Annotated in this window: 54 protein-coding genes; 25 read left to right on the top strand and 29 right to left on the bottom strand. The window is 67.6% G+C overall.

Annotation, left to right across the window (positions count from 1 at the left end; translation table 11 throughout):
- Nucleotides 1-189 precede the first annotated feature (189 nt).
- Nucleotides 190-429: a DUF2188 domain-containing protein gene (locus ACP7AS_RS07250; protein ID WP_426028202.1), complete on the top strand. Its 240-nt coding sequence runs from the start codon at nucleotides 190-192 to the stop codon at nucleotides 427-429.
- Between the two features lie 13 nt (nucleotides 430-442).
- Here ACP7AS_RS07250 and ACP7AS_RS07245 read toward each other — a convergent pair whose 3' ends face one another.
- The 3 genes from ACP7AS_RS07245 to ACP7AS_RS07235 all read right to left on the bottom strand — a co-directional run bounded on the left by ACP7AS_RS07245 (nucleotide 443) and on the right by ACP7AS_RS07235 (nucleotide 2,876).
- A complete protein-coding gene (locus ACP7AS_RS07245) occupies nucleotides 443-790 on the bottom strand; it encodes an arsenate reductase (protein ID WP_426028201.1) in 348 nt (115 codons plus the stop codon).
- Nucleotides 791-923: 133 nt separating this feature from the next.
- Nucleotides 924-1,781: a hypothetical protein gene (locus ACP7AS_RS07240; protein ID WP_426028200.1), complete on the bottom strand. Its 858-nt coding sequence runs from the start codon at nucleotides 1,779-1,781 to the stop codon at nucleotides 924-926.
- A gap of 198 nt (nucleotides 1,782-1,979) precedes the next feature.
- Complete coding sequence (locus tag ACP7AS_RS07235; RefSeq protein ID WP_426028199.1) at nucleotides 1,980-2,876, bottom strand: hypothetical protein; 897 nt, start codon at nucleotides 2,874-2,876, stop codon at nucleotides 1,980-1,982.
- A 503-nt stretch (nucleotides 2,877-3,379) separates the two neighbouring features.
- Here ACP7AS_RS07235 and ACP7AS_RS07230 point away from each other — a divergent pair.
- Nucleotides 3,380-4,414 carry an NAD(P)H-binding protein gene (locus ACP7AS_RS07230; protein ID WP_426028198.1) on the top strand — a complete coding sequence of 345 codons (1,035 nt, stop codon included), beginning with the start codon at nucleotides 3,380-3,382 and terminating at the stop codon, nucleotides 4,412-4,414.
- A gap of 57 nt (nucleotides 4,415-4,471) precedes the next feature.
- Here the strand turns inward: ACP7AS_RS07230 and ACP7AS_RS07225 are convergent, their stop codons facing one another.
- Nucleotides 4,472-7,120 (bottom strand): TonB-dependent receptor domain-containing protein, encoded by a 2,649-nt coding sequence (locus tag ACP7AS_RS07225; RefSeq protein ID WP_426028197.1) that lies wholly within the window; start codon nucleotides 7,118-7,120, stop codon nucleotides 4,472-4,474.
- 77 nt (nucleotides 7,121-7,197) lie between these two features.
- Nucleotides 7,198-8,712 carry a hypothetical protein gene (locus ACP7AS_RS07220; protein ID WP_426028196.1) on the bottom strand — a complete coding sequence of 505 codons (1,515 nt, stop codon included), beginning with the start codon at nucleotides 8,710-8,712 and terminating at the stop codon, nucleotides 7,198-7,200.
- Nucleotides 8,713-9,103: 391 nt separating this feature from the next.
- Between ACP7AS_RS07220 and ACP7AS_RS07215 the strand changes: the two genes are divergently transcribed.
- The 3 genes from ACP7AS_RS07215 (at nucleotide 9,104) to ACP7AS_RS07205 (ending at nucleotide 12,503) form a co-directional block, all read left to right on the top strand.
- Nucleotides 9,104-9,964, top strand: coding sequence for a hypothetical protein (locus ACP7AS_RS07215; protein WP_426028195.1), 861 nt, complete (start codon nucleotides 9,104-9,106; stop codon nucleotides 9,962-9,964).
- Between the two features lie 166 nt (nucleotides 9,965-10,130).
- A complete protein-coding gene (locus tag ACP7AS_RS07210; protein ID WP_426028194.1) occupies nucleotides 10,131-11,717 on the top strand; it encodes an MBL fold metallo-hydrolase in 1,587 nt (528 codons plus the stop codon).
- Nucleotides 11,718-11,723: 6 nt separating this feature from the next.
- Nucleotides 11,724-12,503, top strand: coding sequence for a TIGR00730 family Rossman fold protein (locus tag ACP7AS_RS07205; RefSeq protein ID WP_426028193.1), 780 nt, complete (start codon nucleotides 11,724-11,726; stop codon nucleotides 12,501-12,503).
- Between the two features lie 36 nt (nucleotides 12,504-12,539).
- Here ACP7AS_RS07205 and guaA read toward each other — a convergent pair whose 3' ends face one another.
- From guaA to guaB, 5 genes are read right to left on the bottom strand one after another with little or no spacing between them, the layout of a single operon-like run.
- The gene (guaA, locus tag ACP7AS_RS07200) at nucleotides 12,540-14,102 is read right to left on the bottom strand and encodes a glutamine-hydrolyzing GMP synthase (protein ID WP_426028192.1); all 1,563 of its coding nucleotides are present in this window, start codon (nucleotides 14,100-14,102) and stop codon (nucleotides 12,540-12,542) included.
- Nucleotides 14,099-14,746, bottom strand: a complete 648-nt coding sequence (locus tag ACP7AS_RS07195) for a 5'-methylthioadenosine/S-adenosylhomocysteine nucleosidase (protein ID WP_426028191.1) — start codon at nucleotides 14,744-14,746, stop codon at nucleotides 14,099-14,101. The genes guaA and ACP7AS_RS07195 overlap by 4 nt, the downstream gene beginning before the upstream one ends.
- Entirely contained in the window at nucleotides 14,743-16,152 is a 1,410-nt protein-coding gene (locus ACP7AS_RS07190; RefSeq protein WP_426028190.1) for an RsmB/NOP family class I SAM-dependent RNA methyltransferase, read from the bottom strand. The genes ACP7AS_RS07195 and ACP7AS_RS07190 overlap by 4 nt, the downstream gene beginning before the upstream one ends.
- A gap of 9 nt (nucleotides 16,153-16,161) precedes the next feature.
- The gene (locus ACP7AS_RS07185; RefSeq protein ID WP_426028189.1) at nucleotides 16,162-16,563 is read right to left on the bottom strand and encodes an MAPEG family protein; all 402 of its coding nucleotides are present in this window, start codon (nucleotides 16,561-16,563) and stop codon (nucleotides 16,162-16,164) included.
- Nucleotides 16,564-16,580: 17 nt separating this feature from the next.
- Nucleotides 16,581-18,041, bottom strand: coding sequence for an IMP dehydrogenase (gene guaB, locus ACP7AS_RS07180; RefSeq protein WP_426028188.1), 1,461 nt, complete (start codon nucleotides 18,039-18,041; stop codon nucleotides 16,581-16,583).
- Between the two features lie 181 nt (nucleotides 18,042-18,222).
- Between guaB and ACP7AS_RS07175 the strand changes: the two genes are divergently transcribed.
- Nucleotides 18,223-18,771, top strand: a complete 549-nt coding sequence (locus tag ACP7AS_RS07175) for a DUF2061 domain-containing protein (RefSeq protein WP_426028187.1) — start codon at nucleotides 18,223-18,225, stop codon at nucleotides 18,769-18,771.
- A 6-nt stretch (nucleotides 18,772-18,777) separates the two neighbouring features.
- Here the strand turns inward: ACP7AS_RS07175 and ACP7AS_RS07170 are convergent, their stop codons facing one another.
- The 3 genes from ACP7AS_RS07170 to ACP7AS_RS07160 are packed head-to-tail and all read right to left on the bottom strand — an operon-like array spanning nucleotide 18,778 to nucleotide 20,492.
- Complete coding sequence (locus ACP7AS_RS07170) at nucleotides 18,778-19,062, bottom strand: hypothetical protein (protein WP_426028186.1); 285 nt, start codon at nucleotides 19,060-19,062, stop codon at nucleotides 18,778-18,780.
- Between the two features lie 39 nt (nucleotides 19,063-19,101).
- Nucleotides 19,102-19,773 carry a hypothetical protein gene (locus ACP7AS_RS07165; protein ID WP_426028185.1) on the bottom strand — a complete coding sequence of 224 codons (672 nt, stop codon included), beginning with the start codon at nucleotides 19,771-19,773 and terminating at the stop codon, nucleotides 19,102-19,104.
- Nucleotides 19,770-20,492, bottom strand: coding sequence for an RlmE family RNA methyltransferase (locus ACP7AS_RS07160; protein WP_426028184.1), 723 nt, complete (start codon nucleotides 20,490-20,492; stop codon nucleotides 19,770-19,772). Before ACP7AS_RS07160 ends, ACP7AS_RS07165 begins: the two co-directional genes overlap by 4 nt.
- Nucleotides 20,493-20,559: 67 nt before the next feature.
- Between ACP7AS_RS07160 and ACP7AS_RS07155 the strand changes: the two genes are divergently transcribed.
- A complete protein-coding gene (locus ACP7AS_RS07155; protein WP_426028183.1) occupies nucleotides 20,560-21,021 on the top strand; it encodes a peptidylprolyl isomerase in 462 nt (153 codons plus the stop codon).
- A gap of 200 nt (nucleotides 21,022-21,221) precedes the next feature.
- On the opposite strand, the gene rnd is transcribed toward ACP7AS_RS07155, so the two are convergent.
- Entirely contained in the window at nucleotides 21,222-22,370 is a 1,149-nt protein-coding gene (rnd, locus tag ACP7AS_RS07150; RefSeq protein ID WP_426028182.1) for a ribonuclease D, read from the bottom strand.
- Nucleotides 22,371-22,450: 80 nt separating this feature from the next.
- On the opposite strand from rnd, the gene purM reads away from it, so the two are divergent.
- Nucleotides 22,451-23,500: a phosphoribosylformylglycinamidine cyclo-ligase gene (purM, locus tag ACP7AS_RS07145; protein ID WP_426028181.1), complete on the top strand. Its 1,050-nt coding sequence runs from the start codon at nucleotides 22,451-22,453 to the stop codon at nucleotides 23,498-23,500.
- Here the strand turns inward: purM and ACP7AS_RS07140 are convergent.
- Complete coding sequence (locus ACP7AS_RS07140; RefSeq protein WP_426028180.1) at nucleotides 23,497-23,961, bottom strand: hypothetical protein; 465 nt, start codon at nucleotides 23,959-23,961, stop codon at nucleotides 23,497-23,499. The genes purM and ACP7AS_RS07140 overlap by 4 nt on opposite strands.
- Before the next feature lie 126 nt (nucleotides 23,962-24,087).
- Between ACP7AS_RS07140 and ACP7AS_RS07135 the strand changes: the two genes are divergently transcribed.
- From ACP7AS_RS07135 to ACP7AS_RS07125, 3 genes are all read left to right on the top strand, one after another.
- Nucleotides 24,088-25,467, top strand: a complete 1,380-nt coding sequence (locus ACP7AS_RS07135; RefSeq protein WP_426028179.1) for a M20/M25/M40 family metallo-hydrolase — start codon at nucleotides 24,088-24,090, stop codon at nucleotides 25,465-25,467.
- Nucleotides 25,467-26,063 carry a phosphoribosylglycinamide formyltransferase gene (purN, locus tag ACP7AS_RS07130; protein ID WP_426028178.1) on the top strand — a complete coding sequence of 199 codons (597 nt, stop codon included), beginning with the start codon at nucleotides 25,467-25,469 and terminating at the stop codon, nucleotides 26,061-26,063. The genes ACP7AS_RS07135 and purN overlap by 1 nt, the downstream gene beginning before the upstream one ends.
- A gap of 81 nt (nucleotides 26,064-26,144) precedes the next feature.
- The gene (locus ACP7AS_RS07125; RefSeq protein WP_426028177.1) at nucleotides 26,145-28,208 is read left to right on the top strand and encodes a M13 family metallopeptidase; all 2,064 of its coding nucleotides are present in this window, start codon (nucleotides 26,145-26,147) and stop codon (nucleotides 28,206-28,208) included.
- A gap of 57 nt (nucleotides 28,209-28,265) precedes the next feature.
- Here the strand turns inward: ACP7AS_RS07125 and ACP7AS_RS07120 are convergent, their stop codons facing one another.
- Nucleotides 28,266-28,922 carry a YoaK family protein gene (locus ACP7AS_RS07120; RefSeq protein WP_426028176.1) on the bottom strand — a complete coding sequence of 219 codons (657 nt, stop codon included), beginning with the start codon at nucleotides 28,920-28,922 and terminating at the stop codon, nucleotides 28,266-28,268.
- 90 nt (nucleotides 28,923-29,012) lie between these two features.
- Entirely contained in the window at nucleotides 29,013-29,432 is a 420-nt protein-coding gene (gene ndk, locus ACP7AS_RS07115; RefSeq protein ID WP_426028175.1) for a nucleoside-diphosphate kinase, read from the bottom strand.
- Between the two features lie 182 nt (nucleotides 29,433-29,614).
- On the opposite strand from ndk, the gene ACP7AS_RS07110 reads away from it, so the two are divergent.
- The 4 genes from ACP7AS_RS07110 (at nucleotide 29,615) to ACP7AS_RS07095 (ending at nucleotide 34,441) form a co-directional block, all read left to right on the top strand.
- Complete coding sequence (locus tag ACP7AS_RS07110; protein ID WP_426028174.1) at nucleotides 29,615-31,501, top strand: ABC-F family ATP-binding cassette domain-containing protein; 1,887 nt, start codon at nucleotides 29,615-29,617, stop codon at nucleotides 31,499-31,501.
- A gap of 1 nt (nucleotide 31,502) precedes the next feature.
- Nucleotides 31,503-31,751: a DUF2164 domain-containing protein gene (locus ACP7AS_RS07105; RefSeq protein WP_426028173.1), complete on the top strand. Its 249-nt coding sequence runs from the start codon at nucleotides 31,503-31,505 to the stop codon at nucleotides 31,749-31,751.
- A 393-nt stretch (nucleotides 31,752-32,144) separates the two neighbouring features.
- A complete protein-coding gene (mutL, locus tag ACP7AS_RS07100) occupies nucleotides 32,145-34,007 on the top strand; it encodes a DNA mismatch repair endonuclease MutL (protein WP_426028172.1) in 1,863 nt (620 codons plus the stop codon).
- Between the two features lie 158 nt (nucleotides 34,008-34,165).
- Entirely contained in the window at nucleotides 34,166-34,441 is a 276-nt protein-coding gene (locus ACP7AS_RS07095; protein WP_426028171.1) for a YjhX family toxin, read from the top strand.
- 61 nt (nucleotides 34,442-34,502) lie between these two features.
- On the opposite strand, the gene ACP7AS_RS07090 is transcribed toward ACP7AS_RS07095, so the two are convergent.
- Together ACP7AS_RS07090 and rsmD are read right to left on the bottom strand one after the other, a co-directional pair.
- Entirely contained in the window at nucleotides 34,503-35,117 is a 615-nt protein-coding gene (locus ACP7AS_RS07090; protein ID WP_426028170.1) for an SOUL family heme-binding protein, read from the bottom strand.
- Nucleotides 35,118-35,224: 107 nt separating this feature from the next.
- Nucleotides 35,225-35,791, bottom strand: a complete 567-nt coding sequence (gene rsmD / locus ACP7AS_RS07085; RefSeq protein ID WP_426028169.1) for a 16S rRNA (guanine(966)-N(2))-methyltransferase RsmD — start codon at nucleotides 35,789-35,791, stop codon at nucleotides 35,225-35,227.
- Nucleotides 35,792-35,838: 47 nt separating this feature from the next.
- On the opposite strand from rsmD, the gene ACP7AS_RS07080 reads away from it, so the two are divergent.
- Nucleotides 35,839-36,786 carry a CPBP family intramembrane glutamic endopeptidase gene (locus ACP7AS_RS07080; protein WP_426028168.1) on the top strand — a complete coding sequence of 316 codons (948 nt, stop codon included), beginning with the start codon at nucleotides 35,839-35,841 and terminating at the stop codon, nucleotides 36,784-36,786.
- Here the strand turns inward: ACP7AS_RS07080 and ACP7AS_RS07075 are convergent.
- Both ACP7AS_RS07075 and ACP7AS_RS07070 read right to left on the bottom strand, forming a co-directional pair.
- On the bottom strand, nucleotides 36,741-36,887 hold the full coding sequence (locus ACP7AS_RS07075; RefSeq protein WP_426028167.1) for a hypothetical protein: 147 nt from the start codon (nucleotides 36,885-36,887) through the stop codon (nucleotides 36,741-36,743). The genes ACP7AS_RS07080 and ACP7AS_RS07075 overlap by 46 nt on opposite strands.
- A gap of 59 nt (nucleotides 36,888-36,946) precedes the next feature.
- Entirely contained in the window at nucleotides 36,947-38,404 is a 1,458-nt protein-coding gene (locus tag ACP7AS_RS07070; RefSeq protein WP_426028166.1) for a pseudouridine synthase, read from the bottom strand.
- Between ACP7AS_RS07070 and tadA the strand changes: the two genes are divergently transcribed.
- Both tadA and ACP7AS_RS07060 read left to right on the top strand, forming a co-directional pair.
- Entirely contained in the window at nucleotides 38,393-38,878 is a 486-nt protein-coding gene (gene tadA, locus ACP7AS_RS07065; protein ID WP_426028165.1) for a tRNA adenosine(34) deaminase TadA, read from the top strand. The genes ACP7AS_RS07070 and tadA overlap by 12 nt on opposite strands.
- Before the next feature lie 39 nt (nucleotides 38,879-38,917).
- Nucleotides 38,918-39,322 (top strand): MliC family protein, encoded by a 405-nt coding sequence (locus ACP7AS_RS07060; protein ID WP_426028164.1) that lies wholly within the window; start codon nucleotides 38,918-38,920, stop codon nucleotides 39,320-39,322.
- Here ACP7AS_RS07060 and ACP7AS_RS07055 read toward each other — a convergent pair.
- From ACP7AS_RS07055 to ACP7AS_RS07045, 3 genes are read right to left on the bottom strand one after another with little or no spacing between them, the layout of a single operon-like run.
- Nucleotides 39,319-39,906 carry a GNAT family N-acetyltransferase gene (locus ACP7AS_RS07055; RefSeq protein WP_426028163.1) on the bottom strand — a complete coding sequence of 196 codons (588 nt, stop codon included), beginning with the start codon at nucleotides 39,904-39,906 and terminating at the stop codon, nucleotides 39,319-39,321. The genes ACP7AS_RS07060 and ACP7AS_RS07055 overlap by 4 nt on opposite strands.
- 11 nt (nucleotides 39,907-39,917) lie before the next feature.
- Entirely contained in the window at nucleotides 39,918-41,024 is a 1,107-nt protein-coding gene (aroB, locus tag ACP7AS_RS07050) for a 3-dehydroquinate synthase (protein ID WP_426028162.1), read from the bottom strand.
- Nucleotides 41,021-41,599, bottom strand: a complete 579-nt coding sequence (locus ACP7AS_RS07045; RefSeq protein WP_426028773.1) for a shikimate kinase — start codon at nucleotides 41,597-41,599, stop codon at nucleotides 41,021-41,023. The genes aroB and ACP7AS_RS07045 overlap by 4 nt, the downstream gene beginning before the upstream one ends.
- A gap of 83 nt (nucleotides 41,600-41,682) precedes the next feature.
- Here ACP7AS_RS07045 and ACP7AS_RS07040 point away from each other — a divergent pair, with 83 nt between their 5' ends.
- The 4 genes from ACP7AS_RS07040 to ACP7AS_RS07025 all read left to right on the top strand — a co-directional run bounded on the left by ACP7AS_RS07040 (nucleotide 41,683) and on the right by ACP7AS_RS07025 (nucleotide 44,754).
- Entirely contained in the window at nucleotides 41,683-42,582 is a 900-nt protein-coding gene (locus tag ACP7AS_RS07040; protein ID WP_426028161.1) for a tyrosine recombinase, read from the top strand.
- Between the two features lie 84 nt (nucleotides 42,583-42,666).
- The gene (locus ACP7AS_RS07035; RefSeq protein ID WP_426028160.1) at nucleotides 42,667-43,617 is read left to right on the top strand and encodes an acetyl-CoA carboxylase carboxyltransferase subunit alpha; all 951 of its coding nucleotides are present in this window, start codon (nucleotides 42,667-42,669) and stop codon (nucleotides 43,615-43,617) included.
- Nucleotides 43,618-43,695: 78 nt separating this feature from the next.
- Entirely contained in the window at nucleotides 43,696-44,277 is a 582-nt protein-coding gene (locus ACP7AS_RS07030; RefSeq protein ID WP_426028159.1) for a response regulator, read from the top strand.
- Nucleotides 44,278-44,322: 45 nt separating this feature from the next.
- Nucleotides 44,323-44,754: a chemotaxis protein CheE gene (locus ACP7AS_RS07025; protein ID WP_426028158.1), complete on the top strand. Its 432-nt coding sequence runs from the start codon at nucleotides 44,323-44,325 to the stop codon at nucleotides 44,752-44,754.
- A gap of 13 nt (nucleotides 44,755-44,767) precedes the next feature.
- On the opposite strand, the gene ACP7AS_RS07020 is transcribed toward ACP7AS_RS07025, so the two are convergent.
- The 4 genes from ACP7AS_RS07020 to ACP7AS_RS07005 all read right to left on the bottom strand — a co-directional run bounded on the left by ACP7AS_RS07020 (nucleotide 44,768) and on the right by ACP7AS_RS07005 (nucleotide 49,109).
- The gene (locus ACP7AS_RS07020) at nucleotides 44,768-46,654 is read right to left on the bottom strand and encodes an ABCB family ABC transporter ATP-binding protein/permease (RefSeq protein ID WP_426028772.1); all 1,887 of its coding nucleotides are present in this window, start codon (nucleotides 46,652-46,654) and stop codon (nucleotides 44,768-44,770) included.
- Nucleotides 46,655-46,758: 104 nt separating this feature from the next.
- Nucleotides 46,759-47,967, bottom strand: a complete 1,209-nt coding sequence (locus tag ACP7AS_RS07015) for an acyl-CoA dehydrogenase family protein (RefSeq protein WP_426028157.1) — start codon at nucleotides 47,965-47,967, stop codon at nucleotides 46,759-46,761.
- Between the two features lie 179 nt (nucleotides 47,968-48,146).
- A complete protein-coding gene (locus ACP7AS_RS07010) occupies nucleotides 48,147-48,452 on the bottom strand; it encodes an SCP2 sterol-binding domain-containing protein (protein ID WP_426028156.1) in 306 nt (101 codons plus the stop codon).
- Nucleotides 48,453-48,551: 99 nt separating this feature from the next.
- Complete coding sequence (locus tag ACP7AS_RS07005; RefSeq protein WP_426028155.1) at nucleotides 48,552-49,109, bottom strand: hypothetical protein; 558 nt, start codon at nucleotides 49,107-49,109, stop codon at nucleotides 48,552-48,554.
- Nucleotides 49,110-49,469: 360 nt separating this feature from the next.
- Here ACP7AS_RS07005 and ACP7AS_RS07000 point away from each other — a divergent pair, with 360 nt between their 5' ends.
- The 3 genes from ACP7AS_RS07000 to ACP7AS_RS06990 are packed head-to-tail and all read left to right on the top strand — an operon-like array spanning nucleotide 49,470 to nucleotide 52,077.
- The gene (locus tag ACP7AS_RS07000) at nucleotides 49,470-50,162 is read left to right on the top strand and encodes a fumarylacetoacetate hydrolase family protein (protein ID WP_426028154.1); all 693 of its coding nucleotides are present in this window, start codon (nucleotides 49,470-49,472) and stop codon (nucleotides 50,160-50,162) included.
- Between the two features lie 10 nt (nucleotides 50,163-50,172).
- Entirely contained in the window at nucleotides 50,173-50,802 is a 630-nt protein-coding gene (gene maiA, locus ACP7AS_RS06995; protein WP_426028153.1) for a maleylacetoacetate isomerase, read from the top strand.
- Between the two features lie 9 nt (nucleotides 50,803-50,811).
- Entirely contained in the window at nucleotides 50,812-52,077 is a 1,266-nt protein-coding gene (locus ACP7AS_RS06990) for an NAD(P)/FAD-dependent oxidoreductase (protein ID WP_426028152.1), read from the top strand.
- Here ACP7AS_RS06990 and ACP7AS_RS06985 read toward each other — a convergent pair.
- The gene (locus ACP7AS_RS06985) at nucleotides 52,032-52,538 is read right to left on the bottom strand and encodes a DUF3237 domain-containing protein (RefSeq protein ID WP_426028151.1); all 507 of its coding nucleotides are present in this window, start codon (nucleotides 52,536-52,538) and stop codon (nucleotides 52,032-52,034) included. The two genes, ACP7AS_RS06990 and ACP7AS_RS06985, sit on opposite strands and share 46 nt — an antisense overlap.
- Nucleotides 52,539-54,315: the final 1,777 nt, after the last annotated feature.

Here is a 54,315-nt window from a genome sequence, read left to right as displayed (position 1 = left end):
CGTCATACCCCTCGTCACGCCGAGCCCGTCGCCCGCGCTTTCATAGGGTAGTCGGTGCCAGCCGCGCCAGCGGATGCAGCGGGCGGGATTTTTTCACTGGACGATGTCGTGCGCCGGTTGTCGGGCAACCCATCCGGCCGGCTCGCGTTCGATGGCAGACACCCAGGTTCGCTGATGACGGAGAGACCCATGGCCCAGATAACCTATCGCATCGTCGAACATGACGGAGGCTGGGCCTACCAGGCCGGCGGCACCTTTTCCGAGACCTATCCGACGCACGACTCGGCCCGGGCCGCCGCGGTGGCCGTGGCGCACGAGCAAAAGGTCCCCGACGAGGACTCCTTCATCGAATATGCCGACGCCTCGGGCCGGTGGATTACCGAACGCGCCGACGGCCACGACCGGCCCGAGGTCGCCGTCGAGGGCTGAGCGCCCTCGCCCGTCACACCACCAGAGCGGCGTAGAGCTCCGGCTTGAACCCCACCAGCGTCCGGTCTCCCAGGTCCAGAACCGGGCGCTTGATCATGGACGGCTGCGCCAGCATCAGGGCCACGGCCCGATCCGCGTCCAGACCCGCCTTGTCCGCGTCCGGCAAGGCCCGGAAGGTCGTGCCGGCCCGGTTCAGAATGGTCTCCCACCCATGCTCGGCCACCCAGCCCTCCAGCCGCGCGCGGTCGATGCCCGCCTTCCTGTAGTCATGGAAGACATGGTCGACCCCGTTCTGGCCCAGCCAGACGCGCGCCTTCTTGACCGAGTCGCAGTTGGGAATGCCAAACATCGTGACGGTCATATCAGTCTCTCAATCCATGTCGGCCTCGGACAGCGAGGCCAATGTCAGCTCTTGACCCGTTACGGACCCTCGGAGCACCGGGCATTGCCGACCGGCTCTGCCTCAGAGCGGACTTTAGCATGGCCGCTCTCCGTCACGGTCTCGGGGTTTGAGCCGCCACGAGGCGGAATGCTTGCGCCCGGTCCGCAGCGCTGAGATCCAGGCGCAGGGCACGACGCCAGGCTTCGGTCGCCTGCTGCGGCCTTCGCAAGGCGGCGAGCGCGCGGCCAGCGGCCAGATGGGCACCGCCCCAGTTCGGGGCACGATCCAGGGCAGCTTCATAGCGGCGCAGCGCGGCGCGGTGGTCGCCCTGGCGAGCAAGGGCATCGCCCTCGAACTTCAACGGGTCCGCCCAGCGAGGGCCGCGCGCCTGCGCTTCGCGGAACATCCGGATCGCGCCCGGCAGGTCGCCCCGCGCGAGCCTGGCCTGCCCCCAGGCGCTGTGGGTGGAGGGCAGGGACGGACCCTGCCGCACGGCCTCGGCGAACCAGCGGTCGGAAGCGGGCGCATCGCCCGACCAGGCGGCGAGTTCGCCCCGAACGATCAGGCAGGGGTAGCAATCGTTGCGCAAGCCCGCAGCGAGTTCCGCGGCTTCGGGCATGCGACCGCTGAGAGCGAGGTAGCGGGCGTCGAGGGCAACAAACTCGGGAGGGCCGTCGTTGGGAATCGCAAGGGAGGCGCGGAGCGCGCTGGGCCAGTCTTCCAGAGCGGCGGCGGTCTCGAACTCCAGGAAGTTGCGGTTGAGCAACGTCTCCTCCGTTCGCGGGAGGTCCGCCGACAGACGCCGGGCCAACGGCAGGTCACGTCCCGCCGCTGCGTACTGCGCTGCGTTCCAGAGGCTAAACCGACGACTCTGCTCGTCGCCGAGGCGAGCAGCAATCGCAGCGGCGTTCTGGTTGTTCTTCACCGCGTCGGTGTAATCTCGCGTGTACCCTTGCATCCATTGCAGCATGACGGGGTCGGCGGTCTCGCGCACTACCGGGCTGAGGGCATCGCCGCCTCCGGGCTGACGGAAGGCGGCGCGCGCCGACGTTATTGCAGACAGGGAGGCTTCGTGCCGCCCCAGCGCCCCTTCCGCCGCCCCGAGATAAGCCAGCGATGCCCCGGAACGATTTAGACGCACCGCCTGACGAACCGCGCTGCGAGCCTCCTAGAGCCGCTGACTGCTAAAGAAGATCGTGGTCATCGCCATGTAGGCTTGCGAGCGCTCCTCGTTCGGGCCGCTAGCCAGCAAGGGACGGAGCACAGCCTCCGCTTCGGCGAAGCGCTTCTCGCCGACCAGATATCCTGTCAGGCGCAGCGGCTGGGTGTCCTGCAGCACGGCCTCGGCGGCGGTCTGGAGCAAGGCGGGTAGTTCCGCCTCTGTCCCCTCCAGCGTGCGCCCGGGCGATCCGCTTGCGCGGACGGTCAAAAGCAGGCGGTCCCCCCGCCGGCGAAGCGCGCCGGAGACGATCGTCTGACGCCCAAGGCGCTGGCGCAGGTAGCGCTCGACCTCGCCGAGGGAGACCCCGGTCTGCGGGATCTCGACACGGACCGTCTCACCCTCGCCCCGCGCCTCGGTTTTGGAAAAGACCGTCGAGGCCTCAGCCTTGGTCTGGATTGCACCCATTCGATCCAGCAACTCTCCGGCGACCGCCTCTCCGGTAAGACCTTCGGCGGCCATTTCGGGCGGAACCACAAAGGCCTGCAGCACGACCTCGTTCGCCTGCCGCGCGCTCCAGACCATCGCACCGACAGCCGCCAGCAGCAGGAAGACGGTGGCGGCGATGGACAGGTCGCGGACCGCCTTGATGCGCGCGCGAAAGCGTTCATTGCGGGCCAGCCCGATCTGCTCGTCGAGCAGCAGGGCGTTGCGGGTGAGAACGTCGCGCGCCGGAGCCTCCAGCGCCGCTTCCTTGCGGGCGGCGCTGAGTGCGAGCTCCAGCGCCTCCAGGGTTTCGGGCGGGCGCATAGCCGGGGCCTGTTCGCTGAAGAGGTCGATGGAATCAGAAGTCGTCGCCCCGGTTGCCCGCTGGCGCGATCGCCGCGTCCTCATCACGTCCGTCATCGCGCGCGCCCCCGTCCCGGTTGTGACGCTCGCTCAACGAAGCAGGGAGGTCAATGTGGTTCCGGGGGAGGCTCACGCCCAGCAAGCGACTGCTCCGGATGCTATACGCGCATGTGGCAAATCACCGGCCTCGTCGGCCATGGTCTCGGTGCGGGTTGTCTTCCACCGTCCGAAAGCAGAATTTTGTCTGGCGTCCGGGGGTCATGATTGAACGTCCGCTCCTGGACGATCGGTGAATGGTTCCGCTTTGCGAGGAGGAGACCGTCAAACGGGTCTGGCTCCGCGTCCGCTTCCCACCCCTGGGAGACATTCAGAGAGTCAGCTTGCCGGCGGCCGAGGCGCTGGTGGCTACAACCCTGACAACTTGCTCACCGTCGGGAATGCCTTGGATGGCCGCCGGCGTTCGATGCTCCCCCTCACCGCTCCGACCACGGCTTGGCCTCCCGTCCCGTTTCGCCATAGTACGGACCGTCCTCTCGTCATCCCACAGCCCGGCGGCACCCTTGACCGTTTCCCCGCACTCGCCCTCCCTCCCCTCCGGCGCGACGCGCCCGCTGCGGGTCTTTGTGCTCGGCGCGACCGGCGACATCGGCCGCGCGACGGTGCGGGCGCTGGTCGAGAAGGGCCATCAGGTCGTCTGTCTGGTGCGATCGCGCGCGGGAGCCGGTGGCCATCTGTCGCCGGACGACAGTGCGCGCCTGCTGGACGGGGCCGAGGTTCGCGTGGGCGAGGCGGCGGATCCCGCATCGCTGGCGCGCGACGGCTTCCGGGGCGAGCGGTTCGATGTGCTGGTCTCGTGCCTGGCCTCGCGCACCGGAGTGGCCGCCGACGCCTGGGCCATCGACCATCGCGCGCATCTGGATGCCCTCGCGGCGGCCAGGACGGCCGGCGTGACGCAGATGGTCCTGCTGTCGGCCATCTGTGTGCAGAAGCCCCGGCTGGCCTTCCAGCACGCCAAGCTGGCGTTCGAAAAGGCCCTGATGGAGTCCGGCCTGACCTGGTCGATCGTGCGCCCGACAGCCTATTTCAAATCCCTGTCAGGCCAGGTGGCGCGGGTGAAGGCGGGCAAGCCCTTCATGGTCTTCGGCGACGGAGCCCTGACCGCCTGCAAGCCGATCAGCGACCGTGACCTGGGGACCTATATCGCCGGCTGTATCGACGACCCCGCGCGCCACAACCGCATCCTGCCGATCGGTGGCCCCGGACCGGCACAGACACCGCGCGAGCAGGGCGAGGCCCTGTTCCGCCTGTTGGGGCAGGAGCCGCATTTCAGCCGGGTGCCGACCGGCCTGCTGGGCGGGATCGCGGCGACGCTGGGCGCGCTGGGACGGGTGGTTCCGTCGCTCGCGGCCAAGGCCGAGCTGGCCCGGATCGGACGCTATTACGCCGGCGAATCGATGCTGGTGCTGAACCCCGAAACGGGTCTCTACGACGCCGATGCGACCCCGGAGACGGGCGCTAACACCCTGGCCGACTATCACGCGCAACTGATCCGGGGCCAAACCACCCTGGAACGGAGCGAGCAGTCGGTCTTCTGATCCCCGCCGGAAGACGGAGGAGGAGCGGTCAGGCGACCGCTCCTCCAGTGTCCGTGTCTAGAACCGCGCGGTCAGGCTGACCGAGCCGCTGGTTCCCAGGTCATAGCCGTTGATGATGACCCGGTTGCCCAGCTCCTGATACTCCAGGAACTGTTCGCCCAGCAGGTTGCGGAGTTCGAGGGCGAAGCCGTAGTCGCGACCCGCATATTCGAAATCCTTGCGGTAGACGAAGTCCAGCTGGACGCCCGGCTCCTGGATCAGGTCAGGCTCGCCCGGGCGGCCGCGCGCCGAGCTGCGCTCGGACACATAGTTGGCGATCAGGGTCGCCTGCGACCGGGCCGTATCGTCTTCCCAACCCAGTTGCAGGTTGGCGACGTGGTCCGACTGGCCCTGCAGACGGCTGCCGTCGATGACGTAGAACGACGCCGGCTGGGCCACACCGAGGCTGTTCTGGGTGGTGACGGTGTCACCCGCCTCCACATTCACCTGGGAGTCCGAGTAGGTGTAGTTGGCCTGGACCAGCCAGCGCTTGTTGGCGATGAAGTCCATGTCCGAGCCGAACTCGAAGAATTTCTTCGCCTCGAGCTCGAAGCCCATGACCACGGCGTTGGGCGCGTTCAGGAAGGTCTGCGAGATGGACGAACCCTGGTCGACCACGCTGGACTCAATGGGCTTGTCCAGATCCTTGTAGAAGACGCCGGCCGTCAGATACTGCTGACGGGCGAAATACCATTCCCAGCGCGCGTCCAGGTTCAGGATCTCGGTGTCCACCAGATAGGGGTTGCCGATGAAGGTCCGGTCGCTTTCCGGGTCGGTGTACTGCTGCGGTGCCAGTTCGCGGAACTGGGGCCGGCCGATGGTCTTGGAGGCCCCGAGACGGAACTGCATGTCCTCGGCGAAATTCCAGGTGATCGTGCCCGCCGGCAGAACATACTGCTCCTTGATCTCGGTCGGCAGGAAGCCGGTCGCGCCGCCGAACAGGTCGCGCGGGACCACCGTCTGTTCGCCGTCCTCGTAGCGGACGCCGAGGTTCAGGTTCACCAGCGGAATGACCTCGGCCTGCACCTGGGCGTAGGCCGCATTGACGGTCAGCTGGCCTTCGAAGGCGGAGGCACCGTTGGAGCCGGTGATTTCCTCGATCTGAAGGAAGGGCCCGATGTTGATGTCGGCGAACAGGAAGTCCACCCGGGACTCCAGCTGGTCAGAGGTCAGGCCGTTCGGGGCGATGAACCGCAGGGTGCGTTGTTCGGAATCCCGGTTGTTGTCGTAGGTTGAGACACCGACCGAGAAGACGGCATCGCGCTGGTCCGACAGCGCCAGGGTGTAGCTGAGGTCCGCGCCGCCCGAGACGACATCGTCGTCCAGGTTGCTGAACGAGATCGCATTGGTCTCGATGTCGTGGATGAAGGCACCGGTCGGGTTCACGCCATAACCGAAACGCGTCTCATAGGGTGCGTCGCGCGAGGTCTTGGCGTACGCGGCGCGCCACGTCAGATCCCACTCGCTGGCAGCGCCGAACTCGTGCTCGCCGGCCAGTTGGGTCGAGAACAGCTGACGCACGAACCATTCGGTCGCGTCGGTGCGGCGGATACCGCCGGACGCGTCATCGAAACCCGCTTCCGAGCGGGCTTCCTTGGTGACGTTGCGGATATAGAGATTGGTCCATTTGATCGTGCTGGTGTCGCCGGTCAGGCTGAGCCCGCCGAGGAAGTTCAGGCCGATGTCGTTCTGGTTCGACTGGAACCCGTAGTCATTGGCCACAATCAGGGAGCCGGCGTCGATCCGGCCGGTCTGACGGACGCCTTCGCGCCCCGTCCACTTGTTGTCGTAGCCGGCCGAAACGATCAGGCCCAGGGTGCCGAGCGGAGTCTCGGTGTTCGTGCCGCCGGCGAATTTCAGACCGAAGTTCGCGGGCGTTGTTTCACGCTGGAGCAGGCGAAGCGGCGAGTTGCTCAGCGACTGGCCGATCAGGCGCAGCTGGCTGGCGGTGTAGTTGCCGTTGTCGCCGATCCGGTTGCCCGAGTTGAACGCCAGTTGCAGCGGACCGGGCACTTCGCGCGTGCCGTCGTCAAAGCCCGTGAAATCGGTGCGCGATCCGAAATAGATCAGGTTTTCCTTCGAGGTGCTCTCGGTGTTGCCGCTGACCGAGGCACTCATGCTGAAGAACGGTTCGGCCGGGGTCGAAAGCGTCTGCAGATCGATGACGCCGCCACCGAACTCGCCGGGGTAGCTGACCGAATACGATTTCTGGACCGTCACGCCGGCGAGGATTTCCGACGGGAACAGATCCAGCGGAACGACGCGCTGGAGCGGTTCCGGGCTGGGCAGGGGCGAGCCGTTGAGCAGGGCGGACGAATAGCGCTCGCCAAGGCCCCGCACATAGATGAATCGGCCTTCGACGATCGACAGGCCGGTCACGCGGGTCAGCGCCTGGGCGACGTTGGCGTCGCCGGTACGCTCGAGGTCTTCGGCCGTCAGGAAGGCGGCGACCTCGGGGCTTTCGCGGTTCGGGGTCGGGATGAAGCGGCCCAGCACCACGACTTCGTCAAGCTGGGTCTCGTCCGCTTCGGGCTCGGCCTCGACAGCGGGGGTCTGGGCGGTCGGGCTCTGCGACGCCGGCGCGGTTTGAGCAAACGCCAGCCCCGGCGCGATCAGTGCGCTGGTGGCCAGCAGGACCCCGGTCAGGGTCAGGGTGACGGTCTTCATGATCTGCGCCTCGAGGAATTCAACGGAAGTGGCGGGCAGACGGGCGGCGGCCAGTGGCCGCCGCCCGTCATCCGTCGTCAGCAGTTCGAGCCGGCCTGGAGACCGCAGGTCCAGCCCTGGTACCAGGTGTCGGCGCTGTTCCGGACGGCACCGATGTAGGTCACGGCCACGAAGAAGCTGTAGGCCGCCGGAGCGTTGGTCGGGACGACCGCCGTCTCGTTGGCGCCGTTGATGAAGGCGAGGTTCGAGTTGGTGATCGTGGCACCGGCAGGGGCCGTCATGGACGACGTTCCGGCGGAGGTGTTGTTCGTGCCGAGGGCGAAGATGGCACCCGTGGCCGTACCGTCGATGTTCGAGTCATTCTCGAACGGACGGTTACAGGCGAAGAAGACCGAGTTGAAGATCGGCGTGTTGGTGACGGTGTTGGCGTCGTCGATGTCCAGGCAGGCCGCGGCAGACGTCGACGGGTTGGTGAAGACCGAGTTGATGATCGTCGCGTCGGTGCCGGTGTTCTGGGTGATCAGGGCGTCAGCGGCCACGGCGGCGTTACGGCCGACGATGGTCACGTTCGAGACCTTGGGCTGCGAGAAATAGGCGGTGCCGGACGGGGCGGCCGACCATTCGACGCCGCGGCTGCCGTTGGTGACGGCGGTGGGCTTCTGGGTGATGATCACGAACTGGGCACCACCGCGCCAGCCGGTGTCGGTGTCCAGGCCATCGTCGTCGGCACCGTTGATGACCAGGTGCGACAGGTTGACGTTGCCACCGAAGATTTCGATGCCGTCGTCCGAGCTGTTGTACGACTGGAAGTGGTCGATGGTCGTGCCCGAGCCGACACCGGCCAGGGTCAGGGCCTGCAGCTCATTGTTGGGCGACAGTTCGAAGCCCGAATAGTTGACCTGCACATAGCGCAGGCGGCCCGAGTTGTCGGCCGGCGAGTTGCCGCCGTAGTTGGCGCTGGTGCCTTCGACCTGACCGACGCAGGCTGCGTTCGGCGCGACGACGCCGACCGGGCAGACGGCCGTCGGGGCGCGGCCGGCGATGACGATACCGCCCCACTGGCCCTGCGACGTCGCCGTGGTCGTGCCTTCGACGTTCTGGCGGCTGGTGAAGATGATCGGGTTGGTCGCCGTGCCTTCCGCGAAGATCTGCGAACCGCGGTTGACCAGCAGGTAGTCGGTGCCGCCCGAGGCGAACACGCGCACGCCCGGCTCGATCGTCAGGACGCCCTGGACGCTGCCGGCGACCGGGGCCGCCGGATCGGCACCACGGTCAGTGCCGACTTCGGTGCGACCGCTGATCGCATAGATGGTGCCGGCGCGGACCGACAGGGTCAGGGCACCGGTGATGGTGGCGGGCAGCTGGCAGGCCCGCAGGGTGCCGCCGGCGACGACGCCGACATTGGCCAGGCCGGTCGGGCAGTCAGCGGCCGGCGTACCGGGGGGAAGCGGGGTCGTGCCGCCACCACCACCGCCCGTGCCGCTGCCGAAGTCGCCTTCGCCGGGGGACGCGACTTCCGCCGAGCCGCATGCGGCCAGGGCCAGGGCGCTGGCGGAAACCGCGAGCAGGGTCGTCAGTCGAATGCCGGTCATCGTTTTCACCGTGTTGTGCAAAAGAATTTCACGGCAGGAGTCGTCAGGAGTCCTCGACCCCCGACGCGATGATGACATCGCCCCCCGCCCAGCGCTGTGCTTAGGGGGGGGATATGACATCACCCACGCCGGACGGTGACGGTTCCGGGTCGCTTGTGTGAAGTTGTCTTCGCGGTTCGGTGACAAGCCGTCCTGATACGGCAGAAGTTTCACAGCAGGCGGCACAGTGGTCACCCTGAAGCGTGGCGTGAGACCGGCAGACTTCCGGCAGTGGGCCTGGACGCCTGACACCGGGCCCCGGAAACGTCCAACGGCCCAGGATCCATTGATGTCGATCAAGGGCGCGGACCGGCGCAAGGTGCAGAGTTCCCCGGATGAGGGGAGACATGCCATGAGCCTGAAACATCTGATCGTCATCGCCGCGGGAGGAGACCGCGACGGTCGGGCCCTCGGCCTGTCGGCTGGTCTGGCCCGGGAGCACGACGCGGTCGTGGAGGTCCTCCCGATCTATCCGGACAGCGCTGCCGACATGGTCGCCCTCGGCCTGACCCTCGGGGCCACACTGGCACCCGCCGCGATCGAGGAACTGGCCGCGGCGGAGCGCGCGCTTCAAGGACGGATCGAGGAATCGGCGCAGACGGCCGCCCGTCAGGCCGACATCGCCTTCGGGTCCGGTCGCGGCGCGCCGCGGATGGCGGTGCTCGGCCGCAGCCTGAGGCCGGCGCTGGCCCTGAGCCGCCACGCTCCCCTCTCCGACCTGGTCATCTTCGGACAGGGACATCTCGATCATGGCCTCGGTCGCGAGATGTTCGCCCAGTGCCTGTTGAGTGATCGCGCACCGGTCCTGGTCGGGCGTCTCGACGCGGACTCGCTCTCGGGTCCGGCGGCGATCGCCTGGGACGGAAGTCCGCAGGCGGGTCGGGCGGTCAAAGCCGCCCTCCCCCTGCTGGCGATGGCCAGCGGGATTCACATCCTGCAGTGCGTGACCGGACTCAATCAGCGTGCGAGCGACCCCGACATCGACCGCCTGAGCGTCTATCTCCGGCTGCACGGTGTGGGCGAAGGCACGCCCGTCCTGGTCGAGGGGGACAACGAGGCCAACGCGCTTCTGGCGGCGGCAAAAGGCCGGATGGCGACCCTGCTGGTCGCGGGGGCCTGGGGTCATTCGCGTCTGCGCGAGGCGGTCTTCGGCGGTGCCACACGCGCTTTCCTCGGCAGCTCGGACGGTCCGAACCTGCTGTTGACGCACTGAAAATGGCCGGTCCCGCGACTGAGCCCGCCATCCCCGCCGTCTCCATGCCCGCCGTGCTCTTGGTGAAACCCGGGTTGCGGTCCAGGCTCGTCCGCCTGGACATGCCGTCAAAGCTGCACTCAGGACCGCGGCCGGCGGATGTTTCACCGTCCCGGGGAGCCGTGACATGACCGCAAACCTGACCTTCCACGGTGCCGCCGAATGCGTCACAGGTTCCTGCATGCTGCTAGACACGGGCCGGTCACGCCTGCTGATCGACTGCGGCATGTTCCAGGGACCGAAGACCCTCAAGGCTCTCAACTACGAACCGTTTCCCTTTGACGTCGGCAAGATCGACGCCGTGCTGCTGACCCATGCGCACATCGACCATTCCGGCCTGTTGCCAAAGCTTGTCCGGGCCGGTTTCCGCGGGTCGATCTACGCGACGAGAGGCACGCGCGATCTCTGCGAGGTCATGCTGGCCGACGCCGCGGGCATCCAGGAGAGCGAGGTCCGCCACCTCAATCGCCGCAACGAGCAGCGGGGCCTGAAGGCGGTAGAGCCGATCTACACGACCTCGGACGTGGAACCGACACTGCGGCTGTTCGAAACCGTGAAATTCAACTCGGCGCGGACGGTAACCGACGACGTGGAGGCGGTCTGGTGGCCGGCCGGCCACCTGTTGGGTGCGGCCTCGATCGAGGTGCGCATCGGCCACGGAGACACCCCCCTGACGCTGCTCTTCTCGGGCGACCTCGGGTCCGGCCGTCAGCCTTTCCTGCCCAGGCCCGCAGGCCCGGTGGCCGTGGATCACATCATCCTCGAAAGCACCTACGGCAACCGCGAACGCATCGATCTCGAACTGTCGGCGCGACGCCGGGCCCTGGCCGACGAACTACGGACCGCCAAGGCCGCCGGCGGGCCCCTTCTGATGCCGACCTTCGCCATCGGCAGGGCCCAGGAACTGATCCTCGACCTGCTGGCCGTGATGGACGCCGAGCCCGACCTGTCGGCGGAGATATTCCTCGACTCGCCGCTCGCCATCGAGGCGACGGAGGTGTTTCTGCGACGCGGCTGGAATGCTGACTCCGGCGACAACCCGTTTGAGCCGCTCCGGCATGCGGGCCGCCTCCATCACCTTCTACGCCCCCAGGAGAGCGACCGGCTGGAGCGGCTCAGCGGCTGGCATGTGATCCTGGCGGGCAGCGGCATGTGCGACGCCGGCCGCATCCGGCGCCATCTCAAGCGCCTGCTGTGGCGCAAGGAGATCACGGTGCTCATCACCGGCTTCCAGGCCGCCGGCACGCTGGGCCGGCTGCTGGTCGAAGGCCGCACGGCCGTCCGTATCCAGGGCGAGGACGTCCACGTCGGGGCCCGCATCCGCAGCCTCGACAACTACTCCGGACACGGAGACGCGACCGACCTTGTCGAGTGGCTGACAGCACGCGGCCCGGTTAGCGGCCGGGTGTTCCTGGACCATGGTGAACCGGAAGCCATCGCCGCGCTCGGTACGCGCCTGGCCGCACTGGGCTATCGCTCGATCACCGCAGACCTGGACCAGACCTACGCCCTGACCCGCGACGGTGCGGAGCCGGTCGGGCGGGGGCCCGCGCGACTTGCGCCCGGGCAGGCGACCCGGCCGGACTGGCACAATGATCGCGCCGCCTTCCTCGCCGACCTGAACACCGTCCTCCAGCAGCTGCCCGGCGACGCCGAACGACAGGCCCTGATCCGGCGTCTGGAGGCCGCGGTGAACCCATCGCCGGGGGGGTGACGGGCCATGAGCGATCCAAGCGACAATGCGGCACGACGGGAATCGACGGCCTACCGCCTGCCGGCGACCGACAGCTCTTTTCTTCTCGGCGACTCGATGCGGGGAGTCCGCTTCCTTCTTGAATTCGCCAAGGCCGACGAGACCCTGCGGGCCTGGAACATTCATTCAACCATCGTCGTGTTCGGTAGCGCCAGGATCGCCGAGGACGGACCGCTCGATCACGCCCGCTGGTATGCGCAGGCCCGGCGCTTCGCGGAACGGGCGTCCCGCGAGGGCGGCGCACTCGCCGGGGAGGGTGCCCCCCATGAGAACGTTATAGCCACCGGCGGCGGTCCCGGCATCATGGCCGCTGCCAATCGCGGCGCGGACGACGTCGGCGCGCCCTCCATCGGCTTCAACATCAGCCTGCCGCTTGAGCAGGAGCCCAATCCCTGGACGACGCCCGAACTGACGTTCCGTTTCCACTACTTCGCGATGCGGAAGATGCATCTCGCCATGCGGGCGAATGCCCTCGTGGTCTTTCCCGGTGGCTTCGGCACCCTCGACGAATTGTTCGAAATCCTGACCCTGCGCCAGACCGGCAAGATGCGGCCGGTACCCGTCATCCTGGTGGACCCGTCATTCTGGACCGACCTGATCCGGTTTGACGTCCTCGTCGCCCATGGCCTGGTCTCGCAGGCGGATCTCGATCTCATCCGGTTTGCGGCCGACGGTGACGATGCCTGGAACCAGCTGTCGGCTCTGGTCACCCCGTCCGCGATCGATCCCGCACAGGGCCCGCCGTAACACGGCCGGCAGCGCTGACGCCCTCCCGGGTCCGGACTATTCCCACTCGATCGTGCCGGGCGGCTTGGACGTGACGTCATAGACGACGCGATTCACGCCACGGACCTCGTTGACGATCCGGGTGGCGCAGCGGCCCAGCACGTCCCACGGGAACTCGAAGAAGTCGGCCGTCATGCCGTCCGTGGAGGTCACGGCCCGCAGGGCCAGCACCTTCTCATAGGTGCGGGCGTCGCCCATCACGCCGACCGTCTTGACCGGTAGCAGCACGGCGAACGCCTGCCAGATGCTGTCGTAGAGGCCCGCCTTGCGGATCTCGTCCAGATAGATGGCGTCGGCCTGTTGCAGGGTCTCGACGGCCTCGGAGGTGATCTCGCCCGGGATGCGGATGGCCAGGCCCGGCCCCGGGAAGGGGTGGCGGCCCACGAAGGCGTCGGTCAGGCCCAGTTCGCGGCCCAGCGCCCGAACCTCATCCTTGAACAGTTCGCGCAGCGGCTCGACCAGCTTCAGCTTCATGAAGTCGGGCAGCCCGCCGACATTGTGGTGGCTCTTGATCACCGCCGACGGGCCGCCCGAGGCCGAGACGCTCTCGATCACGTCGGGATAGAGGGTGCCCTGGGCGAGGAATTCGGCACCTTCGACCTTGTGCGCCTCGCGGTCGAAGATCTCGATGAAGACCCGGCCGATGATCTTGCGCTTGGTCTCGGGGTCCGAGACACCCGCCAGTTCGCCGAGAAATTCCTTCGATGCATCAACGTGCACCAGCGGGATATTATAGTGCTCGCGGAACAGGGTGGTGACCTGCTCGGCCTCGTCCTTGCGCAGCAGGCCGGTGTCGACGAAGACGCAGGTCAGCTGATCGCCGATGGCCTCGTGGATCAGCACCGCCGCGACCGAGGAGTCGACGCCGCCGGACAGGCCGCAAATCACCTTCGCGTCGCCGACCTGTTCCCGGATCTGCGCGATCTTCTCGTCCCGATAGGCGGCCATGGTCCAGTCGCCGGTCAGGCCGGCGATTCCATGGGTGAAATTCTTCAGGATCGTCGCGCCGCGCGGGGTGTGCATCACCTCGGGGTGGAACTGGACGCCATAGAAGCGACGGGCCTCGTCGGCGATCACGGCATAGGGCGAGCCGGCCGAGGTGGCGACCACGTCGAAGCCGTCGGGGATGGCGACGATCTTGTCGCCGTGGCTCATCCAGACGGTCTCGTCCTCATCCACGGCGGCGAGGTCGGCCAGCAGGGGCGAAGTCTTCTGCACGGTAATCTCGGCCCGGCCGAACTCGCGGTGATGGCCACCCTCGACCTTGCCACCCAGCTGTTCGCACAGGGTCATCTCGCCGTAGCAGATGCCCAACACCGGCACCCCGGCCTCGAACACCGCCTGCGGGGCGCGCGGGCTGTGGGCCTCGTGCACGCTGGCCGGGCCTCCGGACAGGATGATAGCCTGGGGCTTCATGGCCGCCAGCGCCGCATCCGCCTTGTCGTAGGGATGGATCTCGCAATAGACCCGCGCCTCGCGCAGGCGCCGGGCGATCAACTGGGTGACCTGGCTGCCGAAGTCGACGATCAGGACCTTCTGGTGATCTGCGAGGGCGGTCATGCGGGCTCCGTAACGGCAGGCGTGAAAGGGTCATGCAACAGGTCGAGCGCCTCGGCCAGAGCCTGATCGACCTCGGCGAGGGCGTCGGTCCAGTGTTCCAGCGCGGACAGGTCGGATCGACCGTCCGAGACGCCGCGTAAACCCATCACCGGCACGCCGAACCGGGCGGCGGCGCGGACGACGGCAAAGGTCTCCATATCGACCATGTCGGCGTCGATGGCGTCATAGGCCGCACCCGAGACGACGCTGGCCCCGGTGGCCAGACGCGCGATGGGCAGGGCGGCGGGACCCTCGGCCAGCGGCAGGACAGCCGGCAGGCGCGGGAACGGCGTCTCGCCCTTCGGAAAGCCGAGCGCACGGGCGTCCATGTCGCGATAGCTGACGGAGGCGATGCGGTAGACGCGGGCGTGGTCGAGGGTGCGCGACCCCGCCGAGCCCAGCGAAAGCAGGAAGTCCGGCAGGGCCCCTTCAGCCTGCAGGAGGGCCAGGGCATGGGCGACCCCCGCCGCGGCCTCGACCGGACCGACGCCGGTGATCAGCGGACGGATGCGGGCCCGCAGCGCCGGACCGTATTCAGGTTCGGCGGCCATGACGCAGAGGGCGGTCTTCGGACCGAAACTGGAGAGGATCCAGTCCCGGCTCACGCCCGCCGCTCGTAGAGGGCCATGAAGAAGCCGTCGGTACCGGTCGAGGCGGGCGACAGACGCAGACGCCCGCCGGACGCGGCAGAGGCCAGGCCGGAACGGGCCGCCTTGGTCAGGGTCCCGGCAGCGAGCAGATCGGTCATGGCCACGGCCTCGAAGCCCGGATTCGCCGCTTCGAACGCGTCGGCGACGGCCTCGTTCTCACGCGTCAGGACTGAACAGGTGACATAGGCCAGCCGTCCGCCGCGCTTCACCAGCGGGGCGGCCTGGGCGAGGATACGCAGTTGCAGGGCGTGCAGGCGTTCAACCTCGTCGGGCTTCAGACGCCAGGCGTCCTCGGGGCGGCGACGCCAGGCCCCGGAACCGCTGCACGGCGCATCGACGAAGACGAGATCGGCCCGGCCATTGAACTCCTCAACGCCACCGCCGTTGGGGCCCAGCAGGCGCAGATCGGCAGCCACCCCGGCACGCTCCAGCCGCGGCCGGATGTTGTCGAGCCGCTTCTGGACCACGTCGCAGGCGATCAGGCGCAGGCCGGCGGCGCGCGGCGCGGCCCGGGCGGCGGTCTCTTCCTCGGCCCCGGTCGGAGACCAGCCGGCCGGACGGGGCGCGGACGCCTTCGCCGCATCGGCATCAGGCAGGCCCTGCACCGCGAGCGCCAGAGTCTTGCCGCCACCGCCGGCGCAATAGTCGACGACGATGCTCTCAGGCGTGAAGCTCAGGCCCGAACCGGCCAGCCAGCTCACGATCTGGCTGCCTTCGTCCTGGATCTCGACCTCACCGGCGTTGAAGGCCTTGAGAGCCTGAACGTTCGGGGCGGGTTCCGACGGCAGGCGCAGGCCGACCGCCGACCACGGCGTCGGCTTCGGCGTCAGGCCACCGGCGGTCAGTTCGGCACGGGCGGCATCGACCGTCGTCCGGGCCGTGTTGACCCGCAGGTCGACCGGGGCGCGCGCCATCAGGGCAGCGGCCTGCTCGCTCCAGCGCTCGCCGAACGTCAGCTTGAGATCCTCGGCCACGAACTCGGGCAGGCCCGCGGCGGCCCAGTCGGGCAGATCGCCCTCCCCGGCCTCGATGCGGGCGTGTTCCTGTTTCGAAAGCGGGCGCGGGCCGTAACCATCGCCCGAATGCAGAGCCTCGATCTCTTCCAGCGTCAGTCCGTCGAGGAAGGCCAGCGAGCCGATCACCAGGGCCCGCCCGTCCTCGCGCCCGCCCATGGCGCGGACCAGACGGCCGCGCGAGCGCAGCACCTCATAGACCCGCTCGGCGACGGCGCGACGGTCCTTGGACCCCGCATAACGGTTGGCGGCACCCCAGGCCTTGAGCACGACATCGGCGGGCGCGCGGCCCTGGGCAATGCTGTCGAGAACGGAAGCGGCGGAGGCGAGGCGGGCGGCTGGGGTCAATTCAGGCTTTCAAACAAACAGGGCGGCGATGACCATACCCATGCCCACGAACGCCACACCCCAGGCCAGAGTCCGGAGATAGGCAACGCCGAGGGCATAGAGCGGCAGGTAGATCAGGCGGCCGAAAAGATAGAGATGCGTCCCCCACAGGGTCAGGGGACCGCCGTCCTTGCCCGTCACATGCGCCATAATCACGGCGATGGCGAAGATCGGCAGGGTTTCGAACAGATTGGCCTGGGCGCGGTCCAGCCGTCCGGCCAATTTGCCTGGCGGCGCGACGGCCTCGTCGCGCGCACCGGCATTCCATTTGAGGCCACGCTCGGCCGTCCGCGCGCTGGCGGCCCAGCCGATGTGGACGATGGCCAGGATCAGCACGAAGGCCAGGACGATGAATTCAGGCGTCATATCCATGGTTCAACCCTTTCCGGTCAGCCCTGCCGGTAGTTCGGTGCTTCCCGCGTGATCATCACGTCATGGACGTGGCTCTCGCGCAAACCGGCACCGGTGATGCGGACGAAGCGCGCGCGCTGCTGAAAATCGGCGATGCTGGCGGCACCGACATAGCCCATGGCGGCGCGCAGTCCGCCGACCATCTGGTGCAGCACCGGAGCGATCGGCCCCTTGTACGGCGTCTGGCCCTCGATGCCCTCGGGCACCAGCTTCTGCGTGTCCTCGACCTCTTTCTGGAAATAGCGGTCGGCCGAGCCGGCCCCCATGGCCCCGACCGAGCCCATGCCGCGGTACGACTTGTAGGAGCGGCCCTGGTACAGGAAGACCTCGCCGGGCGACTCATCCGTGCCCGCGAACATCGAACCCATCATGGCGACCGAGGCACCGGCCGCGATGGCCTTGGCCAGGTCGCCCGAATATTTGATGCCCCCGTCAGCGATGACCGGCGCACCGGAGTCCTTCGCGGCGCGGACGGCCTCCATGATGGCGGTCAGTTGGGGCACGCCGACGCCGGCGACGATGCGCGTGGTGCAGATGCTGCCCGGGCCGATGCCGACCTTCACCGCATCGGCACCGGCGTCGATCAACGCCCTCGCCGCATCATAGGTGGCGACATTGCCGGCGATGATCTGGATGCGGTTGGACTCGCGCTTGATCCGCTCGACCACACGCGACACCTGGATCGAGTGGCCGTGGGCGGTGTCGATGACGACCACGTCCACGCCGGCCTCGGCCAGGGCCATGGCCCGCTCATAGCCCGCGTCGCCGACGGTGGAGGCGGCACCGACCAGGAGCCGGCCCTGATCGTCCTTGGCGGCGTGGGGATGGGCCTGGGCCTTCTCGATGTCCTTCATCGTGATCAGGCCGGTGGCGCGATAGTCCTCATCGACGACGATGACGCGTTCGATCTTGCGATCCCGCAGCAGCGCCCGCGCCTCGTCGCGTCCGGCCCCCTCGCGCACGGTGACCAGATCTCCCGTGGTCATCATCTCGATGGCCTTGCGGTCCGGGTCGGTGTCGAAGCGCATGTCGCGGTTGGTCAGGATGCCGACCAGCTTGCCGCTGGCGGGATCGACCACCGGGAAGCCCGAGATCTTCTTCTTGGCCACAATGGCGCGGATTTCGCCCAGCGTCGTCTGCGGCGTGATGGTCACCGGATTGATGACCATGCCGCTTTCATAGCGTTTGACCTCGCGCACCTGATCGGCCTGTTCCTCGACCGTCATATTGCGGTGGATGACGCCCAGACCCCCGGCCTGGGCCATGGCGATGGCCAGCCGGGTTTCCGTGACCGTGTCCATGGCGGACGAGGTCAGCGGGATATTCAGCGTGATGTCGCGGGTGAGCTTCGTCGAGACGTCCGCGTCTGCGGGCATGATCTCTGACGGGCCGGGTTCCAGCAAAACATCGTCGAAGGTGAGTCCTTCGCGTATCTCCATGAGGAGTCTCCGTTTTGCGGGCCGCGTATCCCCTGTCCCGGTCGCTGAGTCAATCGCGGCGGGCCTCGCTCGCCTGCGGTGAAAAAAGAGGCGGCGCGACGACAACCACAATCGGCTCTCGCGCGTATTATGAAATAATGCGATCGCGATCCGTCGCGGACGTTCCGATGTTCGAGGGATAATGGTCCGATTGATCATCAGCACCGCCCGCCGCCTCGCGCTCAAGATCGCGAGTTACGGCGTGATGCACCTGGTGGTGGCCATACTGGTGGCCTTCGCCATCACGCGCGACTGGCGACTGGCGCTGGCCGTCGGCGTGGTCGAGCCCTTCTTCCAGACCATCGCCTATTCGATCCACGACCGCGTCTGGCACCGGATCGAGCATCGCCGGACGCTGTCGGGGCTGGAGGAGGCCTCCGAAGCCTTCACTGCCCGTCTGCAGATCATGGTCCCCGAGGAACAGACCCGCGCCCATGGCCATCACGGCCACAGCCACGCCCTGCCCCGTTCGTTCAGACAGATCGCGGCGAAGTCCGTCACCTATGGCCTGATGCATTTCGTCGTCGCCGTGACGGTGGCCTACGCCCTAACGCAGAACTGGCGCGTCGCCCTGGCCATCGGCATCATCGAGCCGCTGGTGCAGACGGTATTCTTCACAGCGCACGACCGAATCTGGACCCGGATCGAGGCGCGCAAGGCGAAGCGCGCGGCGGAGATGGCCTCGGCCTGAACGCGGTCAGGGCTCGAGAAAACCGGTGGACGAACAGCCGGGCCGAACCTCTCCCGAACGGCCTTCAGCGTCGCTGCACATGATTCCGCGCAGCCCAAGGACCTGCGCCGGGAATCGTTCCGTCTCCCACATCACCCGGTCGTCTCGAATGCCCAGCAGGCCAATGTCCGAGACGTTGCTGTGGCCGGGGCCCAGTTTGATCGCCACGATAGCGAAACCGGGATCGACGGGATCGCGATAGACCCGAACGCCCTTGGTGCCTGCCGCGAAGGCGTCGACCCCTTGCGGCAAGATCGAGCCGGGCTCGACCGACGCCAGCAGCGCCCCGCCCTAGCGGTCCGCGCGAGCTTCTTCGGAGCGGGTGAAGGGGACGGTTACGAGGAAGGGCAGCCCGATCATGGCCCAGATGATGTCGGTGCCGATGTCGCCGCTGCGAATCGGCGGGTGATTGGGTTTTGGGCCGCAGATGCTCGCCACCGACAGGCCGGCCGGTGCGGGCGGCAGGCGGTCGAGGACCGCGAGGCCATCGTGGAGCGGCAACCGGCCCGGCACCGCGGGCCAGGGCGATTGCAGCGACCGCGCCCGGCCGAACGCCTCGACGCCTGCACGGGACGCCACGCTGTTTCCGCCGGGCAGCAGGGCGCGGGGATGAACCGCGACCAGACGGTCGTTCTCGAACACCAGATAGCCGGACTGCCGCCGCGCGAGGCGCGCGCGCGGACTGCCCTGCGTATTGTCCGGATCCGCCAACTCCGGGAAACCGGTGACGCAGGTGTCGCCGGCCGGCGCGACCCGCCAGAAGCGCATGGCGGGATAGACGTCCACCGTGCGTCCGGCCTCAACGATGCGAAGCGCGTCGGCGGTCGTCGGGCCGGTCGCGGCACCGAGGCTGGCCGCGACCTGCGCGGGGCTTTGGCCCAGCAGAGCAGCGACCGGAACCTGGGTTTCCCGTTCGGGTGCCGCCTGAAGGGCGAGGGACAGGACTGCCGCAATCAGGCTCATCGCTTGTTCAACGCCACCAGAAACACCTCTGCGCTGTCCTTCCGGCTCGAGGCCGGCTTGACGTATTTTACCGTCTCGAACTCGGCGCGCAACCGCGCCAGCACCCCGCCGGCGTCACCCCCCTGAAAATTCTTCGACACGAAATTCCCGCCCGGCCGCAAGGTGCGGATGGCGAAGTCGGCGGCGATCTCGATCAGGGCGATGATCTTCAGGTGATCGGTCTGGCGGTGGCCGACCGTGTTGTGGGCCATGTCGGACAGGACCAGATCCGGCGGACCACCCAGCAGGTCCATCATCTGTTGGTCCACGCCTGGGTGCGTAAAATCAGCCTGGAGCATGGTCGCGCCGGCGATCGGATCGATCATCAGCAGATCGACGCCGACCACCGAGGTCGCGCCACGCTTGACCGCCACCTGGGCCCAGCCACCCGGTGCGGCGCCCAGATCGATGACCCGGCTGCCGTGTTTGATCAGATGGAAGCGGTCGTCGATCTCGATCAGCTTGAAGGCCGCGCGGCTGCGCCAGCCTTCAGCGCGGGCCTTCTCCGACCATTTGTCCGACAGCTGGCGCTTGATCCATTGCTGGCTGGACATCGACTTGGTGTCCGCCGTCTTCATCTTCGTGCCCATGCCGCGGCCGGCCGAGGTCCCGCCCGAGGGCGGGCGCACCATCCGTCTGCGCTCAGGTTCTTTGTCGGCAGGCTTTTCTTCGTCAGTCATCGCATCCACATAGCCCCCGACGACATTGCGGGCTATGCACCCGCGATAATTCACAAGGAGCGCGCCGATGGCCGACCAGACCCTGACCTTCACCCTCGACAGCGGCGCCGACCAGGGCGACGTGGTCATCAAGCTTCGCTCCGACCTGGCCCCCGGCCACGTCGCCCGCATCACCGAGCTGGCCAGCGAAGGTTTTTATGACGGCGTAGTCTTCCACCGCGTCATCCCCGGCTTCATGGCCCAGGGCGGCGATCCGACCGGCACCGGCACCTCGGGCTCCAAAAAGCCGAACCTGAAGGCCGAGTTCTCGAAAGAGCGCCACGCCCGCGGCGTCTGCTCGATGGCCCGCACCTCGGACCCCAACAGCGCCAACAGCCAGTTCTTCATCTGCCTGGACGACGCCTCCTTCCTCGACGGCCAGTACACCGTCTGGGGCGAGGTCATCGAAGGCATGGACCACGTAGACGCCCTGCCCAAGGGCGAGCCGCCCCGTTCGCCGGGCAAGATCGTCAAGGCGACGGTGAGCTGAATGAAGGGGCCGCTCGAAAGAGCGGCCCTTTTTCATTCCATCCGACGTCACCCTCGGGCTTGACCCGAGGGCCAGACCATCCGGTGCTCCGTAGCGGACGGCAGGCCCGACAAGGCGGGCCATCCCCGGCCGCACAGCCCGCCCCAACGTCTGATCCTCGGGTCAAGCCCGAGGATGACGGACCTGGGGTGGCGGGGCTCCTACTCGATCTCCACCACCTCGACCCGCGCCCCGTTCAGCACCAGGGCGATCTCGCCGCGCTTGAGCTTGAGCGCATCCTCGCCGAACAGCTGGCGGCGCCAGCCCTTGAGGGCGTCGACGTCGGCGTCGTCGTCGAGGGCGATCTTTTCCAGGTCGGCGACATTGGCCAGCAGTTTGGTGGCCACGCCGGCGTTGTCGCTCTTGGCCTTGAGCAGCACCTTCAGCAGTTCGACCACCGACGGCGGGGCCGGCTGATTGTGAGCCGGGCGGTCCAGCTTGGGCGCAAAGGCTTCGGGGTCGGCCAGCACCCGCTTCAGCTCGGCGGACAATTCGATGCCCAGACGCGAGGCCCCGAATCCCTTGGGCACGGAGCGCAGCCGGTTGAAGGCGTCGGGATCGGTCGGGCCCTGGGCCGCGATCTCGTCGATGGCCTCGTCCTTGAGGATGCGGCCGCGCGGCTGGTCGCGTTCCTGCGCCGTGCGCTCGCGCCAGACCGCCGTGGCGACGAAGACCGACAGATATTTGGCGTTGAATTTCTTCGGCTTCAGCCGCTTCCAGGCCTTCTCCGGATCGGTGTCGTAGACGGCCGGATCGGTCAGGCTCTCCATCTCGGACATCACCCAGTCCAGACGGCCGTCCTTCTGCAGGCGGTCGCGCAGCTTGGGATACAGGGCGGCCAGATGGGTCACATCGCCCAGCGCATAGACCAGCTGGGCCTCCGACAGCGGGCGACGGGCCCAGTCGGTAAAGCGGCTGCCCTTGTCGACCTCCTGTTTCAGCATCTGGCGCACCAGCGCCTCATACGACACCTGATCGCCGAAGCCGGCGGCCATGGCCGCCACCTGGGTGTCGAACATCGGCTTGGGCATAGCCCCCAGTTTGACGAAGATTTCCGTGTCCTGACGCGCGGCGTGGAAGACCTTGATGATCTTCGGATCGCGAAGCAGGTCCAGGAAGGGCTCGAGATCCAGCCCGTCGGCCATCGGATCAATGATGGCGGCGTCCGTGGCCGACGCCGCCTGGATCAGGCACAGGCGCGGCCAATAGGTCGTCTCCCGCATGAACTCGGTGTCGACGGTGATGAATGGCTGGTCGGCCAGACGTTCGCAGAATGCGCGAAGCGCCTCGGTGGTGGTGATCGGCGTCATTCCGATGCTATAGCCCCGCGCGATACGGTTGTGGCAAGAGCCGCCGCAGAAATCCTCCCACTGATTCAGGCCCGTGACCCATGAGCGACACCTCCGATTCCCGGCGTGACGGTCTCCAGAGCGGTCTGACCTATGCCGACGCGGGCGTGGACATCGACGCCGGCGAGATGCTGGTCGACGCCATCAAGCCGCTGGCGAAGTCGACCCGGCGCCCCGGCGCGGAGGCTTCGCTGGGGGGATTCGGGGCCCTGTTCGACCTCAAGGCCGCCGGATTCGAGGATCCGCTGATCGTCGCGACGACGGACGGCGTCGGCACCAAGCTGAAGATCGCCATCGAGACGGGCCGCCATGACGGCGTCGGCATCGATCTGGTGGCCATGTGCGTCAACGACCTGCTGGCCCAGGGCGCCGAGCCGCTGCTGTTCCTCGACTATTACGCCACCGGCAAGCTCGAGATCGACGCCGCCAGACGCGTCGTGGCCGGAATCGCCGACGGCTGTCGACAGGCCGGCTGCGCCCTCGTCGGCGGCGAGACGGCCGAAATGCCCGGGATGTACCAGGGCGGCGACTATGATCTGGCCGGCTTCTCGCTGGGCGCGGTCGAGCGCGGCCACGCCCTGCCGTATCTGGACCGTCAGGCGACGGGCGACATCATCATCGGCCTGGCCTCGTCCGGCCCGCACTCGAACGGCTATTCGCTGATCCGCAAGGTGGTCGAGAAATCGGGCCTGTCGTGGGCCGACGACGCCCCCTTCGCCAGGGACCGGACGCTCGCCCAGGCCCTGATGGAGCCGACACGCATCTATGTAAAGCCGGTGCTGCCGCTGATGAAGGCCGGACTGGTCAAGGGCGCGGCGCATATCACCGGCGGTGGCCTGATCGAAAATCCGCCGCGCTGCATCGCCGAGGGCCTGCAGGCCCGCTTCGACTGGAACGCCTGGCCGATGCCGCATGTATTCCAGTGGCTGGGCGAGGTCGGCGGCATTTCGGATCACGAACTGCGCCGCACCTTCAACTGCGGCATCGGCTTCATCCTGATCGTGTCGCCCGAGAATGCCGAGCCGGTGCTGACCTCGCTGCTGGAAGCCGGCGAAGTCGCCTTCGTCTGCGGCCAGCTGGAAGCGGCCTAAAGCCCGGCGTCGAGGTCGCTGTAGGTCACCCGGACAACAGCCGCCGCTCCGGGGTTTTGACGCGCTGACACCGTCACGCCGCCCTTCGTCCAGATCGGCCGGTCGGCCGACTGATCCGCATCCGCAGCAAAGCCCTGATCCCGCATCACCGGCTGGACCGACGTGCGCGCGGCGTCCAGTCCGCCCCGTCGGGCCTGAATTACGCACACCCGGTTCAGGTTACCGTCCGCCGATGTGCCGGTCGTCGACAGGCGAAGCAGATAGGCCTCGTCCTCGGTGGCATACATGCGGCCCTCTGCGGTCGGCGGGACCATGAGGAAGCCGAGGAACTCCAACGCAACGGTGTCATCGGCCTCGCCCGTGACATAGGGCAGGCAGACGTCGGTCAGGATGCTGCGCGTCATATCGGTGGGCGGCGCAGGCAAGGCCGCGAGCGCTGCGGCGAGGACGAGAGCAAGCATCAGGGCGATCTCCGGGACTTCGGCCACTGTTTCCGAGCCTTGTCATCCGCGCAAGCGTCGCGCTGCCGTTGACCCGACGGGGTCCGCCCGGCAAGGTCCGCGCCTTGTCTGTGAGCGGGGTTTTCGATGCGCGTGCTTTCTGTTGGCCTGGCCGCGATTGTTCTGGCTTCGGCCTCTGCGGCAGCCGCCCAGACGGTGGTCCAGGAACAGGCGCTTCTGCATGGGCTGGCGGACGACATCCGGCCCGAGCGGATGCGGGCGGACATTCAGGCCCTGGTCAATTTCGGCACGCGCCACACGATGTCGGAAACGCAATCCGACACCCGCGGCATCGGCGCGGCCCGACGCTGGACGCAGGCGCAGTTCGAGGCGATCAGCCGCGACTGCGACGGCTGCCTGAGCATCGTCACACCCTCCGACACCGTCACGGCGGCCCGGGTTCCGACCCCGACTGAAGTGGTCAACATCGTCGCCATCCAGCGCGGAACCGGCGATCCGAACCGGGTCATCATCATCTCGGGCCATATCGATTCGCGCGTCACCGACGTGATGAATTTCACCGCCGACGCCCCCGGCGCCAATGACGATGCCTCGGGCGTCGCTTCGGTGCTGGAGGCCGCACGGGTGCTGTCGAAACACCGCTTCGACGCGACTTTGGTGTTTGCTGTCCTGTCGGGTGAGGAACAGGGCCTGTTCGGCGGAAAGATCCTGGCCGACTACGCCAGGACGCAGGGCTGGCGGGTCGAGGCCAATCTGAACAACGACATCGTAGGTAACTCCGAAGGCCAGTCGGGCGTGCGCGACACCACCCGCGTTCGCGTCTTCTCGGAAGGTACCAAGACCGTCGAGACCGAAGCCCAGGAAGAGCGGCGGCGCTACAACGGCGGCGAAGTCGATTCCTCCTCTCGCAATCTGGCCCGCTTCATCGACGGCATGGCCGACCGCTATCTGGCCAATTTCGATGTTGAGATGATCTATCGCACCGATCGCTACGGACGCGGCGGCGACCAGGTCGAGATGCTGCGTGCGGGTTTCCCGGCCGTCCGCATCTCCGAAGGCGCGGAAAACTATGACCGTCAGCACCAGGATTTGCGCACCGAGGGCGGCGTCCACTTCGGCGACACTATCGACGGCGTCGATTTCGACTACCTGGGTCAGGTCGCGCGGCTGAACATCGTCAGCATGGCGGCCCTGGCCAATGCGCCCGCCAGTCCGTTGGGCGTGACCATCGAAGGGGCGGTCAAGCCGGACACCACGATCAAGTGGCGGGCCGTGCCCGGCGCGGCCGGCTACCGCGTCTGGTGGCGCCCGACCACGGCGGCGCAATGGACCTACAGCCGCTGGGCCGGATCGGCGACGGAGCTGGTGCTGCGCAACATCGTCATCGACGACTATTTCTTCGGCGTGTCGGCCGTGTCCGACGACGGCTATGAAAGCCCGGTCGTCTTCCCGGGTCCTGCGGGTTCGTTCGTTTCGGTCGGCGACCCGGTTCCGCCGGCGCGCTGATGTCGGACCGCCGTTCCGGCCCCGTGCGCGTGGCCGTCCTGATCTCGGGTGCCGGCTCCAACATGGCCGCGCTGATCGATGCCGGGCAGCAGGCCGACGCCGCGTTCAAGGTCGTTCTGGTCGTGTCCAACAAGCCCGAAGCGGGCGGTCTGGCCGTCGCCGGGGCCAAGGGTGTGGCTTCGGTGGCCGTGGACCAGCGCCCCTTCGGCAAGGACCGCGAGGCGCACGAGCGCGCCGTCGACGCCGCCCTCGCGGCGCACGACATCGAGGTCGTCGCCCTGGCCGGCTATATGCGGCTGATCACGCCCTGGCTGGTCGGCCGCCGGGCCGGCCGGATGCTGAACATCCATCCCAGCCTGCTACCGAAATATCCGGGTCTGGACACCCATGCCCGCGCCCTGGCCGCCGGTGACGCCGAGGCCGGCTGTTCCGTCCATCTGGTCACCGAGGGCGTGGACGAGGGCCCGGTCCTGGCCCGGGCAACGGTTCCGGTGCTGGCTGACGACACGCCGTGGGCACTGGCGCAACGGGTCCTGGCGGCAGAGCACAACCTGTATCCGCGCGCGCTGGCCGACTTCTGCCGGGCACTGGATTAGCGTTTTGTAATCCTGCCGCTTTCCCGGCGACAACGGGAAAAACTTGGGTCAGGTTGCCGCCGCATCACAAGCGAGGCTTCCATGTCCAGACTCCGCCTTATGGCCTGCGCCGCCGGCGCCGCCCTGACCTTCGCCGCCGGGATCGCCCAGGCCCAGACCGCCCCGCCGATCGTCGAGATCCCGTCCACGACCCAGGCACAGATCGGCCAGTTCGGCTTTGACGTCGGCGGCATGGATACGACCGTCCGCCCGGGGGCCGATTTCAACCGCTTCGCCAGCGGCACCTATCTGGCCAATACCCCGATCCCCGCGGACAAGACCTCGTTCGGCGTGTTCGACATGCTGTACGACCGCTCGCAGGACAATCTGAAGACCCTGATCGAGGAGAGCGCGGCCAATCCGTCCTCAAGCCCCGAGGCCGGCCGCATCGGTGCCTTCTACGGCAGCTTCATGGACGAGGCGACGGTCGATCGTCTGGGTGCCGGCCCGCTACAGGCCGACCTGGCCGAAGTCCGCGCAGCCGACACCCGTGAGGAAATCGCCGCCCTGATGGGCCGCACCCAGGCCGGCTTCGGCTCCAGCCTGTTCGGCATCGGCACCTTCGAGGACCTTAAGGCACCCGACCGCACCGCCGCCTATGTCGGCCAGGGCGGCCTCGGCCTGCCGGACCGCGACTACTATCTCGAGGACAGTTTCGCGACCCAGAAGGCCGCCTATCGGACCTATGTTGCCACCGCCCTGACCCTGGCGGGCTGGCCCGAGCCTGAAGCAGCGGCTGACGCGATCCTGGCTTTCGAAACCCGCATTGCCGGACAGCACTGGACCCAGGTCCAGAACCGCCAGATCGACAAGATCTACAACCCGATGAGCGTGGCCGAACTCGCCGCCGCCGCGCCGGGCTTCGACTGGGCGGCCTGGGCTGACGGCGCGGGCGTGTCCCATGTCCCGACCCTGATCGCCACCAACAACACCGCCTTCCCGGGCATGGCGCGTGTCTTCGCCGAGACCCCGATCGAGACCTTGCAGTCGTGGCAGGCCTTCCACGTCATCGACCAGGCCGCGCCCTATCTGTCGAGCGCCTTCGTCGACGCCCGCTTCGACTTCTACGGCAAGGCGCTGAGCGGCCAGCCGGAGAACCGGCCTCGCTGGAAACGCGGCGTGACCTTGGTCGACGGCTCGCTGGGCGAGTCGCTGGGCCAGGAATATGTCGCCCGCCACTTCCCCGCCGAGTCCAAGGCGCAGATGGAGGAACTGGTCGGCAACCTGCGTCGCGCGATGACCGCCCGCATCGAGGGTCTCGACTGGATGAGCCCCGAGACCAAACAGCAGGCGCTCTACAAGATGAGCCGCTTCGGGGTGAAAATCGGCTATCCGGAACAATGGCGCAGCTATGACGGCCTGCGGCTGGAGCCGGGCGACCTGTACGGCAATGTCGAGCGCACCTCGGCGTTCAACTGGGCCTGGAACGTCGGCAAGCTGACGCGTCCAGTCGATCCGCTGGAGTGGGGCATGACGCCCCAGACCGTGAACGCCTATTACAACCCGCCGCGCAACGAGATCGTCTTCCCGGCCGCCATCCTGCAGGCCCCCTTCTTCGATCCCAACGCCGATCCGGCAGTGAACTACGGCGGCATCGGCGCGGTCATCGGCCACGAGATCACCCACGGCTTCGACGACCAGGGCCGCAAGACCGACGGCGACGGCGTGCTGCGCGACTGGTGGACCGCCGAGGACGCGGCCAAGTTCGAGCAGCGCGCGGCGGTTCTGGGCGCGCAATATTCCGCCCTCAGCCCGCTCGAAGGCACCAACGTCAACGGCGACCTGACCATGGGCGAGAACATCGCCGACCTGGGCGGCCTGCTGCTGGCGCTCGACGCCTACCACATGTCGCTCAACGGGGCGGAGGCACCGGTCATCAACGGCCTGACGGGCGACCAGCGCGTCTTCCTCGGCTGGGCCCAGGTCTGGCGTCAGAATTCGCGTGACGAGGCCCTGCGCCAGCAGGTCACCGTCGATCCGCACTCGCCGGCCCAGTACCGGGCTGCCGTGTCACCGCGCAACATCGATGCCTGGTACGCGGCGTTCGGCGTCGAGCCGGGTGACGCCCAGTACCTCGCCCCCACGGCCCGCGCCCGCATCTGGTAGGCCGGACCGCGATCACGACCACGGCCCCGGCGAGCGATCGCCGGGGCCGTCTGATGTTCAGTGCTCGGCTTGGGGAAGCCGGCGCTCATCCAGCAGGCTCAACAGCGCCAGCGCGGCCACGACCGCCGCCGCGACCCACAGGGCGGTGACGCCCAGCCTCAGGAACATCAGCGCGCCCAGGGCTCCGCCCGCCGCCAGTCCGATCCACAGCAGCAGGAACGGGACCCAGTCCCAGCGCGCGCCGCCATGCAGGGCCGTCGCGATCCGCTGCCCCACCCTGACCAGGGTGCCGGTCATATAGGTCAGGCCCACCCGCACATCCCCGCCCTTCTGGAACACCGTATTCTCGACCCCCATGGCCAGCACCACGGGGATCATGCCCGCCAACGGCCGACCGGCCGACAGCAGGCCGGCGCCCATGGCCAGCAGCACGGCCTCAAGCCCCAGAACGACAGACTTTCTTTCCTCGCCTGCCCGACGCGCCGCCGTCGACCCCAGCACCACGCCCACCACGAACAGGCCGATCAGCCCCAGCGCCCTCGCGGCCAGGTCCCAGTGGCCCATGGCCAACGCGACACCGAACCGCGTGGAGTTGCCGCTCATGAACGAGACGAAGAAACCGCCCAGCGTCAGAAAGCCGATCGCATCCACATAACCGGCCAGCGCCGACAGGCCGGCGGCCAAGGCCACATCGCGATGCCGATAGTCCTTCATGGGCATGGCCTCCGCATTAAAGGGTCCAGATACGACGACGGCCGGATCGTTTCCGATCCGGCCGCAGCAGGTCCAACGCTTTCGCGTGGATCAGCCGACGATCTGATCGTCCGTGAAGAACTGGGCGATCTCGATGCCGGCGTTCTCGATGGAGTCCGAACCGTGGACCGAGTTCTCGCCGATCGACAGGGCGAATTGCTTGCGGATGGTCCCGTCAGCGGCGTCCTTCGGGTTGGTGGCACCCATGACTTCGCGATAGGCGGCGACGGCGTTCGGGCCTTCCAGCACCTGGACGACGACCGGTTCGGCGGTCATCTGGCCGACCAGCTCGCCGTAGAAGGGGCGTTCGGCGTGGACTTCGTAGAATTTCTTGGCTTGCGCGTCGGTCAGGTGCACGCGGCGCTGGGCGACGATACGCAGGCCGGCGGCCTCGATCACGGCGTTGATGGCGCCCGTCAGGTTGCGGCGCGTGGCGTCGGGCTTGAGGATCGAGAAGGTGCGTTCGGTCATGGGAGTGACTTCTTGTTGGGAGATTGAAGGTCGCGGGCTTATAGACGCGCCCTCCGCCCTTTCCAAGGCGTCCCTGAAGCTCGCGGCGCGGCCGCTCGCTGCTTGAGGGACGATCCCGTTCTGTCCTGTCGCTCACCGCCGGTCGGGGGGCTGCCCTCGCCCATCGGACCCTCGTCTTCGCCATGCTTCAGATCACCGACCTGACCTTCAACGCCTGGGGCCGCAAATTCCTCGAGGACGCCTCCGTCTCCCTGCCGCCCGGGGCCAAGGTCGGGCTGGTCGGCCGCAACGGCATCGGCAAATCGACCCTGTTCAAGCTGATCCTCGGCGAACTGGCCGCGGGTGGCGACGAGATCAGCCTGCCCAAGACCGCCCGCATCGGCTCGGTCGATCAGGAACATCCCGCCACGCCGGTCAGCGTGCTCGAGACCATCCTCGAAGCCGACGAGGAGCGTCACAGCCTGCTGGGCCGGCTGGAAACCGCCGAGCCCGAGGAGATGGGCGAGATCTGGACCCGGCTGATCGAGATCGACGCCGACGCCGCCCCCGCCCGCGCCGCCGAAATTCTCGTCGGCCTCGGCTTCGACCATGACAACCAGTTGCGGCCGATGTCGGAGTACTCGGGCGGCTGGCGCATGCGCGTGGCCCTGGCCGCGGCGCTGTTCGCCGAGCCGGACATGCTGCTGCTCGACGAGCCGACCAACTATCTCGATCTGGAAGGCGCGCTCTGGCTCGAGGCGCGGCTCAAGAAATACCCGCACACGGCCCTGATCATCTCCCACGACCGCGAGATGCTGAACGAGGTCTGCACCCACATCCTGCACCTCGCGAACCGCAATCTGACCCTCTACACGGGCAACTACGACCAGTTCGAAAAGGCCCGCGCCGAAAAGGCCCGGCTGCAGATGTCGGCCAAGGCCAAGCAGGACGCCGAGCGCGCCCACCTCCAGGCCTTCGTCGACCGCTTCAAGGCCAAGGCCTCCAAGGCCGCCCAGGCCCAGTCGCGCATGAAGCGACTGGCCAAGATGCAGCCGGTGGCCACGACCATCGAGGAACGCGTCGCCCCCTTCATCCTGCCGTCGCCGCCGCGCCCGCTGGCGCCGCCGCTGATCCGGCTGGAGCGGGCCAATGTCGGCTATGAGACCGGCCGTCCCATCCTGCGCAATCTCAACCTGCGCATGGATCTGGACGACCGCATCGGCCTGCTGGGCGTCAACGGCGCGGGCAAGTCGACCTTCGCCAAGATGATCGCCGGCGCCCTCAACGTCTCAGAGGGCGAACTGCACCGCGACCGCAAGATGCGGGTCGGCTGGTTCCACCAGCACCAGATCGAGGCCATGGACCCGACCGACACGCCGCTGGAGATCATCCGCCGCGCCATCCCGGACGCGCCCGAGAGCGCCCGCCGCTCGAAACTGGCGCAATGGGGTCTGGGCTATGAGAAGCAGGAGACCACGGTCGCCAGCCTGTCCGGCGGCGAGCGTGCGCGCCTGCTGCTCAACCAGGTGGCGATGGATGCGCCCCACGTCCTGATCCTCGACGAACCAACCAACCACCTCGACATCGACAGCCGCCGGGCCCTGCTCGACGCGCTGAACGACTATTCCGGTGCGGTCATCCTGATCACCCACGACCGCTCGCTGATGGAGATGGTCGCCGACCGCCTGTGGCTCGCCGCCGACGGTACGGTGAAGCCCTATGAGGGCGACATGGACGACTATGCGAAATTCGTGCTCGACCGGGCCAAACAGGCGGCGGTCAAGCCGAGCCAGGTCAAGGATGAGGCGGTCGCCGCAGCATCCGTGTCCAACAACAAGGGCAAGAAGAACGACAAGAAATCAGGCCCTTCGCCTTCAACCCTGCGTCATGCGGTCAAGAAGGCCGAAGAGCGGATGGCCCAGTTGACGGCGGATATCGCCCGCATCGACGACGACATGGCCAATGCCTCGGTCAGCAACCCCAAGGCGCTGGAAGGCCTGACGCGGGCGCGGGCGAAGACGCAGGCTGATCTGGACGCGGCGGAAGCCGCCTGGGTCGCGGCGGAGGAAGCGTTGGCTGAGGTCAGCTGAGATGAAGTCGATCACCTTCAGCCGTGAGGAGACCGCGGACATCGTCGCGAAACTGCGCGTCTATTTTCGCGATGAACTGGAAACAGAGCTCGCTGCCCTGCCCGCCGAAATGCTGCTGGACTTCCTCGGCCGCGAGATCGGCCCCTTTTTCTACAATCGCGGCCTTTATGACGCCCAGGCCGTGGTGACGGCCAAGGTCGAGGACATCGCGGAGGCCATCTACGGTCTGGAGCGCGCAGGCCCGAAATAGGCGGCGCAAAGCCGGGGGATCCACGCCCTCTCCGATCCGTGCATCCCCGCGAAGGCGGGGATCCCGGCTTTAACCTCACCGCCGGTGTCGGGGTGAGCATTGGTCCGTTCAGCCAGTTTCGTTGCAGTTCAAACCTGGGTCCCCGCCTTCGCGGGGATGCACGGTGTTTTCAATGCTGGAGATTCCCTCCCGGCCCGACGACTTCCCTCAACTAACCTGTTGTTCTTCCTGCTCTGGCAGGAACAAGCAGCGTCATTTCCCAGCCGCATCAAGCCCCCGTGCAACACTCCCCTTCGTCCCCTCGCGGGGAGAGCGCCGCCAGAGTCCGATGTGTACGAATTATCCGCCGTTTCTCTACTTCCGGATGACGGAAAGCGGCATACTTCCAAATCCATGCTCATCCGCCGCCTCCCTCCTGAAACCGTCAACCGCATCGCCGCCGGCGAGGTGGTCGAACGCCCGGCCAGCGCCATCAAGGAGCTGGTCGAGAATGCGCTCGACGCGGGCGCGACCCGGATCGAGGTCCAGGCCGACGGCGGGGGCCTGACCCGCATCCTGATCGCCGACGACGGGCACGGCATGGCGGCGGACCAGCTGGCCCTCGCCGTCGAACGCCACGCCACCTCCAAGCTGGAGGCCGACGACGCCGGCGACGTCGACCTGCTGCGTATCTCGACCCTCGGCTTCCGCGGCGAGGCCCTGCCGTCGATCGGTTCGGTCGCGCGGCTGACCATCACCAGCCGCCCGCGCGAGGGCGGCGACGCGCATCAGATCACGGTCGAGGGCGGCGACCAGAAGCCTGTGGCCCCCGCCGGCTTCCCCGGCCCGCACGGGGCCCGCGTCGAGGTCCGCGACCTGTTCTACGCCACCCCGGCCCGGCTCAAATTCATGAAGTCCGAGCGGTCCGAGGCCATGGCCATCTCGGAAGAGATCAAGCGTCAGGCCATGGCGCATGAGGACGTGGCCTTCACCCTCGACCTCGACGGCAAGACCACCCTGCGCCTGCCCGCCGAACATCCCGGCGACGTCGGGCGGCTGAAGCGGCTGGCGGCCCTGCTCGGCCGCGATTTCGAGACCAATGCCCTGCTCATCGATCAGGCCCGCGACAATGTTCGGCTGACGGGATACGCGGGCCTGCCGACCTATTCGCGCGGCAACGCCGGACACCAGTATCTGTTCGTCAACGGCCGTCCGGTGAAGGACCGGCTGCTGCAAGGGGCGTTGCGCGGGGCCTATGCCGACTTCCTCGCCCGCGACCGCCATCCGGCGGCGGTGCTGTTCCTCGAGATCGACCCGCTCTACGTCGACGTCAACGTCCACCCGGCCAAGGCCGAGGTGCGGTTCCGCGATCCGGCCCTGGTGCGTGGCCTGATCGTCGGGGCCCTGAGACACGCGCTCGCCGCCGCCGGCCACCGCGCCTCCACCACCGTCGCCGCCGAGGCGCTGGCGGGCTTCCGGCCGCATACGGGTGTCGGCCCGACCCCCGCCTGGAGCCCGTCCTCGCCATCGGCCCAGGGCTGGAGCGGCTGGCAGGGCTGGGCCGCCCCGGCCAGCGCCCACGCCCAGCTCATCCCCGGCCTCAATGAGCGGTCGGCACGCGTTGAACCCGGTTCCCAGCCCTCATCGCCGGACAGCTGGCTCGCCGACGCCGCCCCGGCCGCGCCCGATCTGATCGACTATCCGCTCGGGGCCGCCCGGGCCCAGCTGCACGGCACCTATATCGTCGCCCAGACCCGCGACGGCCTCGTCGTGGTCGACCAGCACGCCGCTCACGAGCGCCTCGTCTATGAGCGGATGAAGGGGCAGATGGCGCGCGGATCGGTGACGCGTCAGGCCCTGCTGACCCCCGAGGTGGTCGAACTGGACCCGGCCGAGGCCGAACGCGTCTCGGCCCGTATCGATGAACTGGCCGAACTGGGCCTAATCGTCGAACCGTTCGGCGTCGGGGCCGTGCTGGTGCGTGAAACCCCGGCCCTGCTCGGCGACACCGATGTCCAGGGCCTCATCCGCGACATCGCCGACGACCTGGTCGAACACGGGGCCGCCCTGGCCCTGTCCGAGCGTCTGGGTGAGGTCTGCGGCACCATGGCCTGCCACGGCTCGGTGCGGGCGGGTCGGGTGCTGTCCGCGCCCGAAATGAACGCCCTGCTGCGCGAGATGGAGGTCACCCCCCACTCCGGCCAGTGCAACCACGGCCGCCCCACCTATGTCGAACTGAAACTGGCCGACCTGGAAAAGCTGTTCGGAAGGCGCTAAAATGCCAACATGCGGGGATTTGCCCCGCCGGGAAGCCTATGTCCGAGATTGCGCGCAAGGCCTGAGGCCTCCACGGCGCTGACTGTGATGAGCCTCTGAACCGCTCGCCGGCGTGATTGCGCCGACGTGTCCTTTCACGCCTTTCGGACATTCCCCAAATGAACATCTCCCGAGCGGAGCAGCGAACGCTGCACGCCTTGGCGCAGGGCGGCGCGATCGTCCTCGAACGCGACGCCGACAGGCGGATTCTGCGCGCCGACTGCTTCACCCGCGATGGCTTCCTGCTGACCGACTGCAATTTGTCGGTGTGGAAGAGACTGAAGAACAAGGGCCTCATCGCTTCCATTGACCGAGGCCCATACCGGGTCAACCGCGACGGTCTGGCCCTGATGCGCAGTCAGCTCGACAACCGGGTCTCGGCCCGTCGCTGGTAGCAGCCTGACAAAGGACGCGCGCGGACCCCGTCCGCGCGCGTCCGATCAGGAACCGCAGCCGTCAGCGCGCGATCGGCACCATGACCTCGTTCCGGCGCAGGAACCACAGGGTCCAGGGCGGGTCATACTGGGCCATGCTGATCGGCCCCGAGGCGCGCAGGCCGCGCGTCCGCAACTGGCCCTCGAGCGCCCGGCTGTGCCGCTCGACCTGACGGGCGTCGGCGATGCCCGAGAAGCGGATCACGGCCATCCTCTGTCCCGGCTCCGGACGCAGGGTGATCCGGGCGTCGTTCGGCTGCGGCAGGGTCTGCATCGTCCAGGCGGCCGGCATGGTGAAGCGGACGGTCCAGCCCGTTCCCGAGGCTGTCTGGCTCACCGGGGCCGTCATGGCGATGGTCTCGCTGACCCGTCGCTGGGCCACGGGGGCCGTCATGGCGATGGATTGACGTCGGGTGTTACCCCCGAAGATATAGCCCGCGAGGATCCGGAAGCCCTGGTTTGAGGCGCGTTCCTGGCTGCCGGACACCGTCACCTCGGCCACGACCGTCGGCACATAGTCGCGGATCTCGAACGCCCCGTCCTTCAGGACCAGGGTGAAGACGGGTTCCTCGGTCGCCATGGCGGGTGTTCCTGCCGCCATGAGGATGATCAGCAGGGCCAGTATGAGGCGTTTCATCCGGGACCCCTGCAGCAGCCGACTGCGGCCACTCTCGAAGCCGCATTGTCGGCGCAACCGACGGCCTTGGCCAGACCCATCCAACGCGCTGGTGTCGCAGCCGTTGCTCAGGCGGAGACCCTGAGAAACAGCACCCGCGCCGCGCCATAGTCGCGCGCATCCAGCCGCTCATAGCCCGGAGTATCGATCTCCGGCTCGTCCGACCCGCGCTCGAAAACGACGACAGCGCCCGGTTTCAGCCAGTTTCCATCCAGAAGCCGGGCCAACGCCTGTTCGCCCAGACCCTTGCGATAGGGCGGGTCGAGAAAGGCCAGATCGAACGCCTCGCCGTCCGAGCCGGGACGCGCGCCGAGGTCCGTCGCACTGCGGCGGTGTACCCGCGTCCGGCCCATCAGGCCCCAGGCGTCGGCATTCTCGCGGATGGCCCCCCGGGCGTCCTCGTCGGTCTCGACAAACAGGGCGAAGGCCGCGCCCCGGCTGATCGCCTCAAACCCCAGGGCCCCCGATCCGGCGAACAGGTCCATGACGCGCATGTCCTCCAGCGGCTCTGCCCAGGCCGCGTGTTCCAGCACGTTGAAGATCGCCTGCCGCGCCCGGTCGGAGGTCGGGCGCGTGCCCTGCCCCTCCGGCACCACGATGGCCCGGCCCTTCAAGCTTCCCGCGACAATTCTCATGCGGAAGCCTCTGGACCGGAACGCGCCGCGAATGCAACGTTCGCGTCATGGTTCACTCGCGCCGCCCCCAGCTCGACCTCGCCCTTGCCGCGGCGGCGGAGTCCACGCTCACCGCTCGATTTGTCGTCACCCATCCCTGGCGGAGGGTCGCCAGCTTCGTGGCGCTGGCGGCCATGCTGATGACGGTGATGGTGTTCTCAGTGGGCGTTGCGATCAGCGGAATACCCGGGATGCGCGATCAGGTGGGGGACCTCGGCCCATTGCCGGACAGCCCGCTCCGCCTGATCAATGAGAGCTTCCAGGTAGCGTTGTTCGCCCTGATCCTGGGCGCTCTCGCCTTCGGCATCCTGGCGGCCGCCGCGATGACCTACCGCAGGCCGCTGACGGACTTCCTCTGGCCCGGCCGGCGATTCGACGTCCAGCATCTGGGGACCGGCTTCCTGACCATGGTCTGCATTTCGGTGACCTCGGTCCCGATCTATCTGGCGATGGGCAGCGAATGGGCCCCGCCGATCCTGGATGCCCAATATCTGGACCGAACGCGGCTGACCTATGTGTTGGTCATGGTTGGCGGTCTGCTGGTGGCGGCCGCGGCTGAGGAAGTGGTGTGCCGCGGCGTGCTGCTGCGCCTGACAGGATTGATCACGCGGCATCCGCTGGTCTTGTGCCTGATCAACGGGTTGATATTCTCGGCCATCCACCTGGATCCCGATCCGGTCGCCTTCGTGGCGCGGGCCGTGTCGGGCGCCGTATGGACCTGGGCGGCGTTGCGTCTTGGCGGGCTGGAGTTCGCCATCGGCGCCCATCTGGCCAACAACCTTGTCATCGCCCTGTTCTGGCAGCCATTCTCCGAAGCTGGAACCAGCCGCGACGCGGCGTGGACTGAGCTGGCGCCAGAAGTCCTGTCAGCCGTGGTCATGGTCGTCATGATCGAGCGGCTCGCCAACCGCTACGTCAAAGGCCCGCCCCGTCTACCGGCGCGGGCCGCCGCCTGAGCCGCCGTGAGGCTGGCGAACACGCCGTCTGACAGCATGATCAGCCGCTCGAGCGCATAGTCGCGTTCGCCGCCCCTGTCCTCCAGCAGTTCCATCGACATGGCGGTGTCCCCCGTCGCCTGGATCAGGCGGTGCGGGCGTCGCCGTCAACCAGAGGCACTCAGCGCGGCTTGCGCGGCGCGCCCGGCCTGCCACCGGGGGGATTGCTGCGCGAGCCACCACCCCGCGGCTTGAACGGCGCGCCGGCAGCATCGCTGCGCCCGGCTCCGCCCTCACGCGGCTTGAACGGGCGTTTGGCCCCGTCGGACGCCCCCGCCGGCTTGCCGCTGAAGCTGCGCGGCTTGTCGATGAACTGATCCTCGCGCGGCTTGAAGACGCGTTTCGGGCGCTCGCCCGATGCCGGTTCGGCCCCCTCGGGGCGGGCGCGAGGGGTGAAGCTCTTCTTGGGATGCTCGAACCGCGGCGCGGTCTTGGCCCAGCCGGCCTTCTTGGGCGGACGGGCGGCCCGTTCGGCGGCGGCGTCAGCGGCGGCTCCGGCGGCACGGGTGCGGCTGGGCTTGCGCGAGGGATCGGACATGGCCGAACCCGAAGCGCCCTTGTTGATCGGGGCCGAAGTACGGCGTCCGGGCACGGGAGCCGGGGTCGAGACGGTGTTGCCGGTCGGCAGGTTCTCGGGCCGGACATGTTCGGCCAGCAGTTCGCGGATGACCCGGGGACCAACCTCCTCGATCGAGCCGGTCGGCAGGGTGCCCAGCTGGAACGGGCCATAGGCCAGGCGGATGAGGCGGTTCACGGTCAGGCCGAGGTGCTCCAGCACCTTGCGGACTTCACGGTTCTTGCCCTCGGTGATCGAGACGCTGATCCACAGATTGGCGGGGGCATTGCCCTCGCTCTCCTTGGCCTTGTCGAGGGTAGCCTCGATCGGGCCGTAGCGGATGCCGTCGACGGTGACGCCCTCCTTCAGCGAATCAAGCTGCAACTGGCTGACGCGGCCCCGGGCACGGGCCCGGTACTGGCGCACCAGTTCGGTCGTGGGCAGTTCCAGCGCCCGGCTCAGCTCACCGTCATTGGTCAGCAGCAGCAGGCCTTCGGTGTTGAGGTCGAGGCGCCCGACCGAGATGACGCGCGGCAGGCCGCTGGGCAGGGCGTCGAACACCGTGGGCCGGCCCTGAGGGTCATTGTGCGAGGTCATCAGACCGGCGGGCTTGTTGTAGCGCCAGACGCGGGTGGCCTGGGCCGAGCCGATCGGCTTGCCGTCGACGGTGATGACATCGTCGCGCGTGACCAGCACGGCGGGCGTGTCGAGGATCTTGCCGTTCACCGCGACCTTGCCGAGGCCGATCAGGCGTTCGACCTCGCGGCGCGAGGCGATGCCAGCGCGGGCCATGGCCTTGGCCACGCGTTCGCTGCGTTTGGGGGCCTCATCGGCCTTGGGCGCGGGCTTGCCGTCCCTGGCGAAAGGCTTTCCGCCCGGTTTGCCAAAGGGTTTGCCGCCTTTGGGCGGTCCGCGGTCCTCGCCGCCCTCAACGCGCTTGACGTAGGGTTTGCGGGGGGCGTCGCGGCTGTCGTCTTGACGCGGGCGCGGCTTCTTGTCGTTGTCTCGGGGATGGCTGGCCATGATGAGCGGTTCATGCACATGGCCTTGGCGTGTGCGCAAGCGGCGGCGGACGCGGGAGAGACTCCCGTGGGCTGCGTGATCGTCGACGAATCGACCGGCGAGGTCGTCGCCGAGGGGCGAAACGGCCCCATCGGCGCGCATGACCCGACCGCCCATGCAGAAATCGTGGCGTTACGGGCCGCGGGGGCGAAGCTGGAAAATTATCGTCTGACCGGCCTGACCCTCTATGTGACGCTCGAGCCCTGCGCCATGTGCGCCGGGGCCATCAGCCATGCACGCATCGGCCGGGTGGTGTGGGGCGCGGACGATCCCAAGGGCGGTGCCGTGGCGCACGGACCGCGCTTCTTCGAGCAGGCCACCTGTCACTGGAAGCCAAATGTCGCAGGCGGGATGCTGGCGGAGGAAGGCGGTGCGCTGTTACGGAGCTTCTTCCGCGCCCGGCGCAAAGGAACGGCGGCACCCGACGCACGTTAGTGGGCAGGGCCCTGCGGCCCCGCTTGTTTGAGAGTCCGCATGAAGTTCCTGGCTGTGGCCGTCGTCGCCTGTCTCTCCCTCACCGCCTGCGGACAGAAGCCCAAGGACGCGCCGACGGACGGGGATTCAGTGCGTGTGCGAGCCCAGGAAGCCCAGACCGCGCGTCGCCGGACGGGAGCCGAAGCCCAGGACCGGGCCATGAACCGCGTCATCCGCACCGTCTATCTGTGCAACAACAGCGAACGGTTGTCGGTCGATTTCGACAACCCACGCCAGATGGCGACGGTTCGCAATTCCAGCGGCGAGGCCGTCGATCTGTTCCAGGAACGCGCCGCGGACGGCATCTGGTACCGGGCCTCAGGCTATGAGCTGCGTGGCAAGGGCGTGATGGCCACTTGGACGTCGGACGGACGCGAACCGACCGACTGCCGCGCAGTCGACTAGGCCAACACCGCCAGCCGGGCGTCCAGCCGCGCCCGCACGTCTGGCCAGTTTTCATCGAGGATGGCGAACTGGGCCGTATCGCGGATGCGGCCCCTGAAGGTGATCTTGTGCTTGCGCAGCACCCCTTCGTCGCGCGCGCCCAGTTTGCGGATGGCAGCCTGGCTGGCGGGATTGATGGCGTCCGTCAGGACTTCGACCCGCACCGCGCCGGCCTCAAAGGCATGACCCAGCAACAGGCGTTTACAGGATGGATTGACCGCTCCGCCCCGGACCTCGGGCCGGTAGAAGGTCGCGCCGACCTCGCAGCGACGATAGTCCGGCTTGATCTCGTACAGGCTCGTCGTGCCCACGACCGCTCCATCGGACAGCTGTCGAACGGCCCACGCCATGCATGTTCCTTGCTCCATCGCGGTCAGCGCGCTGCGCCACCAGCCATCGAAATGCGGGCCATAGCCGGCACCGACCATGATGTCCCAGGAGGCCGGGTCACAATCCAGAGCCACGCGAACCTCGGCCTCCAGCGCTGGCGTAAAGGGCTCCAGTCGGACAAACCGGTTCTCGAGCGGCCGGACGCCGACGGTCATGCGTGACAGGCTCAAGCCGCGCCCTCGGACCTGAGGAAGTCGAGCACGGCGTCGCGATCCACCGCCTTGTCGACAAGGGCGTCGCCGATCGCGCGGGCCAGGATCAGCGTCAGCCGCCCGCCCTCGGCCTTTTTGTCTCCGGCCATCCGCGCCAGCAGACCAACCGCGCTCAAGGCACCGGCCTGGTCTAGCCGGGTCGGCAGTCCGGCCGCGGCGAGGACGGCGCTGACCCGGTCAGCGTCAGCCGTGGCACACAGGTTGATCGCGGCCGAATAACGGAAAGCCAGGGCGCAGCCGAGCGCCACGGCCTCTCCATGGGTCAGCGCATCCTCGTCAAAGCCCAGTTCCGCCTCGATGGCATGACCGAAGGTGTGGCCCAGATTCAGCAGGGCACGACGCCCCGCCTCCTTCTCGTCCTCGCCGACGATGGCGCTCTTGATCTCGACCGACCGCACCACCGCCCGGGTCAGGGCAGCGGGGTCGCCGAGGGAACCGACTGCCCCCTCGCCTGCCAGCCAGTCGAAGAAGGCCGCGTCGCAGATCAGACCGTGCTTCAGCACCTCGGCCCAGCCCGAGCGAATCTGGCGTTCCGGCAGGGTGGCCAGCAGGTCGATGTCGGCCACGACCAGCCGCGGCTGGTGAAAGGCCCCGACCAGGTTCTTGCCGCGCGGGGTGTCGATCGCCGTCTTGCCGCCGACCGAGGAATCGACCTGGGCCAGAAGGGTCGTCGGAACCTGCACCACGTCGATACCGCGCATGTAGAGCGCCGCCGCCAGACCGGCCAGATCACCGACCACGCCCCCGCCGAGGGCGATGACCAGGTCGCGCCGGTCCAGACCGAAATCCAGCAGGCGGTCGATCACCCGCTCCAGCTCGGCGAACGATTTCGAATTCTCGCCTGGCGGAACGGTCAGCAGCCGGGCGCGGACGCCACCGGCCTGCAGCGACGCCAGGGCGGCCGGGCCATGCAGCAAGGCCACGGTCTCGTCGGTGATGATCACGGTGCGACCCCGGACCAGCGGGGCGACGCGGGTCCCCAGTTCCGCCAGCAAGCCCCGGCCGACGACAACGTCATAGGGTTTGAAGCGGTCGCCCGTGACCGGCAGGGTGGTCGTCATGCTGCGGTCTCCACGCCGACGGTCCTGAGCGCCTTGACGATGCCCTCCACCGCCTCGCCGTGGGCTCCGGTCGCGACGTCCACGGTCACGTCGGCGAGGGCGTAGAAGGGATAGCGCACCTCGGCCATGGCGGTCAGCGCCTGCAGAGGATCGCGGCCTCGCAGCAGGGGACGCGTGTCACGACGCTGCACCCGCTCGGAGACCGTCTTCAGATCGGCGCGCATCCACACTGTGACGGCCCGGGCCTGCAGGGCCGCCCGGGTCTCTGCGTTCAGGATCGCGCCGCCGCCCGTCGCCAGCACCATTCGGGGGCCGTCCAGCAGCCGCTTCATCACCCGGGCCTCGCCGGCGCGGAACTCGGCCTCGCCGAGCCGGGCGAAGATTTCGGACACGGTCATGCCCGCCGCCGCCTCGATCTCGACGTCGCCGTCGGCGAACGGCAGGCCGAGCCGGCGGGCCAGCCGCCGCCCCACTGTCGATTTGCCCACCCCCATCAGCCCGACCAGGGCTATGGTGCGTTCATGGACGGGAATCGCCACGGCATGGCTCACGCGCGGCCTCGCGGGGGGCGGCATTTCGACGGACGGGGCGCGGACAGGCACGGCATGACGGCCTCATCCTCTACACCAAGCGCCGCCGTCGCAAAGCGTTGCGACGCATGAGCACACCGCAGATCGAAGCCTTTCTGGAGATGATGGCCGTCGAACGTGACGCCTCGCCCCACACCCTGTCCGCCTATGGCCGCGATCTGGCCGACGCCGAGGCCGGGGTCGAGGGCGGCCTGATGAAGGGCGACGAGGCGGGACTCGAGGCCTGGTACGCCGGTCTGGCAAGGCTCGGCCTGTCGCCGGCGACCCAAGCGCGTCGGCGGTCGGCCGTACGGCAGTTCTACCGTTTCGCTCTCGGCGAGGGCTGGCGTGCCGACGATCCCTCGCGACGGCTCGACGCGCCGAAACAGGGCCGCAGCCTGCCGCGGGTCCTGAGCGGGGATGAGATCGAGCGGCTTCTGGCCGCCGCTGCGGCGCACGACGGAGCGGCTGGTCTGCGCCTGGTGGCGCTGGTGGAACTGGCCTATGCCTCGGGCCTTCGCGTGTCGGAACTGCTGGGCCTGCGCCTTGAAGCGGTGCGCCGGGATCCGGCGTGGCTGATCGTGCGCGGCAAGGGCGGCAAGGAACGACTGGCTCCGCTGAACACCCCGGCGCGTGAGGCAGTGAAGACCTGGCTCATCGCTCGCGACGCCGCCCGTCCGGAAAAGGTGCCGGACAGCCCGTGGCTGTTCCCCTCTTCGTCGGCCAAGGGTCATCTGACCCCGCGTCGCTTCGCCCAGCTGCTGGATCAGGCAGCCGTGGGCGCAGGGATAGATCCGGCGCGAGTCAGTCCCCACGTCCTGCGCCACGCCTTCGCCACCCATCTGCTGGACGGGGGGGCCGACCTGCGGGTCGTCCAGACCCTGCTGGGACATGCGGACATCGCCACAACACAGATATACACCCACGTCGCCACCGACCGGCTGGCGCAGATTGTGCTGAGCAAACACCCCCTTGCGCGAGACGACTGAACCCTCCCTTGCTCACCGGCGTTGACCTGACTAGTTTCCGCCGCCTTCCGATGCGCCAGATGGCGCGCCTGTTACGGACGCCTGATGGCCGTGCACTACCTCGAGTTTGAAAAGCCGATCGCCGATCTGGAGGCGAAGATCGAGGAGCTGAATCTGCTCTCCTCGACCTCCGGCTCGTTCGACGCCGAGGTCGAGGGCCTGCGCAAGAAGGCCGAACAGCTGCGCCGGAAAACCTATGCCAGCCTCGACCCGTGGATGAAGACGCAGGTCGCGCGCCATCCGCAGCGGCCGCATCTCGTCGACTACGTCGAAGGCCTGTTTACCGATTTCGTCGAGCTGAAAGGCGACCGCCAGTTCGGCGACGATCAGGCCATCCTGGGCGGACTGGCCCGGTTCCGCGGCGCGCCCGTTGTCCTGATGGGCCACGAAAAGGGCTATGACACCCAGACCCGTGTCGTGCACAATTTCGGCATGGCGCGGCCCGAGGGCTACCGCAAGGCGGTCCGTCTGATGGATCTGGCGGAGCAGTATGGCCTGCCGGTCCTGACCTTCGTCGACACCGCGGGGGCCTATCCCGGCCTCGGTGCCGAAGAGCGCGGTCAGGCCGAGGCTATCGCCCGTTCGACCGAGCGCTGCCTGACCCTCGGCGTGCCCTCGATCGCCACCATCACCGGAGAAGGCGGCTCGGGCGGAGCCATCGCCATAGCCGCCGCCGGGCGCGTGCTGATGCTGGAGCATTCCATCTATTCGGTGATTTCCCCGGAAGGCGCGGCAGGCATCCTGTGGCGTGACGGTGCCCGTGCCCGCGACGCCGCCATGGCCATGAAGATCACGGCCCCCGACCTGCTGGCGCTGAAGATCATTGACCGGATCATTCCGGAGCCTGTCGGCGGCGCGCATGCTGATCGCGCCGCGGCGATCGCCACGGTCGGCGATGTGCTGGCCGAGGAGCTGAAGGCCCTGTCCGGCATGACTCCGGACCAGATCCGCAAGGCGCGCGCAGACCGCTTTTACGCCATCGGTCGCGCAAGCTAGCGTTAACCACTCATTCTACTTTGAGGTACTAGGCCTTACACGAGAGTGATTGCCTGCGTGCAAGCCTCTCGTGAGGGCGTGGGTTTGATCGACGTTGGCGAGTCACTGCGAGACACGGCGGTCATCAACCTGACCACCGCCTCGGCAATGGTGGTGGATGACTCATCCTTCGGACTCGACCTGATGTGTCAGGCCCTCCGGGGATTCGGCATCCGGATCAGCCACACCTGCCAGAGCGCCGCGGAGGCCATGGAAATCCTGAGCGACCAACCCATCGACTTTATGGTTGTGGATTGTGAAATGCCCAGCGTCGATGGCTACGAGCTCGTCCGCTGGCTGAGACGTACAGGCAAGGGCAACGCCATGACACCCGTCATCATGACGGCAGCCCACGTGCGCCGCTCCAAGCTCACCGAGGCGCGCGACTGTGGCGCGAACTTTGTGGTCACAAAGCCGTTCAGCGCCGCGACCCTGCTCGAACGAATCGTCTGGGTGGCCCGGGATACGCGTCCCTTCCTCGAGGTCGGGGACTATTTTGGGCCGGACCGCCGGGTTCGTGAACACGGCCCACCCGCCGAGGAGCGGCGCGTGGCCGAAATTCGCAACGCGGCCTTCGCCGCAGAACAGGCTGCTCGGGCCGGCGGTAAAGACGATATTTGAATGGCTGTTATCACTCACGCCCGCACAAAATCACGGCTGGCCAAGATGATCGACGCGCCCGGCGGCGTCAGCATCGGGGCGGCCCTGGCCCAGGCGCGAGCCAACATCGAAGCCAAACGCGCCGAGGCGATGACGGTTATCGACGTCCAGATCGCGGTGCTGGAATCGGTTCTGCCGCCCGCAAACCTGAGCGAGCAGGGCTTACAGCTCAACGAGGCGTACCGCGCGGCCAACGGTGTGATTGATGCGGCGAGCCCGTTCGAGCTCGTCGACCTGTGTCAGGCCGCCAGTGGCCTGTGCGACCTGATCGACAGCGCCCGGCCCGATCAGCTGTTCGATTGGCGCATCGTCACCGTCCACGCCCGCACACTCCACCTGCTTCAAATGCTCCCGCTTGAAGAGACAGCGGCACGCAACACGGTGCTCGACAGCCTGAAGAGCGTGGCCGACCGCAAGCTGCAACCGCCCACGGCCTGAGCTCGGTGCCGGCTCAGGCCGGCGGCCGGTCGGTCTTCGCGCCACGCGTCTGTTTGCGCCACAGCGCGGCGTATTCCCCGCCCTGGCGTGCCACCAGTTCGTGATGAGCCCCCCGCTCGACAATCCGGCCCGCCTTCAGCACCAGGATCTGGTCTGCATCGGCGATGGTCGAGAGACGGTGGGCGACCACCAGGGTGGTGCGGCCTGTCCGGGCGCGGCGCAGCGTCTTCTGGATCGCGGCCTCGGTGCGGCTGTCGAGCGCGCTGGTCGCCTCGTCGAGAATCAGGACGCAGGGATCGGCCAGCAAGGCCCGGGCGATGCCGACCCTCTGGCGTTCGCCCCCCGACAGTTTGAGCCCACGCTCGCCGACCTTGGTCGCCATGCCGTCCGGCAACTCGCGGATGAAGCTGGACAGTTCCGCCGCCTCCGCCGCCGCCCAGATCGCCGCCTCATCGGCGTCGGGCCGGGCAAAGCCGATATTGGCGCGAATGGTGTCATTGAACAGCGCCACATCCTGCGGCACCAGGGCGACCGCCGCGCGCAAGGACTCCTGCGTCACCTGACGCGCATCCAGGCCGTCGATCAGCACCCGGCCCTCCTGGGGGTCGAGCAGGCGCAAGGCCAGTTTGACGATGGTCGACTTGCCGGAGCCCGAGGGCCCGACCAGCGCCGTCGTCGTGCCCGGCGGGGCGTAAAAGCTGACGTCCTCCAGGCCGTTGGCGCGGGCGTCGTGGCGGAAGCCAACCTGGTCGAACGCCAGCGAGGCCCCCTTGGCATCGACCGGACGCGGAAGCGGCGTGGCATTGGGCGCATCGGCCACCTGCGGCGTCTGCCGCGTCACCTTGAGCATCTCTTCCATGTCGATGAAGGACTGGCGGATTTCGCGATAGGCAAAGCCGAGGATGTTCAGCGGCGCGTAGAGGGAGATCATGATCAGCACCGCGGCGGTCACATCGCCGGGCCCCATACGACCGGCCGCCGCCTCGAACCCCGCCATCACCGCCATGATCCCCAGGCCGACGTTCATGATCACGGCCTGCATGACGTTCAGAAGCGCCAGCGAGCTGTTCGCCTTCAGGGCCGCCCGGGTGTAGTCGCCCAGCGCATTGTCATAGGTGCGTGCCGCCCGGGCCTCGGCCCCGAACGACTTGACCGTCTCATAGTTGAGCAGGGCGTCGACCGAGACCCCTGCAGCTTCGGTGTCGGCGGCGTTCATCTCGCGCCGGTGCTCCAGCCGCCAGTTGGACAGGGCGAAGGTCGAGGCGGCGTAGATGGCCACGACGCCGACGGCCACGGCCCCGAAGCGCCAGTCGTATTTGCCTGCCAGCACGCCGGCCGCCAGCACCAGCTCGACCCCGGTCGGGACCAGGTTGAAGGCGAGAATGCGCATCAGGAAGTCGACCGAGCGCGCGCCCCTGTCCATCGTCCGCGACAGCGAGCCCGAGCGTTTGGTCTGGTGAAAGTCCAGCGACAGGCTCAGCGCATGGGCAAAGGTCTCGGTCGCCGCCGCGCGCTGGGCCGCGGACCGGACGGGGGCGAAGACCACATCGGAGGCGTTGGGCGCGATGGCCGACAGCAGTCGCACAAGAGCCCAGCCCACCGCGAAACCGGCGAAACCCAGCCCGATGGCCGCCTCTGGCCCCTGCCCGGCGGCCAGGTGATTCACCGCCGCGCCGAGCACCAGCGGTGCCATCACACCCAGACCCTTGCCGGCCAGGGTCATGGCGATCGCCGCGACCAGACGCAGTCTCAGCTGCGGCGCGTTGGAGCGACCGACCAGTCGGACCAGGTCGCCCAGGGCCTGCCAGGTCGGCGGTCCATCGGGCCGTTCGGCGACCGGTCCGGCCTGCGCCGCCTTCGCCACTGAATCGCCTCGTCGTCCGGACCGTTCACCGTGCATCGCCATGGGCGGAGATATGGACTGCCCGCGCCGCAGCGCAAAGGGTTGAGACGGTCATTGTCTGCTCCCTGTCGGCTTCGCCGACAGGGAGCAGACGGACGCCCCTAGCCGCCGCGACCGCCGTATTTGGCGTATTCCAGCCGGGCCACGGTGCGGTTGTGGACCTCGTCGGGGCCGTCGGCGATGCGCAGGGTGCGGACCATGGCATACATCTCGGCCAGCGGCGTGTCGGCCGAGACGCCGGCACCGCCAAAGGCCTGGATGGCGTCGTCGATGACCTGAAGTGCCATGCGCGGGGCGGCGACCTTGATCTGGGCGATCTCGGACTTGGCGTTCTTGGCTCCCGCCTCGTCCATCAGCCAGGCCGCCTTCAGCACCAGCAGGCGGCACATCTCGATATTCGTGCGAGCCTCGCCGATGCGCTGTTCCCAGACCGAATGCTCGGCCAGGGCCTTTTTGAAGGCGGTGCGCGACAGCAGCCGCTGCGTCATCAGTTCCAGCGCCCGCTCGGCCACGCCGATCACACGCATGCAGTGGTGGATACGGCCGGGCCCGAGGCGCCCTTGCGCGATCTCGAAGCCCCGGCCCTCGCCGGCGATCAGGTTTTCGACCGGAACGCGGACGTTTTCCAGCACGACCTCGGCGTGGCCGATCGGACGCTCGTCATAGCCGAACACCGACAGCATCCGCTCGACGCGGAAGCCGGGGGCGTCGGTCGGGACGATGATCTGCGACTGCTGGGCGTGGGTGGCGGCGTCCGGGTCGGTCTTGCCCATGACGATGGTCACCGCGACGTTGGGGTGGCCCATGTTGGTCGACCACCATTTGCGGCCATTGATCACATAATGGTCGCCGTCGCGCACGATCCGGGTCTGGATGTTGGTAGCGTCCGACGAGGCCACCTCGGGCTCGGTCATCAGGAAGGCCGAGCGGATTTCGCCGGCCATCAGCGGCTTGAGCCATTTCGCCTGCTGGTCGGCGTTCCCGTACATATGGAGCACTTCCATATTGCCGGTGTCCGGGGCGTTGCAGTTGAACACCTCGGCCGACCACAGGTGACGCCCCATCAGTTCGGCGAGGGGCGCATATTCCATATTGGTCAGGCCCGCGCCGTGATCGCCGGGCAGGAACATGTTCCACAGGCCGGCCTCGCGCGCCTGGGCCTTCATCTCTTCCATGGCGGGGGGCTGGCGGGTGTGATCCTCATGGACCTGGGCGCGGTATTCTTCCTCGCGCGGTATGACGTGGTCGTCGAGGAAACGGCGCACCCGATCCTGCCAGTGCAGGGCCCTGTCGCTGTGGCGGAATTCCATGGGAGCCTCCTCTGTTCTCCCTCCCCCTCCGGGGGAGGGTCGCCTTCGCGAAGCGAAGACGGGGTGGGGGCGGCTCGGCGAGGCGGCGACGGAGTCTGTCGCGCCGCGCCCTCCCCACCCGTCTGCCGCTGCGCGTCAGACACCCTCCCCCGGAGGGGGAGGGATTTCTTGCGTGTGTTCTAGCGCTTCAGCAGCGGTGCCAGCTTCTGGGCGATCATCATGTCGCCAGCAATCTTCAGCTTGCCCTGCATGAAGGCCATCATCGGATCCAGCTTGCCGTCCGACAGGGCCATGAAGTCATCCCACGACATCGAAACCGTGGCGTCGGCGGGCTTGTCGTCATTGGTGACGGTGTTCGGCACGGACGCACCGTCGATGAAGATCATGCCGGCATCGCCGAGATCGATCTTCACGGTCTTGCCCAGACCGGAGTTGTCGCCCACGGCGCCGCGGATGTGTTCGGTGACTTGAGCCAGATCGGCCATGGGTGTCTCCCTGAAAAACGTTGAGCCATCGACCTAGACCGCGCGGGGCCGCGTGCCAAGATCACCTCGGGTCAAGTTGACGCGCATCGCTGCGACGTTTCAGCCGACCTCGGGGCCGTAGGGACCGTCGGTCGCCTCATCGACCGGGCGTTCCACGGCCGGGTCTGAACGATAACGGCGGCGGCTCTCGAAATCGGCGCGCCTTTGATCCTCGAGGGCCTCCATCCGCGCCTGCCGGGCGCGGCGCTCGGCGGCATGGTCCGGGCGGGGGTTGTCGAAACCGAACCAGCGGCGCCCGCGCTCTCCGAGCGATTCGGGCTCTGGAACCTGACCCGGGCCGGCGTCCGATGACGCATACCGCCGGACCCCGGTTTCGCGCCGCCGCGGCTCAACCGGCGCGGCTTCGTCTTCCGCCCATGCCACGTCATAGGCCGGTACCCTTTCGGCGGGCGCCGGCCGGACGTAGTGGAAGCCGTCAACCAGGTCGCCCACCTCCATGACTGAACCGGGGACCGGCGCGGGCTCGACCGGCGCCACCACCTCGATCTTCAGTCCCTCCCCTGCCGCCACCGGAGCGGGCCCCGGAAGACTGACGAATTTGAGCGCCATCAAGCCGATCGCGGCGACGACGACCGCGGCGACGGCAGCCAGATGCACGGGCGTGACACCCTGGAGAATTCGCCGGACAGTATCGGGAAGGCGGGGATCGGGAGACATCGGACACCGGACTGAGGCTTCGACGACGCAACCCCCCAGACTCCGTCCGGTTCAAATCACACGCGATGTGTTTCGCCCAACGAAGGCGCGGGCCGTGCCGCCAAAGCTCTTCAGGCAAGGGGCGATGGGCTCGGGAGGAGAGCGATTTCGGGAAGGGGAAGGCTGAGATCAGAACGTCGACGGCCCCAAACCCTTCGCAGGGGGCGACCGTCGCCGCCGCCGGGCCGAGCGCGGTGCCCGACATCTTGACGAAGAACAGGCCGGCGAGGACAAGCTGACCATCTTCAGGGAAGAAAACGCGTGACCTTGACCTTCCAGCCGACGCCCCCGGTCCTCGCCCCGACGACGACGGGCGAGAGTTTTCCTGTCCGTCGCCTGTTCTGCATCGGCCGCAACTATGCCGCCCACGCCCGTGAAATGGGCAAGGATCCCGACCGCGAACCGCCCTTCTTCTTCACCAGCTGGGCCGAGACCGTCGTGCCGGACGGCAGCATCATCGCCTATCCCCAGGCGACCAAGGACTATCAGCACGAGATCGAGCTGGTCATCGCCATCGGCAAGTCGGGCCGTGAGGTCTCCGAGGCAGACGCCCTGGACCTCGTCTATGGTTACGCCGTCGGCCTCGACATGACCCGCCGCGACCTGCAGTTCATCGCCCGCGACGCCGGCCGACCCTGGGACGCCGGCAAGAATGTCGAGGAGTCCAAACCGCTGGGGCCGATCCATCCGGCCGCCGGGTTCGATCAATCGAAGGGGGCCGTCACCCTGACCGTCAATGGCGTGACAAAGCAGACCGGCGACCTGGCCGACCTGATCTGGTCAGTGCCGGAGATCATCGCCCACCTGTCCAGATTCTACCGCCTCGAGCCCGGCGACCTGATCTACACAGGGACACCGGCAGGGGTCGGGCCCGTGGTTCAGGGCGATACCCTGATCGGCGCGATCGACGGGCTGGGCACGCTCACGGTCACCGTCGGCCCGTCCGCCCACTGAGACCCTGACGATGATCCTGTATGGCTATTTCCGTTCCTCGGCCGCCTGGCGGGTCCGTATCGCGCTCCATCTCAAGGGTTTGACGGTCGAGAACCGCTATCAGCACCTGCGCAAGGGTGAACAGCTGTCGCCCGGGTATCTGGCCGTCAATCCGCAGGGGCTGCTGCCGAGTCTGATCCTGGACGACGGTGCGGTCCTGACCCAGTCCCTGGCCATCTGCGAATATCTGGACGAGCAGTATCCCGATCCGGCCCTGCTGCCCTCCGACCCGGTCACGCGCGCCCGGGTTCGCGCCTTAGCCCAGGTCATCGCCTGCGACATTCACCCGGTTCAAAACCTGCGGGTGCTGAAGGCCCTTCAGGCGCGCGGCCAGACACCGGACAACACCAACGGCTGGGCCCGGGACGTCATCGGCGGTGGCTTCGATGCACTGGAGACGCTCGTGGCCGGTCAGGGGCGGCCCTATGCGTTCGGCGATACGCCCACCCTCGCCGACATCTGCCTGGTACCCCAGATGGCGAACGCCCGCCGCTTCGGCGTCGAGTTACGCTGGCCCCGCCTCGCGGCAATCGAGGCCGCCTGCCTCGCCCTTCCCGCCTTCGCCGAGACCCACCCCGACCGGCAACCGGATGCGGAATAGGGCAGCCTCATGAAGGTGGTCATCGTCGGTGCCGGGCACGCGGGGGGATCGGCCGCCTCCCTGTTGAAGGCCTCGGGATTCGCCGGCGAGATCGTCCTGATCGGCGCAGAGCCCGTCGCCCCCTATCAGCGCCCGCCCCTGTCCAAGGCCTGGCTGAAGGGAGAGGCAGACCTCGAATCCCTGCTGCTTCGCCCTGACACCTACTATGCCGAGCAGGGCATTGATCTCCGGACCGGCGTTGTCGCCAACGCGATCTCGCCGGCAGACCACACCGTTACGCTGTCCGACGGCACGGTCGAGCCCTATGACGCCCTGATCCTGGCCACAGGCTCGACCGGTCGCCGCCTGCCAATTCCCGGTGCCGATCGACCCGACCTGATCGAGCTGCGCACCATCGCCGATGCGGAGCGGCTGAAGGCGCAGCTTGGCCCCGGTTGTCGATTGGTCATCGTGGGTGGCGGCTATATCGGGCTGGAGGCAGCAGCGTCCGCGCGTGGACTGGGGGCCGAGGTCATCCTGCTGGAACGGCTGGACCGGGTGCTGAAACGCGTCGCGTCCGAACCGCTGTCGGCCTTCTTCACCGAGCGCCATCGCGCGGCTGGCGTCGACATCCGCCTGAACGTCGAGGTCGCGGGCTTCGAGGACGGCGGCGTTCGGCTGTCGGACAGCAGCCTCGTCGGGGCCGACGTGATCCTCGTCGGCGTCGGGGCTCTGGCCAACGACGGCCTGGCCCGCGCAGCGGGTCTGGCCTGCGACCCGGCGGGCTCCGGCGGCATCATCGTGGATGAGATGGCCCGCACCTCGGACGCGGCCATCTATGCCATCGGCGACGTCACGGTCCGCCCTGTGCCTGCCCACGGCTGCACGATGCGGCTTGAGAGCGTGCCCAATGCCCTTGAGCAGGCCCGTCAGGCCGCCCACGCCATTGTCGGTCGGGCCCAGGCGGCCCCCGAAGTGCCCTGGTTCTGGTCGGATCAGTACGACATCAAGCTGCAGATCGCAGGCCTGCCGCAGGAAGCCGACCGGACCGTGGTTCGCGGCGACCCCGCGACCGGCCGGTTCGCCGTCTTTCACCTCTACGGAGACCGGATCGTCTGCGTCGAGGCCGTCAGTGCGCCACCCGAGTTCATGGCCGGAAAGCAGTTGATCGGACGCCGCACGCCGGTGGATGTCGCCAGACTGGCCGACCCTGCCGTCTCGATGAAAGCTGTGGGCCAGGGTGCGACCGGTCAGGCCCAGGGATGCTCACCGGCGTCGGATGGCTCCAGCCGGTAAGAGCCGATCTCGATTCCGGCCGGCCCCCGCTTCCCGCGCGGGCGAAACTTCTGCGTGTTCAGCCATCGCAGGCGCGGCGAGCCAGACTCCATTGTGGTCAGCCCCCTCGACACCGCCCGCGACTGATCGACCGGGCAACCGGCGATCAGATCGGCGCAGGCTTCCGGCGTCAGCTGACGCCGGCCGATGTTGCTGATGTAGATGAACCCGCCCTCGTCGGTCTGCAGCACATAGCGGGCGTCCAGATCGATGTATCCCTCCGGCCGGATCAGCTGCCAGTCCGCGCCGCTTTCCAGAACCCGTCCGTTGAAGCCCTCGCCCTCGACCCGCCCGCCCAGGATCGGAATGACACGTCGAAAGCCACCTTCCACCGGGCCGATGTCGACCGGCGTGCCCAGGTTGATATGGACGGTGAAGACGGGACCGGTCGACCGCGTCGTTTCACCCGTTTGGGCATCCATGGTGTCGCCCCGTCCGCTATGGGTTGGCGTTCAGTTACACAGACGTATGATTATCGATCAAGGACCGGCTACGGCCTTGTCAGACCAAACTGATGGCCGCTGACCGGCTGGCTGCCTGGCGTCGCGGCCTTGGCCAAAACCGGCAACCCGTTCCACTGCTTTGACAGCTCGCCGGACAGGCGTCGCGCCCCCTGCCCTCCCTGCGCCCAGTGGAGTTGGGTTGTCGTTGGACTGACGGCACCAGCGGTGGGGATGCGACAGCTCCCGGCCAATTCCACTTCAGGGTCAGATTCAGGGTGATTGCTGCCCGAAACAGGCGAGGATTTGTTCCAGAACCGCTTTTAAGAGGGTTCTGGCGGACGCAGGGAGCGGAATGAAACTCCCAGCATCTTGTAATAACGCGCTAATTTTGACTGTCATAAATTTCCCCCCACGTTTTCCCCCACAATTTTCGGGAATGTCCGGAAGTGGGCACCTGAAATCGCACCTGATCCGGTCGCTCGCGCGCGCGAGAAAACCCGGTTAGCGATGACGCTCCACACCATCACCGGTCACGGGTTCGGTTGGCCCAGGGATCGAGACGCCCCCCATGTTCTAAACTGCGGATGCGCGTCTGTAGGTATGACGCCGGTGTCCGGTCCGGCCCGGTCTGGGGATACGACGCCCCCCTGCCCCTCGCGCGCGTGCGCGTGCGCGTACTGTGGGCGCGTACTGTTCGCGGAAACTGCCTGAAGCCCCTTTTAGGGAGTCAAAAAACTCCAGCGCGGCGGACCTGGACCTTGTCATTTCTTATCGTTCGCAAGGCTGCCGATGCTACCCTCACGAACGTCCGCTTCCCGCACTTAGGCGACAGTCCGCTCCCGACCCATAGCGGACGTTCTTCTGCCGGCTCATCGTCGGGCAGAAGCTTTCTGAACTGACCATATCAAGATCATCTTGTGGAACTGATAGCCGATCCACACGACGGCCCCCGAAAACGGGATGACGAAGAGGTCGCTGATGGTGTGAGGTTGGGCTACGAACCACGCCAGGATGAGCCAAAGCACCCAGAATATCGCCAAGCCCCAAGCCATGATCCGGAGCGTTAGTCTTGTCTTCGGCCCGACTGCCGTCGGCGGCTTCCGCTTCGATTGCAGGCGTTCCACAGGCTGAGTCTTCCGACGGTCGTGGTCGTCAGGCGCCTTGGCTAGGTCGCTCAGCTTTTGGTCGACGGATCTCGGCAGTTCGGACATCCGGCAAGGCTAGCCGCGAAAACGTCCGTTTTCCACCCTCAGGCGACGGCGGCTCTCGACCCATAGCGGTTCTATTGGTCGACGAGGATGCGGGTCGGACGCCCATCGGTCGGAAAACAGAAGACACCCGTTTCTGCGTCCGCTTCCCAACCGTAGGCATATCCCCGGTTGGATCGAACTTGGCTCACCTCGCAACGCGTCATGTTCCTAGGCAACTGAACTTTGTTGACCCGTGCCCCCGTGTGCCCTGCCCGTGCCAGTTCGCGGCGAGCAGTCTCAAGTCGTTCAGACGAAGGTCGGTTAGACACATTGACGAGCATGATTGCGATAATCAGGGCGACCGGCAGAGCGATCCAGCGCGATATTGTCGAAGATGGCGGGCGTTTTTCCATCCTGTCAGCATAGCCCCGCGAGGTCCACTTTCCACGGTGCTGTCAGGCAAACGCTAAAAGGTCTCCGGCAAAGTCGGCGTAAGCCGCTGTCGGGGATGGGTTATCGTGAAGTCGATTTCGTTTAAGCGCCACCGGTTTCCGGCGGACGTAATC

Origin of the sequence: Brevundimonas sp. TWP2-3-4b2 (assembly GCF_049897345.1) — a bacterium.
Taxonomy (GTDB): domain Bacteria; phylum Pseudomonadota; class Alphaproteobacteria; order Caulobacterales; family Caulobacteraceae; genus Brevundimonas.
This window is presented reverse-complemented; position numbering and strand designations above follow the sequence as displayed.

Bases quoted from the DNA above. Each gene is read 5' to 3' on its own strand.
- ACP7AS_RS07250 (WP_426028202.1), top strand. From the start codon at position 190: ATGGCCCAGATAACCTATCGCATCGTCGAACATGACGGAGGCTGGGCC.
- ACP7AS_RS07245 (WP_426028201.1), bottom strand. From the start codon at position 790: ATGACCGTCACGATGTTTGGCATTCCCAACTGCGACTCGGTCAAGAAG.
- ACP7AS_RS07240 (WP_426028200.1), bottom strand. From the start codon at position 1,781: ATGCTGCAATGGATGCAAGGGTACACGCGAGATTACACCGACGCGGTG.
- ACP7AS_RS07235 (WP_426028199.1), bottom strand. From the start codon at position 2,876: ATGACGGACGTGATGAGGACGCGGCGATCGCGCCAGCGGGCAACCGGG.
- ACP7AS_RS07225 (WP_426028197.1), bottom strand. From the start codon at position 7,120: ATGAAGACCGTCACCCTGACCCTGACCGGGGTCCTGCTGGCCACCAGC.
- ACP7AS_RS07220 (WP_426028196.1), bottom strand. From the start codon at position 8,712: ATGACCGGCATTCGACTGACGACCCTGCTCGCGGTTTCCGCCAGCGCC.
- ACP7AS_RS07215 (WP_426028195.1), top strand. From the start codon at position 9,104: ATGAGCCTGAAACATCTGATCGTCATCGCCGCGGGAGGAGACCGCGAC.
- ACP7AS_RS07210 (WP_426028194.1), top strand. From the start codon at position 10,131: ATGACCGCAAACCTGACCTTCCACGGTGCCGCCGAATGCGTCACAGGT.
- ACP7AS_RS07205 (WP_426028193.1), top strand. From the start codon at position 11,724: ATGAGCGATCCAAGCGACAATGCGGCACGACGGGAATCGACGGCCTAC.
- guaA (WP_426028192.1), bottom strand. From the start codon at position 14,102: ATGACCGCCCTCGCAGATCACCAGAAGGTCCTGATCGTCGACTTCGGC.
- ACP7AS_RS07185 (WP_426028189.1), bottom strand. From the start codon at position 16,563: ATGGATATGACGCCTGAATTCATCGTCCTGGCCTTCGTGCTGATCCTG.
- guaB (WP_426028188.1), bottom strand. From the start codon at position 18,041: ATGGAGATACGCGAAGGACTCACCTTCGACGATGTTTTGCTGGAACCC.
- ACP7AS_RS07175 (WP_426028187.1), top strand. From the start codon at position 18,223: ATGGTCCGATTGATCATCAGCACCGCCCGCCGCCTCGCGCTCAAGATC.
- ACP7AS_RS07165 (WP_426028185.1), bottom strand. From the start codon at position 19,773: ATGAGCCTGATTGCGGCAGTCCTGTCCCTCGCCCTTCAGGCGGCACCC.
- ACP7AS_RS07160 (WP_426028184.1), bottom strand. From the start codon at position 20,492: ATGACTGACGAAGAAAAGCCTGCCGACAAAGAACCTGAGCGCAGACGG.
- ACP7AS_RS07155 (WP_426028183.1), top strand. From the start codon at position 20,560: ATGGCCGACCAGACCCTGACCTTCACCCTCGACAGCGGCGCCGACCAG.
- rnd (WP_426028182.1), bottom strand. From the start codon at position 22,370: ATGACGCCGATCACCACCACCGAGGCGCTTCGCGCATTCTGCGAACGT.
- purM (WP_426028181.1), top strand. From the start codon at position 22,451: ATGAGCGACACCTCCGATTCCCGGCGTGACGGTCTCCAGAGCGGTCTG.
- ACP7AS_RS07140 (WP_426028180.1), bottom strand. From the start codon at position 23,961: ATGCTTGCTCTCGTCCTCGCCGCAGCGCTCGCGGCCTTGCCTGCGCCG.
- ACP7AS_RS07135 (WP_426028179.1), top strand. From the start codon at position 24,088: ATGCGCGTGCTTTCTGTTGGCCTGGCCGCGATTGTTCTGGCTTCGGCC.
- purN (WP_426028178.1), top strand. From the start codon at position 25,467: ATGTCGGACCGCCGTTCCGGCCCCGTGCGCGTGGCCGTCCTGATCTCG.
- ACP7AS_RS07125 (WP_426028177.1), top strand. From the start codon at position 26,145: ATGTCCAGACTCCGCCTTATGGCCTGCGCCGCCGGCGCCGCCCTGACC.
- ACP7AS_RS07120 (WP_426028176.1), bottom strand. From the start codon at position 28,922: ATGAAGGACTATCGGCATCGCGATGTGGCCTTGGCCGCCGGCCTGTCG.
- ndk (WP_426028175.1), bottom strand. From the start codon at position 29,432: ATGACCGAACGCACCTTCTCGATCCTCAAGCCCGACGCCACGCGCCGC.
- ACP7AS_RS07110 (WP_426028174.1), top strand. From the start codon at position 29,615: ATGCTTCAGATCACCGACCTGACCTTCAACGCCTGGGGCCGCAAATTC.
- ACP7AS_RS07105 (WP_426028173.1), top strand. From the start codon at position 31,503: ATGAAGTCGATCACCTTCAGCCGTGAGGAGACCGCGGACATCGTCGCG.
- mutL (WP_426028172.1), top strand. From the start codon at position 32,145: ATGCTCATCCGCCGCCTCCCTCCTGAAACCGTCAACCGCATCGCCGCC.
- ACP7AS_RS07095 (WP_426028171.1), top strand. From the start codon at position 34,166: ATGAACATCTCCCGAGCGGAGCAGCGAACGCTGCACGCCTTGGCGCAG.
- ACP7AS_RS07090 (WP_426028170.1), bottom strand. From the start codon at position 35,117: ATGAAACGCCTCATACTGGCCCTGCTGATCATCCTCATGGCGGCAGGA.
- rsmD (WP_426028169.1), bottom strand. From the start codon at position 35,791: ATGAGAATTGTCGCGGGAAGCTTGAAGGGCCGGGCCATCGTGGTGCCG.
- ACP7AS_RS07080 (WP_426028168.1), top strand. From the start codon at position 35,839: ATGGTTCACTCGCGCCGCCCCCAGCTCGACCTCGCCCTTGCCGCGGCG.
- ACP7AS_RS07075 (WP_426028167.1), bottom strand. From the start codon at position 36,887: ATGTCGATGGAACTGCTGGAGGACAGGGGCGGCGAACGCGACTATGCG.
- tadA (WP_426028165.1), top strand. From the start codon at position 38,393: ATGGCTGGCCATGATGAGCGGTTCATGCACATGGCCTTGGCGTGTGCG.
- ACP7AS_RS07070 (WP_426028166.1), bottom strand. From the start codon at position 38,404: ATGGCCAGCCATCCCCGAGACAACGACAAGAAGCCGCGCCCGCGTCAA.
- ACP7AS_RS07060 (WP_426028164.1), top strand. From the start codon at position 38,918: ATGAAGTTCCTGGCTGTGGCCGTCGTCGCCTGTCTCTCCCTCACCGCC.
- ACP7AS_RS07055 (WP_426028163.1), bottom strand. From the start codon at position 39,906: ATGACCGTCGGCGTCCGGCCGCTCGAGAACCGGTTTGTCCGACTGGAG.
- aroB (WP_426028162.1), bottom strand. From the start codon at position 41,024: ATGACGACCACCCTGCCGGTCACGGGCGACCGCTTCAAACCCTATGAC.
- ACP7AS_RS07045 (WP_426028773.1), bottom strand. From the start codon at position 41,599: ATGCCGCCCCCCGCGAGGCCGCGCGTGAGCCATGCCGTGGCGATTCCC.
- ACP7AS_RS07040 (WP_426028161.1), top strand. From the start codon at position 41,683: ATGAGCACACCGCAGATCGAAGCCTTTCTGGAGATGATGGCCGTCGAA.
- ACP7AS_RS07035 (WP_426028160.1), top strand. From the start codon at position 42,667: ATGGCCGTGCACTACCTCGAGTTTGAAAAGCCGATCGCCGATCTGGAG.
- ACP7AS_RS07025 (WP_426028158.1), top strand. From the start codon at position 44,323: ATGATCGACGCGCCCGGCGGCGTCAGCATCGGGGCGGCCCTGGCCCAG.
- ACP7AS_RS07020 (WP_426028772.1), bottom strand. From the start codon at position 46,654: ATGCACGGTGAACGGTCCGGACGACGAGGCGATTCAGTGGCGAAGGCG.
- ACP7AS_RS07015 (WP_426028157.1), bottom strand. From the start codon at position 47,967: ATGGAATTCCGCCACAGCGACAGGGCCCTGCACTGGCAGGATCGGGTG.
- ACP7AS_RS07010 (WP_426028156.1), bottom strand. From the start codon at position 48,452: ATGGCCGATCTGGCTCAAGTCACCGAACACATCCGCGGCGCCGTGGGC.
- maiA (WP_426028153.1), top strand. From the start codon at position 50,173: ATGATCCTGTATGGCTATTTCCGTTCCTCGGCCGCCTGGCGGGTCCGT.
- ACP7AS_RS06990 (WP_426028152.1), top strand. From the start codon at position 50,812: ATGAAGGTGGTCATCGTCGGTGCCGGGCACGCGGGGGGATCGGCCGCC.
- ACP7AS_RS06985 (WP_426028151.1), bottom strand. From the start codon at position 52,538: ATGGATGCCCAAACGGGTGAAACGACGCGGTCGACCGGTCCCGTCTTC.